The sequence below is a fragment of the Mesorhizobium sp. B2-6-2 genome (genome assembly GCF_006440615.1).
GTDB lineage: Bacteria > Pseudomonadota > Alphaproteobacteria > Rhizobiales > Rhizobiaceae > Mesorhizobium.
In genome coordinates, this window is sequence record NZ_VFUG01000007.1 from 57,672 (window position 1) to 111,423 (window position 53,752).

A 53,752-nucleotide genomic window follows, 5' to 3' on the forward strand; every position below is an offset into this window, starting at 1 on the left:
TCCGTTAATCTTACACTGTAAGGCAAATCAGAGGAGCATCACCATGTCGACAGCCGCCCTCTCGGAACTGCAACCAGCGGTGCCGCCGCAAACGCACGTCCCGGACATCGCGATCGAGGCGGTGTCGCGCGATTTCAGCCGCGCCATCGAACGCGCCGACGTCGCCGCCTGGCTCGACCTCTACGAAGCGGCGCCGGCGGATTTCGCGGCGCGGCACGGGCTTTCGATCGCAAGCGACGGCGACCTTGTGTGGACCACCTGCACGACGATCCCGTTCATCCATTTCAACTGCGTGAAGAATATCGGCGTCGATGGGTCGGCGACGGAAGAACAGGTCGACGCGCTGCTCGCGCACTACCGCGCGGCCGGCGTCATGCGGCCTTGGTTCTATACCAGCCCGCATAACGAGCCGTCGCGGCTGAGATGCTGGCTGGAAGCGCGCGGGATGCAGCAGCAAGGCGGCTGGGAGCGCATCTACCGCGACGCGACGCCGCTGCCGGACGAACCGCTTTTCCCGGGCGACCCGCTGATCCCGGTTGACGATCTGGTGATCCAGGAGGTCACGCCCAGGACAGCTTCGGAATGGGCATCTTTCATCGATGCCAAATACAGGCTCCCTACCTCGCCCTGGCTGATGGCGCTTGTCGGCCGCAAGGGCTGGCATCATTACATGCTGAAACGCAGGGGCGCGGTCGCCGCCGTGCGCTCGCTCTTCATCTCAGATGGGGCCGCCTGGAGCGGCATCGACGCGCCGGTGCCCGGCATCATGGCGCCGAGCTTCGATCTTGACGCCATGCTTGGCGAAAGGCTGGTCCGCGACGGCATAGCCGCCGGCGCGAAACTGTTTGTCGCCGATATCGAGGCGCCGCGCCCCGACCGCGACGGGCCGGCCTATCGCAACTACGACCGGCTCGGCTTCAAGCTCGCCTATTTGCGTAGCCATTACAGTTACTTGCCCGCGAATTCGAGCTGACCAATTTCCCTCGAGTTGCCTCAGCGGTACAACCACTGCTTCAGGCAGCTTCTTGCCACCACATGCGCTGGCGGCACCGAAGCCTGATCGATGCGGGAATCCTCGCTCGCCCTCTCGCGAGCCTTTTCCAGAAGCAGGCGAAGCTCGGCCGGGCGCACGCGGTCGCGCGCCATCACGAGTTGGACCATCGGGTCGTTCAAAAGCTCGTCCAGGGTGTTGATGCTCTCGCTCATCCGTCGCCTCCTCGATGCCTTCCCGCACGGCGCTTAGATAGGCAGCCAATGATGGCCCGCCAATGACGCTTTGCCGGCTATCTCGTGAATCGAAGATGAAATTTTTGTGCAGGCATTCTTCCTTCTCCCCTTGTGGGAGAAGGTGGATCGGCGCGCATGCGCCGAGACGGATGAGGGGTGTTCCAGCGGAGTGAGACGCTGGCATTCCCTGGAACACCCCTCATCCGACCGAGCTTCGCTCGGCCACCTTCTCCCACAAGGGGAGAAGGTTAAGCTCTAAGTCGGCGGCGCGCCTTCATATTGCGGCAGGCCATCGTCGAGCATCACCCAGGGCTGCTTCGAGGCGGTCCAGAAATGCATGTCCGGCTTGAACAGGGACGGGTCGTCGAGCGATCCGGAGGTGACGCCGAGAATGCCCCTGGAATCGCGGCGTGAGAACAAAGTCGTGCCGCAAACAGGACAGAAGCCGCGCTTGAGGTCTGGCGTGGAATTGATCGTCGCCACCGGTCCTTCGATGGTCACGTCGTCGATGCGAAACAGAACTCGCGCATTGAAGGCGGCGCCGATCGCTCTCTGGCAGATGCGGCAATGGCAGACGCGTTCGTTGATCGGCTCGGCCTTGGCCCTGTAGCGCACCGCGCCGCAAAGGCATCCGCCCTCATACTTGGTCATCACCGAACACCTGCCTCATGGAAATGCCGGGCACCGTAGTGGCCGGCATGGCAGGGTCAATCAAAAAACATTGATAGGATGCGATCGCTTGAGCTGATGCTGGTGGCCGGCTGCCCTCAGGCGGCCAGCGGCCGGGATTCATTCGCTGACGATCTCGTCCCAGGTCTTCACCTTGGTGACACCGTCGAGGAACGGCAGCGTGCTGGCGACCAGTTCCGGCGCGAAGAACACGTCGTAATGCGTACGGTTGGGGATGATCGCCAGCCGATTCTGCGACAGGTGCTCGCGCATCCAGCCGGCGTCCTTCAATCCGCCGCCGAGCATCTGGAAGAACTTGATCTCATGCTCCGGCTTGTACATGTCGCTGTCGCCGTAGACGAGCATGACGGGCATCTTCAGCTTCGGCACTTCGGCCGAGAAATCATAGTCCTTGCGCATGAAGGCGCCGAGCGCATCGAGCAGTTTTGGGAAATCCTCGGGCTTTGGCGCCACGGCGACATAGGATTTGTACATCGGCGTGTCCTTCATGAACTCGGCGGCCGCCGCGCTCACCTGCGCCTGCTGCGGCCGCATCTCGTCATAGAAGCCGTTGGCGGCGTAGCCGGTCGACACCATGACCAGCCGACGCACCGCTTCCGGATGCTGGACGGCCATGCGGAAGGCGACGCCGCCGCCAAGCGAATAGCCCATGACGTCGACCTTGTCGTAGCCGAGCGCCTTGACGATGGCCGCCATGTCGTCGCCCATCGCTCCAAGGCTGAAAGGCCGTTCGCCGAGCGCTGTGCGGCCATGTCCCTGCAGGTCGACGGCGATCACCGTGCGATGTTCGGCAAACTTCGGCAGGATCGGCGCGAACATGTCGCTTGAACCCAGGCCGCCATGCAAAAGTAGCAGCGGCTCGCCCTTGCCGTAGACGGCGTAGTAGTAGTTCACGCCGTCGATCGGCAGCAGGCCGGATTTTTCCGGCTTCAAGAGAGCTTTGGTTTCACTGGTCATGGCAGGCTTGGTCTCCTCGGATTTTGCGCTCGGCGAGGCTATGAGGGTCATTGCCGAAGCAAGGATGGCGAAAAACACGGTCTTGGGCATTTCAGTCTCCTCTCCGCTTGCGTTGCCTCAAGGACGCGGTGGGAGAACCCAAGCCGACATGGCGCGCTAAATAATTCGGGGAGAGTGGAAGCGCCTCGGCAGGCCACTCCACAGGAAGAGTATCAGTGGCGCTTGGCCTGCACGAGATAAGCGTCGATCATGGTCTCGCCGAGCCATTTCGCGGCTTCGAGCCTATGCAACCCCTCGACCAGGATGTGGCGCTTGCCGTCGTGCCGCACCTGGATCGGGGTCTTCATGCCGTTTTCGAGAATATCCTCGGCAAGATGGCGCACCGTCTCGGGATGCAGCGTCTTGCGCCGCGCCGTCGGCACGTAGATGTCGTCGACCTTGACCTTTTGCACACGCAGCATGTCGGCTCCTCGGCGAGAATGTCGCCTCAGCATGAATAGTTGGTTTGCCGGCGGCGGCCAAGCGCGAGCGCCCCTGGCCCGATGCTTTCCATTTGACGCTTGGCCGGCCAATGGTCTCAATAACGGCCTCGTGATCTCAGGTGTCCCTTGACGCAATTGCCCGCCGAATTCCCCGATTTCGGGCTGACGCCCGAGCAGCGCCGCGAGGCGGTGCGCGGCCATTACTTTGAATGGCCGGGCATGGATGGTTCCAGCGGCGAGATCTGGGGCTACAGCGACCGGTTTTCCTATCGTCCGGGCGAGACGGTAACGCTCTTCGTCAGCGCGTCGACGCCGCAATTCAGCCTTGCCGTCATCCGCGACGGCGACGGCGAAACAAAAGTCTTCGAGGGCGCGGGCCTGTCGGCGCGCTGGCAAGATACGCCCGACCAATGCTCGGTCGAAGGCTGCGGCTGGGAGGCTTCGTTCGAATTCCGTGTCGGCGACGACTGGCCGTCCGGCGCTTACCGCGTGACGCTCTCGACCGAAGGCCGCGACGGCACGCCGATCCATAGCCACCATCTCTTCATCGTCACACCTCTGCCCGGCCGAAAAGCGGGCCGCCTGCTGCAGGTCGCCGCTACCGGCACCTGGCTCGCTTACAACACGTGGGGCGGCTCGAACCACTATCAGGGCATCACAGGCCCGAACCGCGATCAATACGCCACGACTGTCTCGACGCAGCGCCCCTGGTGCCGCGGCTTCGTCGTGCTGCCCAAGGATGCGCCGCGCGTACCGCTGGAAGTCGCGGTGCCGCCGAAGACCGTGCCGCGTTACCCGCACATGGAATGGGCTTTCGCCACCGGGCATTCGAAGAAATACGCCTCTTCAGGCTGGGCGAGCTTTGACAGCCATTTCTTCCGCTTCGCCGAGCGCACCGGCTATCAGGTCGATCTCGCCAGCCAGCACGAATTGCATTTCTCGCCCGAAATCCTCGACGGCTATGACTGTGTCGTCTTCGTCGGCCACGACGAATACTGGACCTGGGAGATGCGCGACGCCGTCGACACCTATGTCGAGCGCGGCGGGCATGCGGCGCGCTTCGCCGGCAATTTCATGTGGCAGACGAGGCTGGAGGACGAAGGCCGCCGCCAGGTCTGCTACAAATACAAGGCACGCGCGGAAGATCCCGCCTATCGCGGCGGCGACGTCACCCGCGCCACCAATTCCTGGGAAGCGCCCGAGATCGGCCGTCCCGGCAGCGCCACCTTCGGCCTCAATGCGACCCGAGGCGTCTATGCCGGCTGGGGCGGCTGCGCGCCGCGCGGCGTGCGCGGCTTCCCGGTCTACCGGCCCGAGCACTGGGCCTTCGCCGGCACCGGCATCTATTATGGGGACCTGCTCGGCGCCGACAGCCATGTCTATGGCTATGAGGTCGACGGGCTCGACTTCGAGATCCGCGGCGGCCTGCCCTACCCGACCGCGACCAGCGGCGCGCCGGACGGCTTGCAGGTGCTGGCGGTCGGCATGGCGAGCCAGGTCGAGGAAAGCGCCGACATCCCGATCGAGGACCAGTTCCTCACCGACGAGGACGGCCGCTTCACCGCCGAGACGTTGTTCGGCGAGGCGAGCGACGCCAATCTCGACAAGGTCAAGCGCGGCAACGGCATGATCGTCAATTTCCCGCGCGGCAAAGGCGAGGTCTTCCACGCCGGAAGCTGCGAATGGGTCGCCGGCCTGCTAAGGCAGGACGCGATGGTCGAACGCGTGACCAAAAATGTTCTCGACCGTTACCTCGGAAAGTCCTGACATGTCGAAACCGGAAGTCCAGCCCATAGCAGAGGCCGAAGCGCGGCCGCCGTCGCATCTGTTCTACCTCTCCAGCCTGCGCCGGCCGCTCGTTGATCGCGCCGAGGGCATCTATTTCTGGACGAAGGACGGCCGCCGCTTCATCGACGGCTCGAGCGGGCCGATGGTCGCCAATATCGGCCATTCCAACCGCAACGTGCTCGACGCCATGAAGCGGCAGATGGACAAGACCACCTTCGCCTACCGGCTGCATTTCGAGAACGAGCCCGCCGAGGAGCTGGCGCGGAAACTTGCAGGCAAACTCCCCGAAGGCATGGACCGCATCTTCTTCGTTTCGGGCGGCTCGGAAGCGACCGAATCCTGCATCAAGCTCGCCCGCCAATGGGCGGTCGCCACCGGCCAACCCAAGCGCTGGAAGGTGATCACCCGCTTCCCGTCCTTTCATGGCGGCACGCTGGGCTCGCTTTCGATCACCGGCGATGATGCGCTGGCCGAAACCTTCACGCCGATGATGCGGGTCATGCCGACGGTGCCTGCGCCCACAGCCTGGCGCGACCGCGACAACCTCTCGTTGGAACAGCGCGGTATCCGCTACGCCGATGTGCTGGAGGAGAAGATTCTCGCAGAAGGCCCGGAAAGCGTTTTGGCCTTCATCATGGAGCCGGTCGGCGGTGCTGCGACCGCAGCCCTTGTCGCGCCCGACAGCTACTATCCGCGCATCCGCGAAATCTGCGACCGCTACGGCATTCTTCTGATCCATGACGAAGTGATGAGCGGCGCCGGCAGGACAGGCAAGTTCCTCGGCGGCGACCACTGGAACTGCAGGCCCGACATCGTCGCCCTCTCGAAGGGCCTGGGCTCGGGCTACGCACCGCTCGGCGCCCTCGCCGCACCGATGCGCCTGGTCGGGCCGCTGCTGGCCTCAGGCGGCTTTCAGCATGGCCATACCTATGCCGGCAATCCGCTCGCCTGCGCCGCCGGCCTCGCCGTGCTCGGCGAGATGGACCGGCTCGATCTCATCGCCAACGCCGCTGCCATGGGTGACGTGCTGATGGCAGAGTTGAAGGGCTTGCAAAAGCGCTTCCCCTTCATCGCCGATGTGCGCGGCAAGGGCCTGCTCACCGGCGCCGAAATGGTCGCCGATCCCGAGACTTTGAGACCGATCGATCCGGCCAGCAAGGCAACGCAGCGCCTTCTCGACCACGCCTATGCGCGCGGCCTGATCATCTATGGCCGCAAGGTCAAGGGCGGCGTCGACGGCGACAATTTCATGGTGGCGCCGCCGATGATCATCACGGCCGAGCAGATCGGCGAGATGATTTCCATCATCGGAGATTCGCTCGAGGCGCTGGCGGAGGAACTCGATCTGCCGGTGGAGGGATGAGGGATGGTGGCTTTTTGAGGTAAGGCCAATCTGAGATGCTTGCGTTCCTTCGCGCCCCCCTCTGTCCTGCCGGACATCTCCCCCACAAGGGGGGAGATTGGCCGTCACGACCGCCTTCGCAAATCTCGCACGTAGCAGAATCGGCGGCAGCGCCGAAGCTGCTGATCTCCCCCCTCGAGGGGGAGATGGCCGGCAGGCCAGAGGGAGGCGCCTGGGCGCCACGCTCACAGTGAGCAACCTCTCGCAAACCATCACCCTCCGCCCTGGCACCATCGACGATGTCGAAACCATCCATGCCGCCCTGCTGCGCCTCGGCACACATACCGGCGCGCATCAGGAAATCACCTCGACGCCCGAGGATCTGCGCCGCTACGGCTTCGGCGCCAATCCCGCTTTCTCGACCCTGATCGCCGAGATTGACGGCGAGTTCGCCGGGCTTTGCCTGCATTTTCCGATCTTCTCGACCTGGATGGGCCGTCCCGGCGTCTATGTGCAGGACCTTTATGTCGAGGATCGCTTCCGCGGCCGCCGCATCGGCGAAAAACTGCTGCGGCGCGTGGCGAAGGAGTGCCGCGCGGCGGGCGGTGGCTATCTGAGGCTGTCCGTCGATACCGACAATGAGACGGCCAAGGCCTTCTATGAAAGACTGGGCATCGGCCGGTCGAGCTACGAGCAGGTGCAGAAAATCGTCGGCGATTCCTTTTTCGCCTTTGCCGATACGCCGGAGGAATGACGATGAAAGCTTTCTATGCCGAGGAGCAGAAGCGCCATCACCCGAAAGCTTTCCTCTCCAGCGGCGCGCCGCAGCCCAACCCGGAAAAGCCGGAGCGGATTGAACGATTGTTAGCCGGCGCAATATCGGCCGGCTTGACGATCGAACGTCCAGGCAATCATGGGCTCGGCCCGATCGCGGCGGTGCATACGCCCGAATATCTCGATTTCCTCGAGCACATTTTTGCGCGCTGGCAGCGCATCGAAGGCGCCTCGGCGGAAGTCATCCCGAACATCCACCCGATCGCCCGCAACGGCTCCTACCCGGCCTCGGCGGTCGGCCAGGCCGGCTACCACATGGCCGACACCGCCTGCCCGATCTCCGCCGAGACCTGGAACAGCGCGCTGTGGAGCGCCTGGAGCGCGGTGGAAGCCGCCGAAGCGGTTATCGCCGGCGCGCCTTCGGCCTATGCGCTCTGCCGCCCGCCGGGACATCACGCCTTCGCCGATGTCGCAGGCGGCTTCTGCTTCATCAACAATTCGGCGGTCGCGGCACAGGTGCTGCGCAAGAACGCCGCCCGCGTCGCCATTCTCGATGTCGACCTGCATCACGGCAACGGCACGCAAGGCATCTTCTATGCCCGCCCCGACGTGCTCACCGTCTCGCTGCACGCCGATCCGGTGCGCTTCTACCCGTTCTTCTGGGGATATGCCGACGAGCGCGGCGAAGGTCCCGGCCTCGGCTACAATCTCAACCTGCCGCTGCCGCGCAAGTCCGGCGACGCGGCCTTTCTCGAAGCGCTGGCGACGGCCGTCCAGCGCATCCGCGCCTTCGCGCCGGAAGCGCTGGTCGTGGCGCTCGGCCTCGACGCTTTCGAGAGCGACCCGTTCGGCGGCCTGTCGGTGACGACGCCTGGCTTCACGCGCATCGGCGAAGCGATCGCCGGGCTCGGCCTGCCGACGGTCATCATCCAGGAAGGCGGCTATCTCTGCGATGCGCTCGGAGACAACCTCACTGCATTCCTCACCGGCTTCGGCGGCAAGCGTTAGGCGGCCTTAAGAACGCTGCTGCCGCAGCATCGCGATCACGCTGTGTACGCTTTCCAGCGTCTCCTCGATCTCGGCGGCCGTGTTGTAATGTGCAATGCCGATGCGCACGACGCCCTGCTCGGCGGGTATGCCCAGCTGGTGGACGACCTCCCACGCATAATTGTGGCCTGACCACAGGAAGATGTTCTCGGCATTCATCTGCCGCACGATCGTTTCCGGCGCGATGCCTTCGACGGTGAAGGAAACGGTCGGCACCCGTTCCGCGAGGCGTTCCGGATCGGTGATGCCGTGGATCATCAGGCCCTCGATGTCGGACAGGCCTTCGATCAATTGCCGGGCAAGCGTATTCTCGTAAGCGATCGAGACCTCGAACGCCTTGGCGATCCGCTGCCGCCGCGATCCGCTCTCGCCGGCGGCAGCGCCGAGATCGGCGAAATAGTCGATTGCCGCCGTCAACCCGGCCATCAGCTCGATCTGCGGCGTGCCGAGCTCGAACCGCTCGGGCAGGACGTTCGACGAGCAGCGGCATTTGTAAGGCTGGAGCGCGTCGATCACGTCGCGCCGGCCCCACAAAATGCCCATATGCGGCCCGAAGAATTTGTAGGCCGAGCAGATCAGGAAATCGCAGCCGAGCGCCTGCACGTCGATCAGCCCATGCGGCGAGAATTGCACGGCATCGACATAAACCAGCGCGCCGGCCTGTTTGGCTGCCGCCGTCAGCACCTTTACCCGGTTGATCGAGCCGGTGAGGTTCGAGGCATAGTTCAGCGCGACGAGCCGCGTCTTTTCTGAAAGCAGTCCCTTGAGCGCTTCCTCCTCCACCTGCCAGCTCCGCTCGTCGAACGGCAGGAAGCGCACGACGAGGCCGAGATCCTCGGCAAGCTGCAGCCAGGGCGAGACATTGCCTTCGTGGTCCATGCGCGTGACGATGATCTCGTCGCCCGGCTGCATCGTACGGCCAAGCGTGCGCGACATGTGGTAGGTCAGCGTCGTCATGTTGGCGCCGATGACGATCTCCTCGACGCTCGATGCGTTCAGGAAATCGGCCATCGCGGCATGCGCAGCGTCGACCACTTTTTGGGCCGCGACCGTAGTCTCAAAGAACCCACCCAGATTGGCATTGGTCGTCAACAGGCAGCGGGAGACTGCGTCGGCCACCATCAGCGGCACCTGCGTGCCGGCGGGGTTGTCCAGATAGATGCGGCGATGGCCTTCATCAGTCAGAGAAAGCGCCGGAAATCTGCCGCGCACGGCCTCGATCGGAAAGTCTGCCATCGTCTCTACCACCCTGTTTTTTCTCAACGATCCGTCTTTTCTCGACGATTCCCGCTCAAGGGCACGGATTGCCGACACGCTGGTGGATGGCGTCAACCGCCTTCTGCATTTCTTCCGTCCAGGCGACATCGACCGAGGACAGCGCCATATCGAGTTGCGCAACGCTGGTGGCACCGACGATATTCGCCGTCACGAAGGGCCGACTCGCCACATAGGCGTTGGCGAAAAGCGCCGGCTCCATGCCGAAGGAACGCGCCAGCTCATTGTATTGAAGCAGCACCTCCGCCGCGTTCGGCGTCTCGTAGCGCTGACCGCGGTTGAAGAGTTGCGAGCGCGAGCCCTGCGGTCGCGCGCCATGATCGTATTTGCCGGTGAGATAACCCTGCGCCAGCGGCGAATAGGGAAGAAACGCAATCTCCTCGCGCTGGCAGACCTCCGCAAGGTTCACCTCGAAGGTGCGGTTGACGAGGTTGTAGGCGTTCTGCAGCGAGGCGACGCGCGGGCCGGAGCCCTTCTCGGCCTCGAAGACGAAACGCATGACGCCCCAGGAGCTTTCGTTCGAGAGGCCGAGATGGCGGATCTTGCCGGCTTTCACCAGGTCCTCGAAGACGGCGAGCGTCTCGGCAACCGGTGTCTCGTCTGCGGGCGCGGCTGCGGCATCGGCCCGGCGCGCCACCGCTCCGATCCGCGTCGGATTCGAACCCCACGGAATGTCCCGGTCCGGCCAGTGGATCTGGTAGAGGTCGATATAGTCGGTGCCGAGCTTGGCCAGCGACTTCTCGACCGCGTCGAAGATATCCGCGCGCACCAGCTTCGACGGACGATCGCCCCGAAACCACGTATTGGCCGTGCGGCCGACCACCTTCGAGGCAAGGACGACCTTGTCGCGGTTGCGATTAGCCTTCATCCAGCTGCCGATGATCCTCTCGGTTCGCCCTTGCGTCTCCGCCTTGGGCGGGATCGGGTAAAGCTCGGCCGTGTCGATGAAATTCACCCCGCGCGAGAACGCCAGATCCATCTGCGCGTGGCCCTCGGCCTCGCTGTTCTGCTGCCCCCAGGTCATCGAGCCGAGACAGATTTGCGAAACAAGAAGATCGGTCCGACCGAGGCGGCGTTTGTGCATGAAATGTCTCCGACGGGAGGTTGCGCGGACAGCGCGGGGAGGAAGTTGAACATAGAGCAAAACGCTTGCGTTTTGCAAAGTCGCCCAGTTTCGAGATTGGCCGAAGCGTCAGTCAGTTCGTCATTCTAGGGCGGAGCAAGGAGCGAAGCGACGCGCGCAGACTCTAGAATCCATTCCGTTACCTTAAGGCGTTGCAGCGATTACAGAATTCTGCTCCGTTGCACTCTACGTTGAAGGTCACGGAATGGATCGTTGGGTCTGCGCTCCGCTTCGCGTCGCTACGCCCAAGAATGACGAATATTGGAGAGGCTCCAGCCAATCTCGATGGCTTGCGACGGGTCGCCGAAGCGAACAGTTGAAGTCTCTGATGGAGGGAACTACCGCCTGGCCCCGGCTAAAGCCCGCCGCTTGGCTTCGTCGATCAGCATGTTGGCCACCTGCATGCGGATCATTGCGCGCTGGCGCAGGTGCGGCGCGACCCGGTCCGGATGGTTGGCGAAGGCGAAGTTGCGGCGGATGCGGCCGAAATCGGCATTCTTGGCCGGACGGTCAAGGCCGAGCTCGCTGGCGATCGCCTCGGGATCGATCGGCGGCAGCTTCTCCTCCGGCCAGTGCTCTTCGCCGGCAAGCGCCAGTTTCGCCTGGTCGAGAAGTGCCGCGAACTCGGCAGCAAGGTCGGCGCCTTGCTCGCGATATTCGGCGGCGACGCTCTCGCCGGCGACCTTGATGCGGCCGGAATGCAATTCATCGGCAACGGAAAGATAATCGAACGGGATAGACGGCCGGGCGCCCTCGTCCTCGCCTTTCTCGGAGGCGACGATCAGGTCGTCGAGCAACGAAGCGAAATCGAGCTTGTTCCCGGTGCCGATCTCAACCTCCCTGTCGCGACGGCATGCAGTGATGGCGCCAAAGATAGGGCGCTCTCGTTAAGAATGAATTCTGGCGATGTTGACAATTGGCAGCTTTTTTCCGCCCGGCAAGACAGCATCGGACAAGACGGCATCGGAAAATAAAAAGCCGGACTGCTCATTCGTGCAGTCCGGCAAGGTCGCCAGGAGTGGCGAGGAAAAAGCCAGCCATGTGCCGGCACGGGTGCCTACGGTCGAGCCTGCCGAAAAGTTTCACGGAAAATCGATTGTGGCGGGAAAAATTGTCGCGGCATGGCAGCCATGCAAATGCTGCACTGCACAATTTTAACAAATCGCCTATATGCTGGAGTCGGGAGGACCAACTGGGGCAACTGAGTCATGGGGTTCTTCACTGAAATGTTCGCTCGGCCGAGGCCGCAGGAACACCAGCGTTACCGCTCGGCGCTCGCGCTTCTGAACGCGATGAGCAATGCGGACCGCGCCGATATCGGCGTCAAGCCGGCGGATTTTCCGCGCATCGCGCGCGAAATGTCGATCCGCTGAGCTGACCTAAAGAGGTTTCCCGGAATCCCGGGAAACCTCCAAGCCATTCAAAATCAACGATTTCCGAGGAAAGTTTGCTTGCTGAGCGGCACGCCATTGTGGCGCAGGATGTCGTAGGCCGTGGTGACGTGGAAGTAGAAATTCGGCATCGCCAGATGCAGCAGATATTGCAGGCCGGGCAGCGTGGTTTCGCGGCCGCCGAGCCGCACTTCGACCGTCCTGTCCTCAGATCCTTCCAGATCGCCCGCCGCAAACGTCGCCAGATGATCGAGCGTCTTGGCGATCCGGGCCTGCAACTCGGCAAAGCTCGCTTCATTGTCCTCATATTTCGGCACCTCGCGCCCGGCGAGCCGCGACGGCGCGCCCTTGGCATGGTCGGTGGCGATCTGGACCTGCCTGGCCAGCGCGAACATGTCGGGCGCCAGCCGCGCCGTGAGGAACACCTGCGGATCGATCTTGCGTTCGCCGGCATTCTGCTCCGCCGCCGTCAATACGCTGGCCAGCGCCTTCAGCCTGGCGGAAAAAACGCCCACAGATATGTCGTACATGGAAATGGTCACGGGCAATCTCCCCACGCGGCCCAGCGCCGCGGGCCGTGAACTAGCGCCTCCCGCCACGATTCTTCAAGCGGCCCTGTCCACGGCGTCACCGCGCCGCCGCAATCGCCGTGGTAGTATTTTCGTTACCGAGCGGAGGATTCGATGAAAAGAGCCACTTTCGCAGCGACTGTCTTTTTCTCATTGGCCGGCTTCACGCATTCCGCGTCCGCGGCGGATGCGCCCTATGTCGATGACCGATCAAGCGCCGATGCGGTCGTCCGCTCGCTTTACAGCGCCATCAACCGTCACGAATTCGCCCGTGCCTGGGGCTATTTCGGCGATACGAAGCCGGCAAAGGATTTCAACGCCTTCGTCAAGGGTTACGACGGCACCGACAGCGTCGAAGTCAAGACTGGCGCTATCTCGGAGGACGGTGCTGCCGGCAGCATCTACTACAGCGTCCCGGTCGCCATTCAGGCGACCGACAAGAAAGGCGACGCCAAGGTTTTCGCCGGCTGCTACACGGTCCGCCAGGTCAATGCGCAGATCCAGGAGCCGCCCTTTCAGCCGATCTTCATCGACAAGGGCGCGTTGAAGCCGTCGACCGAGGATTTCGACAGCGCCGTGCCGGCAAGCTGCGGCGAGGGTCCGCCGCCGCCGAAGAAGGACGAGGCCCTGGAACAGGCCAAGAAAGCCTTCCTCGCCACCTATGGCGACCAATGCGACAAGCAGGATCCGGACGGCAAGCCGATCGGCGAGCCAGAGGCTCATTCCATCCATTACAAGGACAAGGACGCCCAGCCCAGCGATCCGGAGCGCGAGACGCGGCTGTTCCGCTTCTTCTGCTCGATGGCCGCCTACAACGAGACGGCGGTCTCCTACATCACCGACGATGTCGACGGCGTCTCACAGTTGCAGTTCACCGAGCCGGATCTCGACATCCGCTACGAGAACAACAACAGCGAAGGCAAGGTCGAATCGATCCATATCATCGGGTTCAAGACCAGCGGCTGGGCGACCAATTCGGACTATGACGACAACACCAAAACCATCACCACATCGAACAAATGGCGTGGTGTGGGGGATGCCTCGTCATCGGGAACCTACCTCTTCCGCAACGGCGATTTCTCGCTTGTTCAGTATGACGTCGATGCATCCTATGACGGCGAGCAAAATCCGCAGACGGTCATCGACTACAACACGGCGCCTTGAGCCTCGGCAGAGGAAATCAGGGAGCCCTCGTCAGCATCCAGTTCAGCGTGCCGCGCCAGTCGACCATGCGGATCGGTGTGCCGTGCGTGCCGGTCTCGAAGCGCACGAAGCGGGTCGGGTAAGCCTTCCTCGCGAGGATCGAACGGAAGAAGGCTTCCTGCTTCTCCACCGGGAAGACCACGTCATGGCTGCCCTGGCCGAAGAAAACCGGCACGCGGCGCTTGAAGGCGGGGCTGGTGAGAAAGCTGTCGTCCCACAGAGATCCGAGCAGCAGCAGCCCATTGATGCGGCCGCCCGTGTCCTTGCGCGCGGCGAGCTTCCAGCAGATCAACCCGCCCATCGAGCCGCAGGCGACGAAGATCTTCGCGTCCGGCGATGTCTCGGCATAGTGGTCGATGAGCGCCGCGACCTGCGCTGCGCCCTTGTCGCCGAAATCGGGGAAATCGGGCGAAAGATAGAGCCCGTTGTTGGCGGCCATCAGGTTCTTGATGCGGTTGAAATTGCCGCCGAATGTGAAGTCGTCAACGCCTTGCTTGCGGCTGCCGCCCTGCCCGTGCAGGTAGAGCACGATGATGGACGCGCCTTCCGTCCTGCCGACCGCGACATGTCTGATATCGCCGGCATCGGTCTTCAGCATCAGGTCTTGCTGCACCTTGCGCACCCCGGGATCGGTGTATTGCGCATGCACGCGCTTTTCCGGTACCTCGTCGCGCTGGTTGATGTCGCGCATCTCGCGATAGTCGAGGACAGTGTAAGCGCCGTTGTCGCCGGTCGACAGTGTCGCCGGATAGGCGAAGAGATCGTCCTTGAACGATTTTAGCGAAAGCGTTTGCCCCTCGGCCGTCGAGAGGGAAAGCGCTGTCGCGGCGATCAGGGCGAAGAAAAGTCGATAACGCAAAGCCATGCCGAGAGGCATGCGAAATTCGGCTCTGCTTTGTCAATCCTGCAGAACGCCGCCCGCCCCTTCCAGCGCCTCGCGCGTATCGACATCGATCGAGGCGCCCTGCCCGATCTCGACGTCGATGACGTCGAGACCCTCGGTCTCGACCAGATGGCGCGCCCCGGTATCGCCCTCGAGCTGCGCGACGGCCGCGAAAAGCGAGCGCGGCAAAAGCACCGGATTGCCGCGCTTGCCCTGGTGCGAAGCGCGCACCACGGAGCGGCCGTCGGAGCTGCGGAAAGCGTCGATCAGGCTGTCGAGGTCCCCCGCCGAGACGCCCGGCATGTCGCCGAGCACGATCATGGCGCCGGCCGCGTCGGGCGCGACCTTCGCGATACCCGCCTTCAACGACGAAGCGAGGCCATCGGCGAAATCAGGATTGTCGACGACCGTCACACCGAGACCAGCAAGCGCCGAACGCACGCGCTCGCGCTGGTGGCCGGTGACGACGATGGTGGCGGCAGCCTTCGAGCCCAGCGCGCGGGAGGCGGTACGGCGCACCAGTGGCTCGCCGTCAAACAGCGCCAGAAGCTTGTTCGGCCCGCCCATGCGGCTCGAACGGCCGGCGGCCAGAAGCACGATATCGACTTTCATCGCCGACCTTGCCGGCTGCGGCGCCGGCTCGCGTGGCTGCGGCCTGGTCGGAATTTCCATCAGGAGGCCCCCGACGCCCATGCCGGCAATGTCGCCCGCGGTCACTTCAAGCCCGGCAACCAGGCGATCGAGCACCCAGTCGAAGCCATTCTCCTTCGGGCTGCGCGCGCATCCGGGCGCGCCGACGACACGCTTGCCGTCGAGCGTTCCGAGCACCAGCAGATTGCCGGGATCGACCGGCATGCCCGCGCGGACGACGGTACCCCCGGCCTGCTCGATCGCGGCCGGCACGACATCGGCGAAGTCGCTCATCGCCGAGGCGCCGAAGATCACCACCATGTCGTTGTCGCGCGCCAGCGCGGTTGCGGCCGCGGCGACCGGCGCCACGTCGTGCGGCGTGCGCCGTTCAGCCGTCAGTCGGCCGCCGAAACGCGCCAGCCGGGCCTCGGTGACGCGCAGCGTCTTGTCGAGCACACTCGGCTTGACGCCGGGAAGCATCGTCTGGATGACGCCGACTGTTACGGGGCGATAGGCATTGACGGCAAATATCTCGCGACCGGCGCAAATCCTCACCACGCTGTCCACCAGGCTTGCGGCGACGGCAAAGGGGATGATCTTGACCGTCGCCACCATCTGGCCCTTCTCGACCGGCGCGTGCTGCGCCAACGTCGCGATGGTGATGGCCGGATCGACGGCATTGATGGCGTCGATCATTGCGGCGTCGACGGTAAAGACGCCCGAAGCGCCGGCGTGCATGTTCACCCGCCCGGTCGCAGCCGGCTTGACCTCGATGTTGCGGTGACGCATGGCGGAGGCGATCTTCGCGGCTGCGGCATCTTCGCCCAAATCGTCCGCGGCAAGAACCGCCGCGACGACTTCGCCGACGCCCTCCGCCTTGAGCACCGCGATATCCTCGCGGCTCAGCCGGTGCGCCTTGCGGAAGCGTTTTTCGCCGGCGGTGGTCGCATGCGCCAGCACCGCTCCTTCCGCCTCGTCGATCGGCACCGGCCCGAATTTCACGCCACGGCGCCTTTTGCTTCGAGACCGCGCGAGCGGAAAGCGTGGATCGTCTGCGCAAGGACGGCGACGGCGATCTCAGCCGGACTGGCGGCACCGATATCGAGGCCGATCGGCGCGTGGATGCGCGCAATCTGGTCGGCATCGGCGCCGAGCGCCAGCAGGCGTTCGACACGCTTGGCGTGGGTTTTGCGACTACCGAGCGCCCCGACATAGAAGCATCGCGCGTCGAGCGCCGCCTTCAGCGCGAAATCGTCGATTTTCGGATCGTGGGTGACGGCGGCAAGCGCGGTATAGCTGTCGAGCGGCGCGCGCTTCAGCACATCCTGCGGCCATTCGGCATGCAACACAACGTCCGGAAACCGTTCCGGAGTGGCGAAGGCGGTGCGCGGATCGATGATCTCGACCGGATAGCCGGCGATCCTGGCCATCGGCGCCAGCGCCTGGCTGATATGCACGGCGCCGATCACCACGAGGCGCGGGCGCGGCAGATGCGCGTTGAGAAAGAACGTCCGCCCTTCCGCCTCCACCGATTGTGAACTGCCGGTGCGGAACGCATTGGCGATCTCCGCGCCGAGATCGCCCGCAACATGGTCGCCCTCGCGCACGATGCGGTCGCGGCCGTCGTCCAGGTCGGTGACGAGCACCGCGGCGCGGCGGGCGCGGCGTTCTTCGTTGAGCGTCTTCAGGACGTAGGGATCCATCTGTGATCAGCCCAGCCTTTCGACATAGACCTTGATGCGGCCGCCGCAGGAAAGGCCCACCTGCCAGGCAGTCTCGTCGGCGACGCCGAATTCCAGCATCTTTGCCTTGCCACTGTCGATGACGTCCATCGCCTCGGTCACCACGGCGCCCTCGACGCAGCCGCCGGAGACCGAGCCATGGAAATTGCCCTCGGCGTCGATGACCAGATGGCTGCCGACCGGGCGAGGCGCCGAACCCCAGGTCTCGACCACGGTCGCGATAGCGACATCCTTGCCGCCCTTCATCCAGCCTTCCGCGATGATTAGGGGATCGCGGGCCTCGTCGAGATAAATGCTCTCATCCATCGTCGCTTCTCGCAAAATCGGTTTTTTCAAGGAGCCTTGGTCATCCCTACGGTAAACGTTGGTTTCCCGCCAAGGAAACATATGGCTACGCGGCCTGCCTCCTGCCACCTTGCCGCCAGTGGCGCGGGTCGACCGAAGCCGCCGGCCGCTGGTCGAGCGAGGCGCAAAGATCGGCCAGCGCGTCGAGATTGTGCACTGCCCGGAACTCGTCGACATAGGGAAGCATCGCTTTCACGCCACGGGCGCGGGCCTCAAAACCGTCGAAGCGCAACAGCGGATTGAGCCAAATCAGCCGCCGGCAGGATTTATGCAACCGCTCCACCTCCTGCGAAAGGCCGGCGACGTCGTCGCGCTCCAGCCCGTCGGTGATGAGAAGCACCACGGCGCCCTGCCCCAGCACGCGCCGCGACCACAGCCGGTTGAACTCGGCAAGCGTGTCGCCGATGCGGGTGCCGCCCGACCAGTCCTTCACCGCCGCCGAGCATTCGGCCAGAGCCTCGTCGGGATCGCGATGGCGCATCTGGCGGGTCAGGTTGGTCAACCGCGTGCCGAAAACGAAGGCGTGCACGCGCCGGCGCTTCTCCGTCAGCGCATGCAGGAAATGCAGGAAGATGCGGGTGTACTGGCTCATCGAGCCGGAAATGTCGGCCAGCACCACCAGCGGCGGATGAACTTGGCGCTGCGACCGGAATTTTGGCAGGATAAGTTCGCCGCCGGTGCGCGCGGCCGAGCGCATCATAGCGCGCGGATCGATGCGGCCCCCTTGCGCGCCCGCCTTGAAGCGCCGCGTGCGGATCAGATCGAAGGGCAGGCGCAAGGCCATAATCGCCTTTTTGGCCTCAGCCATCTCAGCCGCATCCATCTGGGCGAAGTCCTTGCCGCGCAGCACCTCATTGCCGGAAAAAGTCATCCGTGCGTCGACCTCGATTTCCGGCACTTCCCGGACCGGCTGGTTTTTCCGATGGCCCTCGAACATCGCCTGGCTGACGCGGTTCTCGGCCGCCCGCGGCTTCTGCTTTTCGCGATCGTCCGGTGCGACTGGCGAGAACATCGCCAATAGTTTCTCGATCAGCTCGCGCGATTTCCAGAACAGGCGGAAGGCCTCGTCGAAGACAGCATGATCCTCGCGCCGCGAGACGAGCACTGCGTGCAGCGTCCAGTAGAAATCGTCGCGCGAGCCGATGCCGGCGGCAAGCACTGCCTCGATAGCGTCCTTCACCGAGGCCGGGCCGACGCGCATGCCGGCCTTGCGCAGCGCACGCGCGAAATAGACGATGTTGTCGGCGATGCGCCCATCGGCGAGCGCCTCTTTGGGTTCCGGGCGCGGCGACGGCATCGCCCCTACTCCGCCGCCGAAAGCTCGGCCTTCACCTCATTGAGGATGCGCCGGCCCTCGCCCTCGCCGATACGAGCGATATCGTCCTGGTATTTCAAAAGCACGCCGATGGTATCCGACACGGTCTCCGGATCGAGCGCCACCTTGTCGAGCTCGGTCAAGGCGCCGGCCCAATCGATGGTCTCGGCAACGCCGGGCGCCTTGAACAGCTCGACCTGGCGCAGCTTCTGAATGAAGGACACGACCTCCGCCGAAAGCCTGCGGTTCGCCTGCGGCACCTTGCGGCGCACGATCTCCAGCTCGCGTTCGGCGTTCGGATAATCGACCCAGTGGTAGAGGCAGCGACGCTTCAGCGCGTCGTGGATTTCGCGCGTCCGGTTGGTGGTGATGATGACGATCGGCGGCTCTTCCGCCTTGATCGTGCCAAGTTCCGGAACCGTTACCTGGAAATCGGAAAGAATCTCGAGCAGGAACGCCTCGAAAGCTTCGTCGGTGCGATCGAGCTCGTCGATCAGGAACACCGGCGCCGCGCCAGCCTTGCCGGTCAGCGCGTCGAGCACCGGACGGCGGATCAGGTATTTCTCGGAAAAGACGTTACGCTCCATATCGGAGCGGACGACCGTGCCCGCCGCTTCCTCCATGCGGATCTCGATCATCTGCGCGGCATAGTTCCACTCATAGACGGCCGAGGAGACGTCGAGTCCTTCATAGCACTGCAGGCGGATGAGCCGGCGGCCGAGCGTGTCGGCCAGCACTTTGGCGATCTCGGTCTTGCCGACGCCGGCCTCGCCTTCGAGAAACAAGGGCCGCTTCATGCGCAGTGAAAGAAACAGCACCGTCGCCAGCGAACGGTCCGCGACATAATCCGCGCCTGTCAAAAGATCGAGCGTTTCGTCGATCGTCTTCGGCGCGGGGCGCGGGGCGGTCATCTTGTCTCCGTGGATCCCGCTTGCACGTTCAAAGAAAATGATAGCCGCGGTTGTGGTAGATCAGCGGCCGCAAATTATCGCCGATGCGCAGGCCTGTCACCTTGCCAAAAAGCACACGGTGGGTGGCAAGGTCCTTGCTATCGATGATCTCGCAGTCGAACACGGCCAGCGCGCCTTTCAGCGTCGGGGCGCCAGTCGAGATCACATCCCATTCGGCAAGCGCGAAGCGCTCCTCCACCGGCAGGCCGGTGATGCCTGAAAAGGCGACCGATACGGCTTCCTGGTCCGATGCGAGGGTGTTGAGCGCGAACTTGCCGTTCTTGACGAAAGCCTCGTTCTTGGCGTTCTCGCGGTTGAGGCAGACCAGCACCGTCGGCGGGGTGTCCGAAACCGAACAGGCGGCGATCACCGTCGCGCCCCTTTTGCCGCCGGGCCCGTCGGTCGTCACCACATGCACATGGCCGGCAAAATGCGCCATCGCATCGCGATAATGCTGCGGCCCGATGTCATTGATCTTCAGCACCCGATATCCACCTGTCGAAACCAGTTCGTTATATATGGCGGCATATTGCACGCCACAAGTTGCATAGCATGCGCGAAGTGCTTGACCGCAATCCGCAAATTCGCGTGTTGCGCGGCGCTTAGCCAGCCTTTAGGCATTTCCTGGAATAGTGTCGGGACTGTATTCCCGGCATGGAGGATCTCTTAGCCCGAATGCGTCTTCTCACGACGACATCAGCCGTGCTGCTCTGGTTGTCGCTGGCCGCGAGCGCCGACGCCGAGACGCTGGTCGGCGTTGCCGCGCCGCTTTCCGGCCCATCGGCGATCCTCGGCAAGCAGATCGCGGCCGGCGCCAGCCTCGCGGCGGAGGCGAACGGCATCGCGATCAAGGCCGTGGACGATGCCTGCACCGCCGATGGCGGCGCCGCGGCGGCGAAGGAATTCGTCGACGCCAAGGTCAATGTCGTGGTGGGCTTTCTCTGCACCGATGCCATCGAGGCGGCGCTGCCGATCCTGAAGGATGCCAACATCCCGGTCATCACGGTCGGCGTGCGCACGGAAAGCCTGACCGACCGGCGCGCCAAGACCGGCTGGCCGGTCTACCGGCTCGGCGCGCGCGGCGACGATGAGCGCAACGCGGTTGCCGCCAAGCTCACGCAGCTCTGGCGCGATGATCTGTTCGCCATCGTCGATGACGGCACCATCTATGGCCGCGAGATGGCCGAGACGTTTCGCGCCGCGGCCGAGCAGGCTGCCTTGAAGCCGGTCTTCACCGACACGTTCCGGCCGCAGCTCGACAACCAGATCGGGCTGATCGGCCGGCTGAAGAAGGCCGGCGCGACCAAGGTGTTCGCCGGCGGCGACGGCGACGATATCGCCATCATGGGCCGCGACGCCGCCCAGCTCGATGCCGGCATCACCTTTGCCGGCGGCGAAAGCCTGCGCACGCCGCCGGGCGATGTGCCCTATGCCGTCGGCACACTGATGATCGCCCCGCCGGAATGGTCGGAGATCGCCGATCCAAAGGTGGTGCAGGCTTTCGCAGCGAAGAACATCGTGCCCGACGGCTACACGCTTCCGGCCTATGCCGCGGTCGAGGTCGCCAAGGCCGTGCTGGCCGGTGCGGAAAGCACTGGGCAGCCGCTCGGCGAAGTGCTGACCGGCCGTGATTTTGCGACAGCGATCGGCACCGTCCGCTTCGACGACAAGGGCGATCTCAGCCAGAACCCGTTCCGCCTCTTCCGCTTCGACGGCACGCATTTTGTGCCGCTGGAGGACAAGTGATGTTCCGCACCGGTCCGCGCAATCTGATCACCGACGTTGCCGGCCTACGCGTCGGCAATGCCGCCGGCGCCAGGCTCAAATCCGGCGTCACGGTGGTGCTGTGCGACGAGCCCGCGGTTGCCGGCGTCCAGGTGCTGGGCGGCGCGCCGGGCACGCGCGAGACCGACCTGCTCGAGCCGCAGAACTCGATCGCGACGATCCATGCCGTCGTTCTGTCCGGCGGCTCCGCCTTCGGCCTCGACGCAGCCTCGGGCGTGCAGGCGGCGCTGCGCGAAAAGGACATCGGCGTCGAGGTCGGCGGCTTCCGCGTGCCGATCGTGCCGGCCGCGATCCTGTTCGACCTGCGCAATGGCGGCGACAAGGATTGGGGCCGCTATCCGCCTTATCGCGAGCTCGGCTATGGGGCCGTGCAGGCGGCAGCAGTGGATTTTGCCATCGGCACGGCGGGCGCCGGCACCGGCGCCCTGACCTCCGGCCTGAAAGGCGGGCTGGGCTCCGCCTCGACCGTGCTCGACAGCGGCGTCACCGTCGGCGCGCTCGCCGCCGTCAATCCGACCGGCTCGGTGACGGTCGGCCGCAGCCGCCATTTCTGGGCGGCGCCCTTCGAGATCGGCGACGAGTTCGGCGGCCTCGGCTACCCAGCCCCGCTGCCTGAAGATGCCAGGAAGATCCTGCTGAAATACCGCGACAGGCAAATGGGCGGCGAGGTCGAAGGCGGCAGCACCACCATCGCCGTCATCGCCACGGACGCCGTCCTGACCAAGGCCGCGGCCAAGCGACTGGCGATTTCGGCGCATGACGGCTTCGCACGCGCGATCTGGCCGACGCACACGCCGGCGGACGGCGATCTCGTGTTTGCCTTGGCGACCGGCAGGAGCGGCATCGAACTCGGCGCCGATGCCGCGATCGACCTGTTCGCCGCGGCAGGCGCCACCATGGCGCGCGCGATCAGCCGCGGCGTCCATGCCGCGACGCCGGCCGAGGGCGATTTGTTTCCGGTCTGGTCGTCGCGCTGACGGCCAATCAAGTCGGATCGGATTTTTCTTCCTCGAAGGTGACCGCGACATCCGAATTCGCGGAGAGCCATACCTTCTGGCCGTCGATCTCCGCGACCAGGGCAAGCGAAATGTAATGGTGATGGTTCTTGTGCGAGCCCATGCCGCTGTCGGCCTTGGTCAGCTTGATCCGGTCACCCTCGACCTTGTCGACGGTGCCGATATGGACGCCGTCGGCGCCGATTACTTCCATGTGTCCGCGTATCTTGCTGATGTCGGTGCTCATGCTGGTTCTCCGCTGGATGGCGATTTGCCCTTTCGGATGCGAGACGGCCGACAATAACCAATGAACGCCGGATTGGATGCATCGCACGGCGCGTCTCGTTCATCGTGGCGTGATAAGCATGACGCTGATGAGACAGATGACGAACCGTCTTGCAACACTTGTCGCGGTCAGCATCTGGTTTGCGCGGCAGCGGCGTTGAGCATTGGGCCTGGCTCTGTTAGGACGCGGCCGACGCTTTCTCCCAGGCAGGACTTAGAAAACGGATGATCCCTCGCTATTCCCGGCCGGAAATGGTCGCCATCTGGTCGCCCGAAACCCGCTTCCGCATCTGGTTCGAGATCGAGGCGCATGCCTGCGATGCGCTGGCCGAGCTCGGCGTCATTCCGAAGGAAGCGGCGAAGACGATCTGGGAAAAGGGCGGCGCCGCCAAATTCGACGTCGCCAAGATCGACGAGATCGAACGCGTCACCAAGCATGACGTCATCGCTTTTCTGACCCATCTCGCTGAATTCGTCGGACCCGATGCCCGCTTCATCCACCAGGGCATGACCTCGTCGGACGTGCTCGACACCTGCCTTGCGGTGCAGCTGACCCGGGCCAGCGACATCCTGCTTGCCGATATCGACGCCTTGCTTGCGGCGCTGAAGCGCCGCGCCTTCGAGCACAAGGACACCGTCACCATCGGCCGCAGCCATGGCATCCATGCCGAGCCGACCACATTCGGCGTCAAGCTGGCGCAGGCCTATGCCGAGTTCTCGCGCTGCCGCGAACGGCTGCTGCACGCGCGGGAGGATATCGCGACCTGCGCCATTTCCGGCGCCGTCGGCACTTTCGCCAACATCGAGCCTTATGTCGAAGAGCATGTGGCGGCAAAGCTTGGCCTTAAGCCGGAGCCGGTGTCCACGCAGATCATCCCGCGCGACCGCCATGCCATGTTCTTTGCCACGCTTGGCGTCATCGCCTCGTCGGTCGAACGCCTCGCCATAGAGATCCGCCATCTGCAGCGCACCGAGGTGCTGGAAGCGGAAGAGTATTTCTCGCCGGGCCAGAAGGGCTCGTCGGCTATGCCGCACAAGCGCAACCCGGTGCTGACCGAAAATCTCACCGGCCTTGCCCGCATGGTGCGCGCCTACGCCATGCCCGCGATGGAAGACGTGGCGCTCTGGCACGAGCGCGACATTTCGCATTCCTCGGTAGAGCGCATGATCGGACCGGATGCGACGGTAACGCTGGATTTCGCGCTGTCGCGCCTGACCGGCGTCGTCGACAAGTTGCTCGTCTACCCTGAGAACATGGAGAAGAATCTCAACAAGTTCCGCGGCCTGGTGCATTCGCAGCGCGTGTTGCTGGCGCTCACCCAGGCCGGCTTGTCACGCGAGGACGCCTATCGGCTGGTGCAGCGCAACGCCATGAAAGTCTGGGAACACGGCGCCGATTTCCTGGAGGAACTGCTTGCTGACAAGGACGTCACGGCGGCGCTGCCCGAAGCCGAGATCCGCGAGAAATTCGACCTCGGCTATCACACCAAGCATGTCGACACGATCTTCAGGCGGGTGTTCGGAGAGGCTTGAGGCCTTTCCTTCTCCCCGTTCACGGGGAGAAGGTGCCCGAAGGACGGATGAGGGGCGGCGCCGACTTCGGCAATCCCCGCACCCGTGGGCTTTGTGGCTGAAAAGACAATCTCAAGACGTGGCGCTGCCCCTCATTGCCCTGCCGGGCATTTCTCCCCGTATAGTGACGGGGAGAAAGACACTGTCACCAACGCCGGCTCAAGCCTTCCCAGGCACCGTCCTGATCACCGTGCCCCAGGGATCCTCACGGCTCGTCTCATCCTTGACATTGTCCGAGCGCATCTCGACCCAGGCGAGGCCCGAGCGCGACGGATCGCGGCGGCCGGCGCCGGCGCTCTGCCAGGCATTGGCGCCGATATGGTGGTGGTAATGGCCGGACGACAGGAACACCGCCTGACCGCCATATTTGGCGACGGTGTCGAAGCCGAACTGGTCATGCCACCAGGCCTCCGCGTCTTCCGGCCGACCGACGCGCAGATGCACATGGCCGACAATGGTGTTTTCCGGCGCGCCCTGCCAGCCGGCATCGCCCGCCGGCACGCTGCCCACCACCGCCGGCAGGTTCAGTCGCTCGGTCGCCATGGCGATACGGTCGCCGTTCCATTTCCAGTCCTGCGGGCGGCGGTCGGCATAGATCTCGATGCCGTTGCCCTCCGGGTCGGTGAGATAGAGCGCCTCGCTGACCAGATGGTCGGAGGCGCCCTCGATGCCGATGCGGTTGGCGGCGGCGTGGCTGATCCAGCGGCCGAGATCCGCCCTTGACGGCAGGAGAAAAGCGGTATGGAAAAGCCCGGCGCTGCGCGGATCGTCGGGCTTGGCCGACGAATCCTTTTCGAGCACCAGCAGCGGCCGATTGGCGGCGCCGAGCGTGATCGCGCCGTCGGCGCGGCCCAGTTCCTGCAGGCCGACGACGGCGCGGTAATAGGCCGCCAGGCTTTCGGCATCGCGCGCCTTCAGCCCGACACGCGACACGCTGACCGGGGTGGTCGCGGCAAAAGGCAGTTCGCTCATCAAACTCTCCGTTCGGGCAGCGCTTATCCCAGCATGGGATTGTCGTGGCCGCCAGCCATTGTTCCTTGTTCCCCTCCAAATCGTCGATTGCGATCGTTCACACAAGAGAGCAAGAATCGAACAAGTTGTTCACAATTGTGATCGCTCCGAATTTTCCGACAGGGTTGCAGCCAAGAAGGCCGCTCGCTACATCGGCGCCATGAAAGTCAAAGACGCAGATATCCTGATCGTGCCGGGCTACACCAATTCCGGCCCCGAGCACTGGCAGACCCGCTGGCAGTCGAAACTGTCGACGGCGCGCCGGGTCGAGCAGGCGGAATGGACCAAACCCGTGCGTGAGGACTGGACGGCGAGCGTGGCGAACGCGGTCAACGAGGCTGAGCGGCCGGTGGTGCTTGTTGCGCACTCGCTGGGCGTGACGGCGGCGGTGCAGGCCATCCCGCAATTCAAGAAGCCGGTCGCCGGCGCCTTCTTCGTCGCGCCGCCCGACGTCTCCAATCCGGAAATCAGGCCAAGGCATCTGATGACCTTCGGCCCCTATTCGCGCGATCCCCTGCCCTTTCCGTCCATCGTGATCGCCAGCCGCAACGATCCGTTCTGCGCCTTCGAGGTCGCCGAGGACATTGCCGCCGCCTGGGGATCGCTCTTCATCGACGCCGGCGAGGCAGGCCATCTCAACCACGACGCCGGCTTCGGCCCGTGGCCCGAGGGTTCGATGACTTTCGCTAAATTCCTGACGGAACTGAAAGAACCCTGATCGGCGTCTAGGAGCCGATCGAATCCCGCATGCTCTTCAACAGCGTTTTCGCGCCGAGCGAAATCAGCGTGTGGTCCGAGCCCATGGCGAGCAGCCGGAAACCCATCGACACGACGCGCCCGGCAATCGCCGGTTCGATGACATAGATCGCGGCATGCTTGCCGGCCTTGCGCGTCCGCTCGGCGATCGACGCGACCGTCTCCATCATGCTTTCCAGCGTCGAGTTGATGGTGGTGCCGTTCGACCAGGCGATTGAGAAATCCGACGGACCGACGAAGATGCCGTCGATGCCGGGCGTATCCAAAATACCGTCCAGCGCCTCGAGGGCAGCCCGCGTCTCGACCATGGCGAAAGCCATAGTGCGCTGGTTCGTGTCGCGCAGCCATTCGGCATGGTCGCCCTTGCCATGGCGCGGGAAAGCATAGGTAGGGCCCCAGGAGCGTTCGCCGAGCGGCGGATATTTCATCGCGGCGGCGAATTGCCTTGCATCGGCCACGGAGTTCACCATCGGCGCGATCACCGCCTCTGCGCCGAAATCGAGCGCGCGGCTCGCCATGTCGAAGCGTCCGACCGGAATGCGCACCAGCGCCGGCTTGTTGGCGGCGAGCACCGGCACCAGGCCGCGCAGCACGCTGTCCTCATGATGTCCGCCATGCTGCATGTCGAGGGTGACGGCGTCAAAACCCTGCTTGGCGATGATTTCGACCGTCAGCGCGTCCGGCACGCCCGACCAGGCTGTGAACAGCGTTTCGTCGGCGGCCAGGCGGGACTTGAGCGACATCGGAAGTTTCCTTGTGAACAATCCGCAGTTTTGGCCGGAAACGATGTGAAGGCAAAGAAAAACTGCCCGGTTTGGCCGAGCGGTCGATTGGTCCAGTCAGAGCAATTTCAGGAAAATGCGCAACGGTTTTCCGTCCAGAACTGCGTAAAAACAAAGAGATAGCGCATGATGCCGAAAAGCGCGAGGCGGTTTTCGGACGACATCATGCCCACACAGCCTCAGCTGTTCTTGATCTCCTCGATCGCCTGCGCCATCAGCTCGTCCATGGTGCGGCGGATCTGATGGTCGGACTGGGCGACGCCGGCCGCGTCGAAATCCGTGCGGATCTTGCGGAAAACATCGTGGTCGCCCGCTTCCTCGATATCGGAGACCACCACTTCCTTAGCATAGGCTTCGGCATCGGCGCCGGATTTGCCCAATTTCTCGGCGGCCCACAGGCCAAGCGCCTTGTTGCGACGCGCCGCAGCCTTGAAGCGAAGCTCCTCGTCGAAGGCGAATTTGCGCTCGAAGCCCTCTTCGCGGTCTTTCATGCTGCTCATGACGTCCCTCCGATCAATCCGATTCGCTTGGCGGTGAATATGTGTGATGGGCAAGCACAAACCAAAAGGTCGCGAGCGGGTCAATATGCTTCGTCGCATGCTGCGCTGCGGCATTTCAGTCCCGAAAGCGGTTGATTCGCGGGATTTGCCGATTGAGCAAACAAGGCGATTGCGATAACACCGGCATTGAACGCCGCCTTCGCCATACTAATTTAGGCAGACGGGCAGGAATCGGTCGATTGCCGCCTGCCCGCAGATCCAGAGAAAAAATCAGATGAAAAATCGCCGCCGCATTTACGAAGGCAAGGCCAAGATCCTCTATGAGGGTCCTGAGCCGGGGACGCTGATCCAGTTTTTCAAGGACGATGCCACCGCTTTCAACAAGAAGAAGCATGAAGTGGTCGATGGCAAGGGTGTGCTCAACAACCGCATTTCCGAGCACATCTTCAACCATTTGAACCGCATGGGCATCCCGACCCATTTCATCCGCCGGCTCAACATGCGCGAGCAGTTGATCAAGGAAGTCGAGATCATCCCGCTCGAGGTGGTGGTGCGCAACGTCGCCGCCGGCTCGCTGTCCAAGCGCCTCGGCATCGAGGAAGGCACGGTGCTGCCGCGCTCGATCATCGAATTCTACTACAAGGCCGACGCGCTCGACGACCCGATGGTGTCGGAAGAGCACATCACCGCCTTCGGCTGGGCCAGCCCCCAGGAAATCGACGACATCATGGCCCTGGCCATCCGCGTCAACGACTTCCTGTCCGGCCTGTTCCTCGGCGTCGGCATCCAGCTGGTCGACTTCAAGATCGAATGCGGCCGCCTGTTCGAGGGCGACATGATGCGCATCGTCGTCGCCGACGAGATCTCGCCGGATTCCTGCCGGCTGTGGGACGTCGCCACCCAGGACAAGCTCGACAAGGACCGCTTCCGCCGCGACATGGGCGGCCTTGTCGAGGCCTATCAGGAAGTTGCCCGCCGTCTCGGCATCATCAACGAGAACGAGCCGCCGCGCCCGACGGGCCCGGTGCTCGTCGCCTCTTCCGAGGCGCCCAAGGGCCTGAAGCACTGAATACTGACGGGCCTGCCGGACAATGGGAGGCCTTTCCTAAACGACGATCTGCCCAGGAGCATCGATGAAAGCCCGTATCACCGTGATCCTCAAGAACGGCGTCCTCGACCCGCAGGGCAAGGCGATCGAGCACGCGCTCTCCGGGCTGGGCTTCGATGGCGTCGGCCAGGTGCGGCAGGGCAAGGTGTTCGACATCGAGCTCACCGGAACCGACAAGGCCAAGGCCGAAGCCGACCTAAAGGCCATGTGCGACAAGCTTCTGGCGAACACGGTGATCGAGAACTATGCGGTGGAGATCGCCTGACAATGAAATCAGCTGTCGTCCTCCTGCCAGGCCTCAACCGCGACCGCGACATGATCGCGGCGCTGACCAAGATTTCCGGCCAGGCGCCGGCGACCGTCTGGCAGACCGACACTGAAATCCCCGATGTCGATCTGATCGCTATCCCGGGCGGCTTCTCCTTCGGCGACTATCTGCGCTGCGGCGCGATCGCTGCGCGCATGCCGGTGATGCGCGCGGTCGCCGAAAAGGCGGCCAGGGGCGTGACCGTCATCGGCGTCTGCAACGGCTTCCAGATTCTGGTCGAGGCGGGATTGCTGCCCGGCGCCCTGATGCGCAACGCCTCGCTGAAATTCGTCTGCCGGCAGGTGAAGCTCGAGATCGCCAACGCCAACACCATGTTCACCCGCCGCTACCAGCCCGGACAGGTCATCCGCTCGCCGGTGGCGCATCATGACGGCAACTATTTCGCCGATGCCGAGACGCTTGCCCGGATAGAAGGCGAAGGCCAGGTGGTGTTCCGCTATGCAGACGGCACAAATCCCAATGGCTCGATCAACGACATTGCCGGCATCGTCAACGACAAGGGCAATGTGCTCGGCCTGATGCCGCATCCGGAAAACCTGATCGAGGCGGCGCATGGCGGCAATGATGGACGGGCGCTGTTCGAAAGCGCGCTCGGCATCGCGGCCTGATCCTTTAACATCGTATCGGAACGCGGGGGCGGACTGACCATGAGACTGACGATTGCTCGCCTTGCTCTCCTGGCCGCCGCCGCGCTTGGCTTGGCTTCCTGCCAGTCCAGCCCCAAGACGACGCCGGTTCCCTCAGGCAAGAGCGCCTCGCTGCTGGCAATGGAACAGGTTGCCATCGCGGCGCATAAATGCTGGATCGCCAGCAAGGACCCGGCCTTCAAGACCTACCAGATGGCCAACGAGCTCAATTCCTACAGCGGCACGCCGCGCTTCCTGCTGGTGCCCGCCAAGCATTATGGCGGCAAGCCGCTGCTGGTGGTGCAGGCGCAGGGCAATTCCAGCCGCGTCGACGCCTTTGGCCCGCTGATGAACGAGCCGCTCGGCGCGCGCATCGGTTCCGATCTCGCCCGCTGGCAGGCCGGCAATCCGTCCTGCGCGGCTGCCGCCTGAAATTGTCATGGCCCGGTTCCTGCAGACCGCGGGACTGGCTGTCGGGCTGATTGCGCTTGTTCTGCAATTCGCCATCACTATCCCGGCATCGATGGCCGCAGGCCGTGGCCTGCTCGGCTCGATCGTCTTCTATTTCAGCTTCTTCACCATCCTGACCAACATCGCCGCTGTGATGGTGCACGCCTCGCTGCTGTCACCCGCCGGCTATGCGTGGTTCCCGGCCTTTGCCGGACCGCGGACGCGGACTGGCGTAGCCGTGGCCATGACTCTGGTTTTCATCGTCTACGCCACGATCCTGGCAAGGCTCTGGCAGCCGCAGGGTTTGTTCCTGCTCTGCGACGTCCTCTTGCACTATGTGACGCCGGTGCTGTTCGTGCTGTGGTGGCTGGTGGCGGGCGCCGATGGCAGGCGGCAGTGGAGCGACATCCCCTGGTGGATGATCTACCCGGTCGTCTATCTCGCCTACGCGCTGATGCGCGCGTCCTTCGCCGGCGAAGTACCTTACCCATTCCTGGACGTCGCCAAGAACGGCGCGGCCAGCGTTGCCGTTTCGGCGTTTGGCGTGACGGCCCTGTTCATCGCATTGAGCGTGCTCGCCGTGCTTGTCGATCACGGCATCGGCCGGTTGCGAAGAAAGCCCGCAACCCGAAGATAGACCGTCATTCCCAAAATGGCCTGATGCCTTCGCGATGGGCGTCGCAGCGCGAGACGCCGATATCCTTGAGCTGCTCGTCCGTCATCTCCATCAGCGCGAGGCGGCCGCGCCGACGCTCCAGCATATGGCTGACCTGCCTTGCGAGGGAACGGAAAACAACCGCCATACGACCGGCGAAACCGCGACGGGCCAAGGGCTCGACCTGCGCGCGAAAAACCGGGCTATCGTAGCGAATTGTGTCGATTGTATCCATTGCCGTCCTGCCTTGTCTCGATTGTACCTTTCCAACCGCCGGCTCGATATGAATTGACTCATCGCGCGGTGCAATATAGAAAATTGTCACCATGACAAATTGGCTCCCTGATCTTTCCTCTGGCTCCGGTCCGCTCTATCAGCGCCTTGCTGACAGCATTGAGTCAGATATCGACAAGGGCGTCATCAATGCCGGTGCAAAACTGCCGCCGCAGCGCGACCTCGCCTATGACATGGGCACGACCGTCGGCACTATCGGCAGGGCCTATCAGCTGCTGCGCGAGCGCGGTCTGGTGAGCGGCGAAGTCGGCCGCGGCACCTATGTGCTCGGCCAGCGCGCAGCAGACCCGAAGCCGGATTTGGAACCTGCCATCCAGGGCACGCGCCCCATCGACGCGCCGAGCGGCAAGCTGCGCTTCGACAGTACAGCCGCCCCCGATGTCGGCCAGGGCGCGGTGATTGCCGACATGCTGGCGCGTACGGCGCAGGAGCATCCGCACGACATTTCGAGCTATACGCGGGATTTTCCCGAACGCTGGTACGAAGCCGGAAGCCGCTGGCTGGCACGCAATGCCTTCCGCCCCTCGCTCGATTCGATCGTGCCGACGCTGGGCACCCATGCTGCGGTCATGGCGGCGATCGCGGCGCTGACCATGCCCGGCGACTACGTGATCTTCGAGCACCTTACCTATTCGCAGATCGCGCGCAGCGCCGGGCTGATCGGCCGCCGCACGGCACTGGTTTCGACTGATGAGGGTGGTATCGACCCGGATGATTTCGAGCGCGTCTGCGCGCAGAAACATCCAAAGCTGATGTTCCTGATGCCGACCGCGAAGAACCCGACGCTTGTGACGCTGTCGGCGGAGCGGCGGCAGGCGATCGCCAAGATTGCGCGCGAGTACAATGTCGCGCTGATCGAGGACGATCTCTACGGCGAACTCACCGATGATCCGACACCGCTGCTGGCCGAATATGCGCCCGAGCGCACGATCGTCGCCGGCGGCCTGTCGAAGTCGGTCGCGGCAGGCGTGCGCGGCGGCTGGCTTTCCTGCCCGCCGGCCTACCGCCACCGCATCCGCGTCGCCCACAAGATGATGACCGGCGGTCTGCCTTTCCTGCTGGCCGAGGTCGGCACGCGGCTGGTGATATCGGGCCAGGCGGGCGAGATCCGCAAGCGCTGCATTGGCGAAATCCAGGCGCGTCTCGCCATCGTGCGCGAAGTGCTGGCGGGTTTTGATTTCAAGGCGCGCGACAACGTGCCCTTCGTCTGGCTGACCTTGCCGGACCCGTGGCTGTCCGGCACTTTCAAGAACGCCTGCCTGGCGCAAGGCGTGCTCATCGACGACGAGGACGAGTTCAAGGCCGGCCGCTCCGAGCAGGTCTTTCACGGCGTGCGCTTTGGCGTGTCGCAGCCGGGGCAAAGCAGGGATGTCGCCGGCGGCGTCGCCGTCATCCGCCGCCTGCTCGACGAAGGCCGCGCCGGCTACGACAGTTTTTCCTGACCAGACCGGCAAGCTCCCAGGCGCTGAGCATAGCCGGCAGAGACCGTTTTCAGGCGTTTTTCGTCATCCGGTGGGGTGTATCGCGCGAAAGCTTGCGATAAGAGGAGACTCAAAGAAACTCCCCTCTCCCACGGACAAAACTCGCCGCTCATGACCATTTCCAATTCCGTGCCGATCACCCCCGAGCTCGTCGCCGCGCATGGGCTGAAGCCGGACGAATACCAGCGCATTCTCGATCTGGTCGGCCGCGAGCCAAGCTTCACCGAGCTCGGCATCTTCTCGGCGATGTGGAACGAGCACTGCTCCTACAAGTCCTCCAAGAAATGGCTGCGCACCCTGCCGACCAGCGGGCCGCGGGTCATCCAGGGTCCGGGCGAGAATGCCGGCGTGGTCGACATCGGCGACGGCGATTGCGTCGTGTTCAAGATGGAGAGCCACAACCACCCCTCCTACATCGAACCTTATCAGGGTGCCGCGACCGGCGTCGGCGGCATCCTGCGCGACGTCTTCACCATGGGCGCCAGGCCGGTGGCTGCGATGAACGCGCTGCGCTTCGGCGCGCCGGATCACCCCAAGACCCGGCACCTTGTCGCGGGCGTGGTTTCGGGCGTCGGCGGCTACGGCAATTCCTTCGGCGTGCCGACCGTCGGCGGCGAGGTCAATTTCGATGCTCGCTACAACGGCAACATTCTGGTCAACGCCTTCGCGGCGGGTCTTGCCAAGACCAACGCCATCTTCCTGTCGCAAGCCAAGGGCGTCGGCCTGCCGGTCGTCTATCTCGGCGCCAAGACCGGGCGCGACGGCGTCGGCGGCGCCACCATGGCCTCGGCCGAATTCGACGACAAGATCGAGGAGAAGCGTCCGACCGTGCAGGTCGGCGATCCCTTCACAGAAAAATGCCTGCTGGAGGCCTGCCTTGAGCTGATGGCGTCGGGCGCCGTCATCGCCATCCAGGACATGGGCGCCGCGGGCCTCACCTGCTCTGCCGTCGAGATGGGCGCCAAGGGCGACCTCGGCATCGAGCTCGACCTCGACAAGGTGCCGGTGCGCGAGGAGCGCATGAGCGCCTATGAGATGATGCTGTCGGAAAGTCAGGAGCGCATGCTCATGGTGCTGCGCCCCGAGAAGGAAGAGGAAGCCGAGGCGATCTTCGGCAAATGGGGTCTCGACTTCGCCATTGTCGGCAAGACCACCGATGATCTGCGCTTCCGCGTCATCCATCAGGGCGACGAGGTCGCCAATTTGCCGATCAAGGAACTGGGCGACGAGGCGCCGGAATATGACCGCCCCTGGGTCGAGGCGAAGAAACCAACGCCGCTTGCCGCGAACGACGCGCCGAAGGCCGATGTCGCCGACGCGTTGCTCAAGATGCTGGGGGGACCGGATCTCTCCTCGCGCCGCTGGGTGTGGGAGCAGTATGACACGCTGATCCAGGGCAATTCGCTACAGCTGCCCGGCGGCGATGCCGGCGTCGTGCGCGTCGAAGGTCACCCGACCAAGGCGCTGGCCTTCTCCTCCGACGTCACTCCGCGCTACTGCGAGGCCGACCCTTACGAAGGCGGCAAGCAGGCCGTGGCCGAATGCTGGCGCAACCTGACGGCGACCGGCGCTTTGCCGCTTGCCGCCACCGATAACCTCAATTTCGGCAATCCCGAACGGCCCGAGATCATGGGCCAGCTCGTCGGCGCCATCAAAGGCATCGGCGATGCCTGCCGCGCTCTCGGCTTCCCGATCGTGTCCGGCAATGTCTCGCTCTACAACGAGACGAACGGCCGCGGCATCCTGCCGACCCCGACCATCGGCGGCGTCGGCCTCATCGCCGACTGGTCGAAGATGGCGCGGATCGGCTTCGCCGCCGAGGGCCAGATGATCGTTCTGGTCGGCGCGCCGCCGACATGGGGCAGCCATCTCGGCCAGTCCGCCTATATGCGCGACATCCATGGCCGCGCCGACGGTCCGCCGCCGCCCGTCGACCTCGCGCATGAGAAGCGCGTCGGCGACCATGTGCGCTCGCTGATCGCTTCCGGCATCGTGACATCGGCCCACGATGTCTCCGACGGCGGTCTGGCGGTAGCGCTCGCCGAAATGGCGATGGCCTCCGGCATCGGCGCCACCATCCCCGGCCTCACCGGCACCGACCCGATTCCGGTCTGGTTCGGCGAAGACCAAGGCCGTTATCTGCTGACGCTTTCGATCGACCCGCAAAGCGATGAATGGGACAAGATCCGCGAGGAGCAGGGCAAGCTCGGCATCTTCGCGCCCTGGATCGGCACCACCGGCGGACGTGAATTGAAGCTGGGTGACGCGCGGCCGATCCCGGTCGGCGAATTGACCGCCGCCCATGAGGGCTGGTTCCCCCGCTTCATGGACCAGGCCAGTTGACCAGAAGCATGTCTCCCGAAAGTGTGCAGCGGTTTCGGGAAAAAGACATGCTTACAACAAGCGACTTAAATCATGTCGCATAAATCCTTTTTTATGCGACATGATTTAACCGCCAGGGCGCTGGTCGCAGTCGTCTTCTGGCCGTCCCTGTTCTTCTTCTGGTTTCTCGGACCGTTCGTCCTGTTCCTGCTGTCGACGACCTCGAGCGAGGTCTGCCAGCGGCTGGAAACCCGCGCCGAGTTCCTGGCGGCCGCAAACGGCACGCTGCCGATGCTCATCGTGCAGACCCTGATCTACGCGGTTCCAATCGCCTGCCTCGTGCTGTGGAACAGGCTTTCTCCGGAGCCGGCGCGGGCAAGGCACATCGCAACCTGCATCAAGCTCTTTGCCGTCGCCGCGGTGGTCGGGGCGGTTTGGGACTATGGCTCGTCCTTGATCTGCGACGGCTACGGTCAGGCTTTCTTCTCAGCAGCATGGCGGATGACGAGCTATCTTCCGATCGTCAGCCTCTTGATCAACATCCCGCTCTACGTGCTGGTCTTCAGCCTCGGTCGCGCCTATTCGACGCGCGATGACATCACCGAAGACGGCGTGGTTCATCCGAGCCAGGATAATTCCTAGGTTTCCTCCTGCGACGGAACGGCTTCAATCCGGGCTGGAAAGGTTCTAGGCTCACTCCGAGTCACATACAGCCTGCCCGCTTGAAACAGGATTTTGCCATGGCAATGGATGCCCACGACATCGAAAAGCTGATCAAGGAAGGCATTCCGGACGCCAGGGTGACGATCCGCGATCTGGCCGGCGACGGCGACCACTACGCGGCCGAAGTGGTGGCCGAGAGTTTTCGCGGCAAGAGCCGCGTCCAGCAGCACCAGATGGTCTATGACGCGCTGACGGGCAAGATGGGCGGCGTGCTGCATGCTCTGGCGCTGCAGACCAGCGTTCCGGACTGAAGGTTGCTTCGCTTCCGCTACAGGCGTGCCCGCAAGTGGCGGCTTGGCCCAAAATCGCGTTATCCCTTGCGCCATCGGGCCAGCGTCACGGCTAACGTCTTGTTTCAGCCAACCTATGGGTTTATTTGAAGGACATGTTTCGAGCCTGACTCCCACAGGCGTGAAAGGATTGTTCATGACTGGCATCAACGACTACATCGATAATGAAGTGAAGAGCAACGACGTCGTGCTCTTCATGAAGGGCACGCCCGGTTTCCCGCAATGCGGCTTCTCCGGCCAGGTGGTGCAGATCCTCGATTATATCGGGGCCGACTACAAAGGCGTCAACGTGCTCGACTCGGCCGAATTGCGCCAGGGCATCAAGGATTATTCCAACTGGCCGACCATCCCGCAGCTCTATGTGAAGGGCGAATTCGTCGGCGGTTGCGACATCGTGCGCGAGATGTTCCAGGCCGGCGAGTTGCAGGACTTCCTCGTCGAAAAGGGCGTCAGCGTCAAAGGCGCCGCCTGATCGGATTGTGTCGGCGACCGGCCGGCGGACAGTAACTTCCGGGGCCGCCCCCACCTCGGCATTGTAGTTCTCGGATTTGAGAACGAAACGAATGGATGCGCCGGTAATCCGGCGCATGTTCGTTTGAAGAATCGGATTTCGCGGTGGACAAGCAGGCAGCAGCGCAGCAATCGGCAACAAGCTTGCCCATTCCGCGCTGGGAATTCATCGCGCTCTGCGCGGCACTCATGGCGCTCAACTCCCTGGCCATCGACATCATGCTGCCGGCGCTTCAGCAGATCGGCGCCTCGCTCGGCGTGGAGAGCGAGAACCACCGCCAATATGTCATCACCGCCTATATGCTCGGCTTTGGCGGCGGACAGCTTTTCTTCGGACCCATTTCGGATCGCTTCGGGCGCCGTGCGCCGTTGGTCATCGGCCTGGTCGTCTATGTTGCCGCCGCGGCCGCCGCCGCCGTCGCGCCGAGTTTCGCCCTGTTGCTGACCTGCCGCCTGATACAAGGCTTCGGCGCGGCGGCGACCCGCGTCATCGCCGTCTCGATCGTGCGCGACACGTTCGAAGGCCGTCGCATGGCAGAGGTGATGTCGCTGATCTTCATGGTGTTCATGGCAATTCCGGTGATCGCGCCCGGCATCGGCCAGTTCGTCATGCTGTTTGCCAGTTGGCACTGGATTTTCGTGACCATGGCCGTCGGCGCGCTGGTCGTGTCGGCGTGGGCTCTGTTGCGCCTGCCCGAGACGCTGCATCCGGAATATCGCCGGCCGCTGACGGTGAGCTCCGTCGCCGGCGGCTTCCGCATCGTGCTCACCAACCGCCTCACGCTTTGCTACGCCTTTGCCAGCACCTTCATCTTCGCGGCCATGTTCGGCTTCATCAGCTCGGCACAGCAGATTTATATCGACGTTTTCCATGTCGGCGAATTGTTCCCGCTGATCTTTGCCGGCGTCGCCGGCGTGCTTGCTTTCTCGAACTATCTGAATTCGCGGCTGGTCGGACAGATCGGCATGCGCCGCCTGTCGCAAGGCGCGCTGCTTGTCTTCCTGTGCATCAGCCTTGCCTGGCTCGTCGTCTCGCTCGAAATGAAAATGCCGCTCTGGCTGTTCATCACTTTTTTTGCCGGCGCGATGCTGCCGTTCGGCGGACTTGGCGCGAATTTCAACGCCTTGGCCATGGAGCCGCTCGGCGAACTCGCCGGCACCGCCGCGTCCATCCTGGGCTTCATGCAGACCTTCCTCGGAGCCATCATCGGCGCGCTGATCGGCCAGGCCTATAACGGCACGGTGACGCCTCTGGCCGCCGGCTTCTGCAGTGTCTCGGTCGCGGCTCTGCTGATGATCCTGATTGCCGAGCGGGGCAGGATGTTCCAGCCTCAAAATCCCCCCGTTTCAGGGCACGTCACCGATCTGCATTAAATGCCGTGTGGCCGGCAGCTTTGCCGGCCAGAGCCGGCACAGGCCCCTATTCCGCCCAGAGCTCGCGTCGCAACTCGTCCCAGCTTTGCTTGTCCGGCGCCACCAGAAGGCCGCCGTCGACATGCGACGGCAGGTAGGCGCTGCCGTCGACGCGCGCGACATGGCCGCCGGCTTCCTGGTGGATCAGCGCGCCCGCCAGATGATCCCAGGGCATCAGCTTGTTGTAGAGCACGAAATGGGCATGGCCGCTGGCCAGAAGCCGGTATTCATGCGCCGCGCAGCGATAGGCGAATTGCGACAGCGTCTTGGTCTGGTTGCGGGCAAGCCGCGAGCGTTCAGGCTCTTGGAGAAACTGCCAGGAAACGGAACCGGTCATCTGCGACATGGGCACCGGCGCCGCGACGCGAACCTTCTCCAGCGCGCCATGCGCATGGCGGATATGGCTGCCGGCGCCTTTGGCGCCGATCAGCCAGTCCTTGCCCACCGGATCATGGATGATGCCGGCGACGGTCTCGCCATTGACGACGACGCCGGCCATGACACCGAACAGCGGCACGCCGGAAGCGAAATTGAAAGTGCCGTCGACCGGATCGATGACGAAGGCGAGCGCGGCATCGCCAAGCCCCGACAGCAGCGCCGGGTTGTCGGAGCAGGCTTCCTCGCCGACCACCATGGCGTCGGGAAAGCGCTCGCGCAGCCTCGCGGTGATCAGTCTTTCGGCGTTGACGTCCGCCTCGGTAACGAGGTCGGCGGCGGATGTCTTCTGGCGCACGTCGCCCTCGCCCAGCCGCCGGAAGCGCGGCATGATTTCGGCGTTTGCGGCGTCGGCGAGAAGCTCGGCCAACCAGTCGATCGCGTTATCGTCAAATCGCATCGGAAATGTCTTGTCCTGGGTTTGCGTCGAGGCCCGCGAAGTCGAACAGCTTCCTGTCCAGGAGATGCGAGGGCCTTACATTGGCCATGGCGCGGATCATCGTGTCCTTGCGGCCCGGCATGCGCTTCTCGATGTCGTCGAGCATCGCCTTCATGGCGTTGCGCTGCAGCCCTTCCTGGCTACCGCACAGGTCGCACGGGATGATCGGGAATTTCATCGCGTAGGCGAATCTTTCGAGATCGGCCTCAGCGCTATAGGCGAGCGGCCGCAGCACCATGACGTCGCCCTCGTCATTGAAAAGCTTGGGCGGCATGGCGGCGAGACGCCCGCCATGGAACAGGTTCATGAAGAAGGTCTCGAGAATGTCCTCGCGGTGATGGCCAAGCACCAGCGCCGAACACCCTTCCTCGCGCGCGATGCGATAGAGATGGCCGCGCCGCAGCCGGGAGCAAAGCGAGCAATAGGTGCTGCCCTGCGGCAGCTTGTCCGTCACCACCGAATAGGTGTCCTGGTATTCGATGCGGTGGGCGATGCCGTTGGCGTTGAGATAGTCGGGCAGGATGTGCTTCGGGAAATTTGGCTGGCCCTGGTCGAGATTGCAGGCAAGCAGTTCGACCGGCAGCAGGCCGCGCCATTTGAGGTCGAGCAAAAGCGCCAGCAGGCCGTAGGAATCCTTGCCGCCCGACAGCGCCACCAGCCAGCGTTCGCCCGGCTTCACCATGGCGAAATCTTCAATCGCCTGGCGGGTGAGCCTCAACAGCCGCTTGCGCAGCTTGTTGAACTCGACCGAGGACGGCACGTCGCGAAACAGCGGGTGGAAACCGCCCTCTGTCTCGTTGTCGATCGAATCGATGGATTTGAGGTCTGGCAGCATGTTCATGGCGCCGGCTCCGCGTTGTCAGCGCTCGGCTTTAGAGCATTTTGCAGCCGAGTGAAATCACATGGCGTCGCATGAATGCGGCCAAAGTGAATGGCTCTGACCGCCAAAGAAAAGGCCGCCTCAAGAGGCGGCCTTGGATGCTGCGGCTGATTGATACCGATCAGCGCGAGTAGAATTCGACGACCAGGTTCGGTTCCATCTGCACGGCGAACGGAACGTCCGAAAGGCCGGGAACGCGAGCGAAGGTCGCGGTCATCTTGTTGTGGTCGGCTTCGATGTAGTCCGGCACGTCGCGCTCGGCGAGACCGACCGATTCCAGCACGATGACGAGCTGCTTCGACTTCTCGCGCACCTCGATGACGTCGCCCGGCTTGCAGCGATACGAGCCGATGTTGGTGCGCTTGCCGTTGACGTTGACATGGCCGTGGTTGACGAACTGACGGGCGGCGAAGATGGTCGGCACGAACTTGGCGCGGTAGACCACCGCGTCGAGACGCGACTCGAGCAGGCCGATCAGGTTCTCGGAGGTGTCGCCCTTGCGGCGGTTGGCCTCTTCATAGACCTTGCGGAACTGCTTTTCCGAAACGTCGCCATAGTGACCCTTCAGCTTCTGCTTGGCGCGCAGCTGCAGGCCGAAGTCGGAAAGCTTGCCCTTGCGGCGCTGGCCGTGCTGGCCGGGGCCGTATTCACGCTTGTTGACCGGGGACTTCGGACGGCCCCATATATTTTCGCCGAGACGGCGGTCGATCTTGTATTTCGCGGATTCGCGCTTGCTCATCGCATTCCCTTTCAAAACAATATACCCGGAACCCCATGGCTCCGGGCGAAGGAAACGCGCCCTCCTCTGGCCTCCGTTTTCGAGACCTGACAGGGTTTTCCACGCAAAGCGACGGAAAACCCACGGGACACGTCAAAAGAAACCACCGGGCGTCGCCACCCGGTGTTGGTGGCCTGTTAAACAGAGATTTAACCGGTGTCAAGCTTACGGCTGGCAGCGCGGGTCGCAACCCGATACATTTCCCGCGTGGCGTGCGGTGCCGGTTGTGGCGAAGGCCGTCGGCAGCAGAGCGGCTTGTGCTTTCAAGGAGCCGCGCTGCTCTGCCAATTAATGAAGGGACTGGAGCAGAGGAGTCCGAATTCCCATGAAGAAGTTCTTCCTTACCCTGACCGGGGCCGCTGTATTGGCGGGATCTATGGCGGTCATGACGCCGGAACCTGCCATGGCCAGGCATTGGAGCGGCCACAGGCAAATATGCCGCGTCGTGGTGACGAAAAGAGTGGTCTGGCGCCACGGCCATCGCCACGTCATCCGCTACAAGACCAAACGCTGCTGGTGGCGCCGCTAGCTCATCTTGCGCCAAAAGGGGTTGACGGAGGCCCGCGGCCGACGCCGCGGCCCTTTCATTCGACCTACGACTTCTTGCTGGGCAGACTTTTGCGCTTGGTCTCGGCGAACTCTTCGAGTTGCTTTTCGCTCATCGATTCATACATTTCGCGCGAAGCGCCCTTGAGCTCGCTCTTCTTCGTCTCGCCGCGCTTGGCGGACAGCGCTGCGCCGGCAGCCTTTTGCTGGGCTTGCGATTTGGCGGGCATGGCGATTTCTCCTTTGCTGTGAGAAGAAACGCCGGGCTGAACCGGCAGTTCCAGCGGCAGCGGCTCGGCCCGCCGGTCCGCTTGAGCCGCTCGTCAGACAGCCGGCCTTGGCTGTATCGCCGGCAAGCCTTCCCGCGCCCGGAATGCCAGTGTAGGACGGTTGCATGAAATCGCTAAACGATCCCTCACAGGCGCTCTCCACCGGCCTTGCGAAAATCCGCGCAGAATTCCATGTGCCGGATGGATTTCCGACTGCGGTAGTGGCCGCGGCGGAGGCGGCGGCAAAGCGTGTGCCCGGGCAGCATGCCGACCGGACGGCAATACCCTTCGTCACACTCGATCCGGCGAGTTCCACCGATCTCGACCAGGCCTTCTCGATCGAGGTCAGCGGCGGCGGTCTTCTCCTGCACTATGCCATTGCCGACGTGGCCTGGTTCGTCGAGGACGGCGATACGATTGATATCGAAGCCTGGAACCGAGGCGAGACGCTTTATCTGCCGGACGGCAAGGCCGGGCTCTACCCGCCGCTGCTTGCCGAGGCTGCGGCGAGCCTGTTGCCCGATGGACCGCGTCCGACGGTCGTCTTCACGGTTCGGATCGCCGAGGACGGCGGGGTGAAGCTGGACAGCGCGGAGCGGGCAATCATTCAAAGCCGCGCCAAGCTCGCCTATGACAGCGTCAAGGCCGCCGACGTTCCGGCCGGCTTCGCGGAACTGGCGCGGCGCATGGCGACGAACGAAGAGCGCCGCGGCGCTTCGCGCGTCGATCCGCCCGAGCAGGAGGTGGAGAGGCTCGTCGACGGCACGTTCCGGCTTTCGTTCAGGCCGCTGCTGCAATCCGAGCAGGACAATGCAGCGCTTTCGCTGGCCGCCAATATGGCGATTGCCGACGCCATGCTGGCGCACAAGACCGGGTTGTTCCGGGTGATGTCGGGGCCGGACGCCTCCAAGGTGCAAAGGCTGCGCAACGCGGCACAGGCGCTCGGCCTGTCCTGGCCAGCCTCCACCAGCTTGCGCGACTATCAACGCACACTCGATCCGGCCGACCCGAAACAGGCGGCGCTAATGCTGGAAATCCGCCGCGCGGGCAATGGCGCGTCCTACCAACCCTATCAGGAGGGCATCGTCCCCTGGCATGAGGCGATGGCCGCGACCTACGCGCATGCCACTGCGCCGCTCAGGCGGCTGGCCGACCGCTACGTCGTGCGCTGCGCGCTGGCGATCGCCAACGGCCAGCCCGTGCCGCAGGCCGTCACCGACGCCTTCGCCAGATTGCCGAAGGTGATGGGGCGTGCGGATGCCCGCGCCTCACAGATCAATCATTCTGCCATCGACCTTGCCGAGGCCGTAATGCTCAAGGGACATGAGGGCGAGACGTTCAAGGCCGTCGTCACCGACTTCGTCGATCATGGCGTGCGCGTGCAGCTTGCCGATATGCCTGTCGTTGCCAGCGTAAGGGCCTCAGGGCTCCGGCAGGGAGACAGCCTAACGCTAAAGCTGGTCTCGGCCGATCCGGATCAACGCAGCATCGTCTTCGAGACCGGTCAGCCGCTTTGAGCACTAAGGTGCGGTCAGTCCAAAGCCCTGGATCAGCCGTCTGGTGGCGAAATCCACCTTGCCCGAGGTGAAAACGGCAAGATCGGGTTCGCTCTCGCCGGATGTCTCCCCAACGGGTTCAAGCAGCGACATGGCGCGCCGCGCAATCGCCTCGGCGGGATCTATCCAGTCGACCGGCCAGGGCGCGGTCTTGCGCATGCGGTTGGCGAGAAACGGATAATGCGTGCAGGCAAGCACGACGATGTCGGTGCGGTTGCCGTCGCGCTCGATGAAGCAGGGCGCAATTTCGGCGCGCACGGTTTCTTCGTCGACGAAACCCTGGCGCATATAGATCTCGGCGAGCCCCGCCAGGCGGTCGCTGCCGACCAGGCGCACATGGCATTTCTGCGCCCACTTGCTGATCAGGTCGCGCGTGTATTGGCGCTTGACCGTGCCGGGCGTCGCCAGCACCGACACCAGGCCGGAGCGGGTGCGTTCGGCGGCCGGCTTGATCGCCGGAACGGTGCCGACAAAGGGATGACCGGGGAATTTGTCGCGCAGCGCGTCAATCACCAGCGTCGAGGCTGTATTGCAGGCAATGACCGAAATCGCCGGCTGGAGCCGGTCGAGCAATTTGCCGAACAGTGCAAGGATGTGTTCCTTGAGCGCCGGCTCTTCCCAGGCGCCATAGGGAAAAGCCGCGTCGTCGGCGACATAGACGAAGCGGCGGTCGGGCATCAGCACGCGCGCCTCGCGCAGCACCGTCAGCCCGCCGACGCCGGAATCGAACATCAGGATCGGGCGCTGGCTTGATCGATCGCTCATTGTCATCCGGTTACCAGAGCAATTCCAGGAAAAGTGTGAAACGGTTTTCCGTCCGGAATTGCGTCAAAACAAAGAGAAACGGCAGGCCCGGAATTGGACCGACGCGCTTCTATCGCGAATGATCGTGGTCTTGAAGAGGCGAATGCGAGCAGCTTTCGCGCAGTCGCTAGAGCAGGATGCCGAAACGTGTGAAGCGGTTTTCGGACGACATCATGCTCTGTCTCACTCATATCCCGCGCTTGCCAAAGCCGGCGGGGCGCGGCCTGCCGAAGGGCTGCGGCGCGGGCGGAATGCGAGCGGCTGAAGCGGCAACCGCGGCGCGTGGAGCGGCCGGCACAGAGGTGCGTGCAGCGCGCGTCGATGCCGGCAGCGGGCCATCGAAGTCGAAGACATCGGTCAATTCATCGATGTTGCTGCCCGCGACGGGCTTCGCCCACCAGATCGTGCACCAGAGGCCGAATACCGAAAGCCCAAGCAGGTTCAGCCCGCCGGGAATGCTCTCGGGATCGTCGAATTTGACGACCAGCAGCACGCCTGCTTGCAGAAGGGCGTAGACGGCGGAAAGGGCAATGTAGGCCCACAGGATCCAGCGGCGTCCGTTGGCGTCGCGGGAGCGGCACGAGGCGATGTTGCCGCGAAGCGCGACAAAGATGAGGGAGGCGACGAGGACCGCGCCTGCCATGCCCTGGCGCGCCGGGCCGGGTCCTGAATTGATCAGCCCTTCGAAGCCGATCGTGCTGACAATGCAGATGACGATCACCACGGTTTCGGCTACGGCGAGACCGAGAGAGTAAAGGAAAAAGCGCAGTCGACCAATATTGGACGTAAACATGTGCCACCCCCACTATTGCAGCAAGGATGAGGCGCAACCGAATAAAATTCGGTTACTTCAAATGCTCGCAGCTTACCGATCTTAACTTTCTTCGTCTTTGGCGCGACTGTGCGCGCCGGCCGGCAACCGTCTCGGATCGTCCCCGGGCGAGCCATCGCCCCGCGGCATGGCCGGCGAAAACCTGTCGAGCGACGAGATGATGCCGCGCAGCACCTTGAGTTCGGGCTCGGCGAAGCCCGCGCGCGTCAGCACCGCGCGCAGATTGTCGACCATCTTCGGCTTCTTTTCTTCGGGGCGAAAATAGCCGCGCGCTTCCAGCGCGTTTTCCAGATAGGCGAACAGGCTGTGCAGCTGCTCCTTGGGCGCCGGCTCCAGCTCCGGCCCGGAGAAGTTGGTCTGGGTCTCGTCGGCGAGGCCGGACTTCATCCATTCATAGGACATAAGCAGCACCGCCTGGGCGATGTTGAGTGAGGAAAAGCTGGGATCGACCGGAAAGGTGACGATCTCGTCGGCGAGCCCGACCTCGTCATTGTAAAGGCCGAAGCGCTCGCGGCCGAACAGGATGCCGGTGCGCTGGCCCGCCTCGACACGTGCCCTGAGCGCCCTGCCCGCTTCCACCGGACCGCGCACCGGCTTGAAGCCGTCGCGCTCGCGCGCTGTCGTGGCGAAGACGAAGTTCAGGTCGGCGACCGCCGAGGGCAGATCGTCGAAGACCCTGGTAGCGTCGATGACGTGGTCGGCGCGGCTGGCGGCCGCGCGCGCCTTCTCGCTCGGCCAGCCGTCGCGCGGGTTGACCAGCCTGAGCTCGGACAAGCCGAAATTCGCCATGGCCCGCGCGACCATGCCGATATTCTCGCCGAGCTGCGGCTCGACCAGGATGATCGCCGGTCCGGCGGAAGCGGTCTTGGTCGTGTCTTCGATGGCTGGCATGGGTTATGGGTAACCGGGGTTTGCGGCGTTTCGGCGTCCCCTGCCACATCCGGACCGGAAAATGAAGCATTCACAACAGCGGCACCCGTCTGCCCCGGCGCGGATCGCGGTTTGCGCGCTGAAAAAGCCTTTGATATACGCTCCGCATCCCCGGCCGAAGCCATGCGGGCAAGGCCGTTCAGATCCCCAGCAACGAGGCATTCTTTCCATGGCGAAGATCAAGGTGGCGAACCCGGTCGTCGAACTCGACGGCGACGAGATGACCCGCATCATCTGGCAGTTCATCAAGGACAAGCTGATCCACCCCTATCTCGACCTGAAGCTGGAATATTACGACCTCGGCATCGAGCACCGCGACGCAACCAACGATCAGGTGACGATCGATTCTGCCAATGCCATCAAGAAATGGGGCGCCGGCGTGAAATGCGCGACGATCACCCCCGACGAGGCGCGCGTCGAGGAATTCAAGCTGAAGAAGATGTGGAAGTCGCCCAACGGCACCATCCGCAACATCCTCGGCGGCACCATCTTCCGCGAGCCGATCATCATGAAGAACGTGCCGCGCCTGGTGCCGGGCTGGACCAAGCCGATCGTCGTGGGACGTCATGCCTTCGGCGACCAGTACCGCGCCACCGACTTCCGCTTCCCCGGCAAAGGCAAGCTGACGATCAAGTTCGTCGGCGAAGACGGCCAGGTGATCGAGCACGACGTCTATGACGCGCCGGGCGCCGGCGTGGCCATGGCCATGTACAATCTCGACGAGTCGATCCGCGAGTTTGCCCGCGCCTCGCTGAACTACGGCCTGTTGCGCAACTTCCCGGTCTATCTGTCGACCAAGAACACCATCCTCAAGGCCTATGACGGCCGCTTCAAGGACATCTTCCAGGAAGTCTACGAGAAGGAGTTCGAGGCCGAGTTCAAGGCAAGGAAACTCTGGTACGAGCACCGCCTGATCGACGACATGGTCGCTTCCAGCCTGAAATGGTCGGGCGGTTATGTCTGGGCCTGCAAGAACTATGACGGCGACGTGCAGTCCGACACCGTGGCGCAAGGCTTCGGTTCGCTCGGCCTGATGACCTCGGTGCTGATGACGCCGGACGGCAAGACGGTGGAGGCGGAAGCCGCACACGGCACCGTGACGCGCCACTACCGCCAGCATCAGAAGGGCGAGGAAACCTCGACCAATTCGATCGCCTCGATCTTCGCCTGGACGCGCGGCCTCGCCCACCGCGCCAAGCTCGACGACAATGCCGAGCTCAAGCGCTTCGCCGAGACGCTGGAAAAGGTCTGCATCCAGACCGTCGAGAGCGGTTTCATGACCAAGGACCTGTCGCTGCTGATCGGTCCCGACCAGCCCTGGCTCTCGACCACCGGCTTCCTCGACAAGATCGACGAGAATTTGCAGAAGGCCATGGGGTAAACCCACATTCGGCATACCGAAGGCTCCGGAAGGAGCCTTCTTTTTTGGTACTCCGACGAGCGGAGGGGAGAGCTGATCGATGGCCAAGCCAACTCTCTACGGCGCGGACTACAGCGTTTATGTGCGCATCGCGCGGATGGCGCTAGGGGAGAAAGGCGTCGACTACGAGCTGGTGCCGCTCGACATCTTCGCTGCCGCGGGCATTCCGGCCTGGTATCTGGAGCATCATCCGTTCGGCCGCATACCGGCCTTCGAGCACGACGGTTTTCGTCTGTTCGAGACCGGTGCGATCACGCGCTATGTCGACGAAGCCTTCGACGGCCCGGCCTTGCAGCCGGCCGACGCGCGCGGCCGCGCCAGGACGGTCCAGATCAGCGGCATGCTCGACGCCTATGGTTATCGCGCCATGGTCTGGGACGTGGCGGTCGAGCGGCTGGAGAAGGTGCCGCCTGATGAGGCGCTGATTGCCGCCGGCCTTGGTCAGGCTGAGAACGTGCTCAAGGTTCTGACCTCGCTGAAGGCTAAGGGCCCGTGGCTGCTCGGGGAGCAACTGACACTGGCCGACCTGCACGCGGCGCCGATCATCGCCTATTTCCTCAAGGTCGAGGAAGGGCGCGATCTGCTGGCGCGCTTTGCGGATATCCGGGATTGGTACGCGCGAATAGCTGGACGGCCGAGCTTTGCGCGGACTGAAAAGGCTGGCTGATAAGAATCAGGACGGTCGAGGGACAGCGCCAAGCGTGCGGTAAATTCAAACCCGCTCGCTTAAGCTGCCTCCAGCGCCGCTCTCACCGCCGCGATCGCGTCATTGGCCTTCGACGCGTCGGGGCCGCCGGCCTGCGCCATGTCGGGCCGGCCGCCGCCGCCCTGGCCGCCAAGCGCGGCGGACGCGACGCGGACGAGATCGACGGCGCTGAAGCGGCCGGTCAGATCGTCGGTGACGCCGACGACTACGCTTGCCTTGTTGTCCTCGCCGGCGCCGACAAAGACGACCACGCCGGAGCCGAGCGTCTTCTTGCCGGCATCCGCCAGCGGCTTCAGGTCCTTCGGCGCGACACCGCTGACCGCCTTGCCGAGGAAGCCGACGCCTGCGACGGTCTCGTTGGCGGGCGGAGCATCGGATACGGCCGGGCCGGCGCCAAGCGCCAGTTTCTTGCGCGCTTCCGTAAGCTCCTTTTCGAGCTTCTTGCGTTCCTCAAGCAATGTTTCGACGCGAGCCGGCACATCGGCCGGCGCGATTTTCAGGGTCGCAGCCGCGGCCTTCAGCCGCCTGTCCTGTTCGTCCAGATGCTTGCGCGCCGCCTCGCCGGTCAGCGCCTCGATGCGGCGCACGCCGGCCGCCACCGCGCTGTCCGACAGGATGCGCACCAGGCCGATATCGCCGGTCGATTTCACATGCGTGCCGCCGCAAAGCTCGACGGAATAAGGACGATTGGCCTTGGCGCCATGCAGGCCGGTGCCCATCGACACGACACGCACCTCGTCGCCGTATTTCTCGCCGAACAGCGCCATGGCGCCCTCGGCGATCGCGTCGTCGACCGACATCAGCCGCGTTGTCACCGGGCTGTTCTGCACGACGATCTCGTTGGCCATGCGCTCGACCTCTTCGAGTTCCTCGGCCGAGATCGGCTTGTTGTGCGAGATGTCGAAGCGCAGCCTTTCGGGCGCAACCAGCGAGCCCTTCTGCGCGACATGGGTGCCCAGCACCTCGCGCAGCGCCTCGTGGACGAGATGCGTCGCGGAGTGATTGGCGCGCAGCCTCGAGCGGCGGGCATGATCGACCTTCAGCTCGACGGCATCACCCGTCTTGACCGTGCCTTTGGCCACCTTGCCAAGATGCACGAACAAGCCATCGGCCTTCTTCTGCGTGTCCGATATCTCGATTGAAAAACCCTCGCCGGAAATCACGCCGGTGTCGCCCATCTGGCCGCCGGATTCGCCGTAGAACGGCGTCTGGTTGACGACCACGGCGACCGCATCACCCTGGCTCGCGCTGTCGATGGTCTTGCCGTCCTTGACCAGGGCCTGGACGATGCCTTCCGCAGCTTCAGTCTCATAACCGAGGAATTCGGTCGCGCCGGTCTTTTCGCGCACGGAGAACCACACCGTCTCGGTCGCGGCCTCGCCCGAGCCAGCCCAATGCGCGCGCGCCTCGGCCTTTTGCCGCTCCATCGCGTCGGTGAAGCCGGCGATATCGACCGAGATGCTGCGCTGGCGCAGCGCATCCTGCGTCAGATCGAGCGGGAAGCCATAGGTGTCGTAGAGCTTGAAGGCCGTCTCGCCGTCCAGCATGTCGCCGGCTTTGAGCGTCTCGGTCGCGTCCGAAAGCAGGCCGAGGCCGCGCACCAGTGTCTTGCGGAAGCGTGTTTCCTCAAGCTTCAGCGTTTCGGTGATCAGCGCCTCGCCGCGCACGAGCTCGGGATAGGCCTGGCCCATCTCGCGCACCAGCGACGGCACCAGCTGCCACATCAGCGGCTCCTTGGCGCCCAGCAGCTGCGCGTGGCGCATGGCACGGCGCATGATGCGGCGCAGCACATAGCCGCGCCCCTCATTCGACGGCAGCACGCCGTCGGCCACCAGGAACGAGGTTGAGCGCAGATGATCCGCGATGACGCGGTACGACCCGACGTTCTCCTGGCTTGGCCCCTGGCCGAGCGCGGAGGACGCGGCGTCGATCAGATGCTTGAACAGGTCGGTCTCGAAGACGCTTTCGACTCCCTGCAGGATAGAGGCCATGCGCTCCAGGCCCATGCCGGTGTCGATCGAGGGACGCGGCAGGTCGACGCGCTCATCCTTGGTCACCTGCTCGTATTGCATGAACACCAGGTTCCAGAATTCCAGGAACCGGTCGCCATCCTCTTCCGGGCTGCCGGGCGGTCCGCCCCAGATATGCTCGCCGCGATCGATGAAGATTTCCGAGCACGGGCCGCAGGGGCCGGTGTCGCCCATCGCCCAGAAATTGTCCGAGGTAGGAATCCGGATGATGCGATCGTCCGAGAAGCCGGCGATCTTCTTCCAGTAAGCCGCCGCCTCGTCGTCGGTGTGGTAGACGGTGACGAGCAGCTTGTCCTTCTTGAGGCCGAAACCCTTGGTGATCAGGTTCCACGCAAGCTCGATCGCGCGCTCCTTGAAATAGTCGCCGAACGAGAAATTGCCGAGCATCTCGAAGAAAGTGAGATGGCGCGCGGTGTAGCCGACATTGTCGAGGTCGTTGTGCTTGCCGCCGGCGCGCACGCTCTTTTGCGCGGTAGAGGCCCGCGTATAGGGACGCTTCTCCAGGCCCGTGAAGACGTTCTTGAACTGCACCATGCCGGCGTTGGTGAACATCAGCGTCGGATCGTTGCGCGGCACCAGCGGGCTGGAGGCGACGATCTCGTGGCCCTCCTTGCGGAAGTAGTCGAGGAATGTCGACCGGATGTCGTTCACGCCACTCATTGCATACTGCCTTTTTCGCAAGAACCGCCGGCCCGGCCGGCGGCAAATGGGCTTTGGTGTTTCAGAAGATAGATTGGCCTTTTAGCGATAGCTCTTGTGCCTGTCCAGAAACACGCAAAACAGGCGTGTCGGTCAAAACTGCGCAAGCGGTTTTGGGAAAACGACATGCATAAACAAAGATCAAGGCGCACCGCGTGAGTTCATTGCAGCGCGACGCGCTTTGGGCCAATTGGCCGACGAGCGGCGGTTCAGCGCTGCCCGCGAAACGCAAAACCGCCGGCACGAAGGCCGGCGGTTCGGGTTACGCAATACAAGAACTCGATTACATAAGCATAAGACGATAAACCAGGATTGTGGCCGAACTCCGGCTAAGCCAACCAACTATCCTCGGCCGCCCTCGGGTCGCGCAGAGCGCAAAATCCCAGGCGTAAACGCACTTTACAGGGCGCCGGCTTCGTCCTCGAAACCGTCGTCGCCGCCTTCCGAGCCGCCATTCTCGAGGAATTTCTCGGCGATCAGCCCGGCATTCTGGCGCAATGCAAGCTCGACCTCACGCGCCGTGTCGGGATTGTCGCGCAGGAACAGCTTTGCGTTCTCGCGACCCTGGCCGAGGCGCTGGGAATTGTAGGAGAACCAGGCGCCCGACTTCTCGATGACGCCGGCCTTGACGCCGAGATCGATCAGCTCGCCGGTCTTCGACACGCCCTCGCCATACATGATGTCGAACTCGACCACCTTGAAGGGCGGGGCCAGCTTGTTCTTCACCACCTTGACGCGGGTCTGGTTGCCGACGACCTCGTCGCGGTCCTTGACCGAGCCGATGCGGCGGATGTCGAGGCGCACCGAGGCGTAGAATTTCAGCGCGTTGCCGCCGGTGGTCGTCTCGGGCGAGCCGAACATGACGCCGATCTTCATGCGGATCTGGTTGATGAAGATGACCATGGTGTTGGAACGCGAGATCGAGGCGGTCAGCTTGCGCAGCGCCTGGCTCATCAGGCGAGCCTGAAGACCGGGCAGCGAATCGCCCATCTCGCCTTCGATTTCAGCGCGCGGCGTCAGTGCCGCCACCGAGTCGACAACCAGCACGTCGATGGCGCCCGAACGCACCAGCGTGTCGCAGATCTCCAGCGCCTGCTCGCCGGTGTCGGGCTGCGAGATCAAAAGGTTCTCGAGGTCGACGCCAAGCTTGCGGGCATAGACCGGATCGAGCGCGTGCTCGGCATCGACGAAGGCGCAGATGCCGCCCTTCTTCTGGGCTTCCGCCACCGTGTGCAGCGCCAGCGTCGTCTTGCCCGAGCTTTCCGGCCCGTAAATCTCGATGATGCGGCCGCGCGGCAGGCCGCCGACGCCGAGCGCGATATCGAGGCCGAGCGAGCCGGTCGGCACGGTTTCGATCTCGACCACCTGCTCGTTGGCGCCGAGCCGCATGATCGAGCCCTTGCCGAACGCGCGCTCGATTTGCGACAGCGCCGCGTCCAGAGCCTTTGATTTGTCCACTGCCTTGTCCTCTACAAGCCGCAAAGAATTCTGAGCCATGATACATCACCCCTTGGTCGTCAATGAAGGCCGGACAATCCGTGATCCCTGCTTGTTTTGTACCTTTTTTGTTCTCATTTGGCAAGGGGCAACAAATATCTGAAAAATAATCAATATCTGGATTTGTTCTATTTTTGTCTCACCAGGGCTGGTACGGGGTGCAACCACCGGTCCAGAAGAGATTTCGATATCCGGCCGTCCGAATCGCGACCCCGATTGCAGGGCGACCTGAGGAAACCTAGACCAATTGCAGGAAAAGTGCGTAGCGGTTTTCCGTCCAGGATAAAGACTTAGGGCAGTTCAGCGATTCCGTGAAACGCTCTAGTGTGCGCAGCCGCACGACCAACGAAAGCCACCGACCCGAAATGCCGACATCCCCAACAATCCTGGCGCTTGGCGGCGCCCATATCGACCGGCGCGGCCAGGTCTCGGGCGTCTATGTGCCCGCGGCTTCGAATCCCGGCATCATGCGCGAGGACGTCGGCGGCGTGGTTTTCAACGCGCTGCGCAGCGTGGTGAAGCGCGGCGTGTCGGCCTCGCTGATCTCGGTGCGTGGCGGTGACGCTGCGGCGGACACGGTCGCCTCGGCCATCGACAGCGCGGGGATAAAAGACCTTTCGGTGGTGTTCCTCGACCGCACGACGCCCAGCTATACGGCATTGATCGATGCCGAAGGCGAGTTGATCGTCGGGCTGGCTGACATGGCGCTCTACGACCTTGCCTTCCCCAAGCAAATCAGGCGCGCCAAGGTGCGCGAGGCGATCGCCGCCGCCGACGCCATCCTGTGCGATGCCAACCTGCCGACGGCCGCGCTGGAGCGCCTGCTGGCGCTTGCCGGCGGCCGGCCGGTCTTCGCCATCGCCGTCTCGCCGGCCAAGGTCGTCCGCCTGGCGGCACTGCTCGACGATCTGTCGCTGCTCTTCATGAACCGTCGCGAAGCTGCCGCGCTGATCGGCGCCGAGCCGTCCGGCAAGCCCCTTGTCGACGCGCTCAGGCGCGCAGGCCTGAATGCCGGCGTGGTCACGTCCGGCAGCGCTCCGGTGCTGGGCTTCGACGACACCGGCATCTTCGAGATCGACCCGCCCGCGCCGCGCAAGGTGGCCGACGTGACCGGCGCCGGCGACGCCTTGACCGGCGCAATCGTCGCCGCCTTGCTGCGCGGCCTGCCATTGCGCGCCGCGCTGCGCGAAGGCCTTGCCGCGGCGATGCTCGCCATAGAGAGCCCGCAGGCCGTGCCGTCCTTCACGATCGCCACCTTCACGCAGGCGCTTGCCCTTGTGCCGGAGCCGCGGGAAGTGGCATAGGGCCACCACTGCCGAAGCAATCCCTTCGGATCGGAGACAGCCATGACGCCTGACACCGCCCGCCCCTTTGTCGACATCCATCCGCCCGTGGCGGAGGCGCTCGCCGCCGGCCGGCCCGTGGTGGCGCTGGAAAGCACCATTATCACCCACGGCATGCCCTACCCCGACAATGGCGCCATGGCTGCCAAGGTCGAGCAGATCATCATCGATGGCGGCGCGGTGCCGGCGACGATCGCCGTGGTCGACGGCCGGATCAAGATCGGCCTCTCCGACGGCGAGCGCGAATCGCTTGCCATGACGGGCGATGCCATGAAGCTGTCGCGCGCCGATCTCGGTTTCGCGGTCGCTCAAACGCGCACCGGCGGCACCACGGTTGCGGCGACCATGATCGCCGCGCATATGGCCGGCATAAAAGTGTTCGCCACCGGCGGCATCGGCGGCGTCCACAAGGGCGCTGAGAAAAGCTTCGATGTCTCTGCCGACCTCGACGAGCTGGCGCGCACGCCGGTCATCGTCGTCTCGGCCGGCGCCAAGGCGATCCTAGACATCGAAAAGACGCTGGAAGTGCTGGAAACGCGCGGCGTGCCGGTTATCGGCCATGGCTGCGAGACGATGCCCGCCTTCTGGTCGAGGCAGTCGCCCTTCCGCGCGCCGCTAACCCTTCATGCGCCGGAAGACATCGCGCATTTTTACCGCACGCGTCAGGCGCTGGGCTTGGGCGGCGGCATCCTCGTCGCCAACCCGGTGCCGCAAAATGACGAAATCCCGGCCGCCGAGATGGACGGCTATATCCAGGCCGCGCAAAAAGCGGCCGAGGCGCAAAACGTCACCGGCAAGGCGGTGACGCCGTTCCTTTTGTCGAAGATCCTGGAGCTGACCGGCGGCCGCAGCCTCAAGACCAACATCGCGCTGGTCGAGAACAATGCGCGGCTGGCGGCGGAGATCGCAAAGGCGCTGTAGAACATTCAGGTTGCGGCAGCCCGGCCAACCGCAATGGCCGAGTTCCTT

The 53,752-nt window shown here is 63.8% G+C and carries 58 protein-coding genes; 29 read left to right on the top strand and 29 right to left on the bottom strand.

Features of this window, described 5'->3' with window-relative positions:
- Positions 1–43 precede the first annotated feature (43 nt).
- A complete protein-coding gene (locus FJ419_RS16155; protein ID WP_140694980.1) occupies positions 44–973 on the top strand; it encodes a hypothetical protein in 930 nt (309 codons plus the stop codon).
- A gap of 20 nt (positions 974–993) precedes the next feature.
- Here the strand turns inward: FJ419_RS16155 and FJ419_RS16160 are convergent, their stop codons facing one another.
- The 4 genes from FJ419_RS16160 to FJ419_RS16175 form a co-directional block, all read right to left on the bottom strand.
- Complete coding sequence (locus FJ419_RS16160) at positions 994–1,206, bottom strand: hypothetical protein (protein WP_140694983.1); 213 nt, start codon at positions 1,204–1,206, stop codon at positions 994–996.
- Positions 1,207–1,482: 276 nt separating this feature from the next.
- On the bottom strand, positions 1,483–1,878 hold the full coding sequence (locus tag FJ419_RS16165; protein ID WP_140694986.1) for a GFA family protein: 396 nt from the start codon (positions 1,876–1,878) through the stop codon (positions 1,483–1,485).
- Positions 1,879–2,016: 138 nt separating this feature from the next.
- Positions 2,017–2,964 carry an alpha/beta hydrolase gene (locus FJ419_RS16170; RefSeq protein ID WP_140694989.1) on the bottom strand — a complete coding sequence of 316 codons (948 nt, stop codon included), beginning with the start codon at positions 2,962–2,964 and terminating at the stop codon, positions 2,017–2,019.
- A 122-nt stretch (positions 2,965–3,086) separates the two neighbouring features.
- Positions 3,087–3,335 (bottom strand): ParB N-terminal domain-containing protein, encoded by a 249-nt coding sequence (locus FJ419_RS16175; RefSeq protein ID WP_042644583.1) that lies wholly within the window; start codon positions 3,333–3,335, stop codon positions 3,087–3,089.
- Between the two features lie 147 nt (positions 3,336–3,482).
- Here FJ419_RS16175 and FJ419_RS16180 point away from each other — a divergent pair, with 147 nt between their 5' ends.
- The 4 genes from FJ419_RS16180 (at position 3,483) to FJ419_RS16200 (ending at position 8,268) form a co-directional block, all read left to right on the top strand.
- A complete protein-coding gene (locus tag FJ419_RS16180) occupies positions 3,483–5,123 on the top strand; it encodes a N,N-dimethylformamidase beta subunit family domain-containing protein (protein WP_140694992.1) in 1,641 nt (546 codons plus the stop codon).
- Between the two features lies 1 nt (position 5,124).
- The gene (locus tag FJ419_RS16185; RefSeq protein WP_140694996.1) at positions 5,125–6,507 is read left to right on the top strand and encodes an aspartate aminotransferase family protein; all 1,383 of its coding nucleotides are present in this window, start codon (positions 5,125–5,127) and stop codon (positions 6,505–6,507) included.
- Between the two features lie 229 nt (positions 6,508–6,736).
- The gene (locus FJ419_RS16195) at positions 6,737–7,240 is read left to right on the top strand and encodes a GNAT family N-acetyltransferase (RefSeq protein WP_140695002.1); all 504 of its coding nucleotides are present in this window, start codon (positions 6,737–6,739) and stop codon (positions 7,238–7,240) included.
- Between the two features lie 2 nt (positions 7,241–7,242).
- Positions 7,243–8,268 carry a histone deacetylase family protein gene (locus FJ419_RS16200; protein ID WP_140695006.1) on the top strand — a complete coding sequence of 342 codons (1,026 nt, stop codon included), beginning with the start codon at positions 7,243–7,245 and terminating at the stop codon, positions 8,266–8,268.
- A 6-nt stretch (positions 8,269–8,274) separates the two neighbouring features.
- Here FJ419_RS16200 and FJ419_RS16205 read toward each other — a convergent pair whose 3' ends face one another.
- The 3 genes from FJ419_RS16205 to FJ419_RS16215 form a co-directional block, all read right to left on the bottom strand.
- Positions 8,275–9,543, bottom strand: coding sequence for a cysteine desulfurase-like protein (locus FJ419_RS16205; protein WP_140695009.1), 1,269 nt, complete (start codon positions 9,541–9,543; stop codon positions 8,275–8,277).
- Between the two features lie 55 nt (positions 9,544–9,598).
- Positions 9,599–10,666 carry an aldo/keto reductase gene (locus FJ419_RS16210; RefSeq protein ID WP_140695012.1) on the bottom strand — a complete coding sequence of 356 codons (1,068 nt, stop codon included), beginning with the start codon at positions 10,664–10,666 and terminating at the stop codon, positions 9,599–9,601.
- 377 nt (positions 10,667–11,043) lie between these two features.
- The gene (locus tag FJ419_RS16215; protein ID WP_140546834.1) at positions 11,044–11,502 is read right to left on the bottom strand and encodes a hypothetical protein; all 459 of its coding nucleotides are present in this window, start codon (positions 11,500–11,502) and stop codon (positions 11,044–11,046) included.
- Between the two features lie 109 nt (positions 11,503–11,611).
- Here FJ419_RS16215 and FJ419_RS16220 point away from each other — a divergent pair, with 109 nt between their 5' ends.
- Positions 11,612–11,863: a hypothetical protein gene (locus FJ419_RS16220; RefSeq protein ID WP_140695015.1), complete on the top strand. Its 252-nt coding sequence runs from the start codon at positions 11,612–11,614 to the stop codon at positions 11,861–11,863.
- Positions 11,864–11,913: 50 nt separating this feature from the next.
- Entirely contained in the window at positions 11,914–12,078 is a 165-nt protein-coding gene (locus FJ419_RS16225) for a DUF1127 domain-containing protein (protein ID WP_140546832.1), read from the top strand.
- A 53-nt stretch (positions 12,079–12,131) separates the two neighbouring features.
- Here FJ419_RS16225 and FJ419_RS16230 read toward each other — a convergent pair whose 3' ends face one another.
- Positions 12,132–12,638 (bottom strand): DUF1993 family protein, encoded by a 507-nt coding sequence (locus FJ419_RS16230; protein WP_140695018.1) that lies wholly within the window; start codon positions 12,636–12,638, stop codon positions 12,132–12,134.
- 141 nt (positions 12,639–12,779) lie between these two features.
- On the opposite strand from FJ419_RS16230, the gene FJ419_RS16235 reads away from it, so the two are divergent.
- Positions 12,780–13,829: a DUF1176 domain-containing protein gene (locus FJ419_RS16235; RefSeq protein WP_140695021.1), complete on the top strand. Its 1,050-nt coding sequence runs from the start codon at positions 12,780–12,782 to the stop codon at positions 13,827–13,829.
- 16 nt (positions 13,830–13,845) lie between these two features.
- Here the strand turns inward: FJ419_RS16235 and FJ419_RS16240 are convergent, their stop codons facing one another.
- The 7 genes from FJ419_RS16240 to FJ419_RS16270 all read right to left on the bottom strand — a co-directional run bounded on the left by FJ419_RS16240 (position 13,846) and on the right by FJ419_RS16270 (position 20,217).
- Positions 13,846–14,733 (bottom strand): alpha/beta fold hydrolase, encoded by an 888-nt coding sequence (locus FJ419_RS16240; protein WP_140695024.1) that lies wholly within the window; start codon positions 14,731–14,733, stop codon positions 13,846–13,848.
- A gap of 33 nt (positions 14,734–14,766) precedes the next feature.
- Positions 14,767–16,383, bottom strand: coding sequence for a molybdopterin-binding/glycosyltransferase family 2 protein (locus FJ419_RS16245; RefSeq protein WP_140695027.1), 1,617 nt, complete (start codon positions 16,381–16,383; stop codon positions 14,767–14,769).
- Complete coding sequence (locus tag FJ419_RS16250) at positions 16,380–17,084, bottom strand: XdhC family protein (protein ID WP_140695030.1); 705 nt, start codon at positions 17,082–17,084, stop codon at positions 16,380–16,382. Before FJ419_RS16250 ends, FJ419_RS16245 begins: the two co-directional genes overlap by 4 nt.
- A gap of 6 nt (positions 17,085–17,090) precedes the next feature.
- Positions 17,091–17,429, bottom strand: coding sequence for an XdhC family protein (locus tag FJ419_RS16255; RefSeq protein ID WP_140695033.1), 339 nt, complete (start codon positions 17,427–17,429; stop codon positions 17,091–17,093).
- Positions 17,430–17,514: 85 nt separating this feature from the next.
- Positions 17,515–18,765: a VWA domain-containing protein gene (locus tag FJ419_RS16260; RefSeq protein ID WP_140695036.1), complete on the bottom strand. Its 1,251-nt coding sequence runs from the start codon at positions 18,763–18,765 to the stop codon at positions 17,515–17,517.
- Between the two features lie 5 nt (positions 18,766–18,770).
- Positions 18,771–19,694 carry a MoxR family ATPase gene (locus FJ419_RS16265; protein ID WP_140627591.1) on the bottom strand — a complete coding sequence of 308 codons (924 nt, stop codon included), beginning with the start codon at positions 19,692–19,694 and terminating at the stop codon, positions 18,771–18,773.
- Positions 19,695–19,722: 28 nt separating this feature from the next.
- Complete coding sequence (locus FJ419_RS16270) at positions 19,723–20,217, bottom strand: flavin reductase (protein WP_140695039.1); 495 nt, start codon at positions 20,215–20,217, stop codon at positions 19,723–19,725.
- Between the two features lie 191 nt (positions 20,218–20,408).
- On the opposite strand from FJ419_RS16270, the gene FJ419_RS16275 reads away from it, so the two are divergent.
- Both FJ419_RS16275 and FJ419_RS16280 read left to right on the top strand, forming a co-directional pair.
- A complete protein-coding gene (locus tag FJ419_RS16275) occupies positions 20,409–21,479 on the top strand; it encodes a branched-chain amino acid ABC transporter substrate-binding protein (protein WP_140695042.1) in 1,071 nt (356 codons plus the stop codon).
- Entirely contained in the window at positions 21,479–22,495 is a 1,017-nt protein-coding gene (locus FJ419_RS16280) for a P1 family peptidase (protein WP_140695045.1), read from the top strand. Before FJ419_RS16275 ends, FJ419_RS16280 begins: the two co-directional genes overlap by 1 nt.
- Positions 22,496–22,502: 7 nt before the next feature.
- On the opposite strand, the gene FJ419_RS16285 is transcribed toward FJ419_RS16280, so the two are convergent.
- The gene (locus tag FJ419_RS16285) at positions 22,503–22,760 is read right to left on the bottom strand and encodes a DUF2171 domain-containing protein (RefSeq protein ID WP_140546895.1); all 258 of its coding nucleotides are present in this window, start codon (positions 22,758–22,760) and stop codon (positions 22,503–22,505) included.
- A gap of 263 nt (positions 22,761–23,023) precedes the next feature.
- Here FJ419_RS16285 and purB point away from each other — a divergent pair, with 263 nt between their 5' ends.
- Positions 23,024–24,331, top strand: a complete 1,308-nt coding sequence (purB, locus tag FJ419_RS16290) for an adenylosuccinate lyase (RefSeq protein WP_140695048.1) — start codon at positions 23,024–23,026, stop codon at positions 24,329–24,331.
- A 198-nt stretch (positions 24,332–24,529) separates the two neighbouring features.
- Here purB and FJ419_RS16295 read toward each other — a convergent pair whose 3' ends face one another.
- Positions 24,530–25,342, bottom strand: coding sequence for a VOC family protein (locus tag FJ419_RS16295; RefSeq protein WP_140695051.1), 813 nt, complete (start codon positions 25,340–25,342; stop codon positions 24,530–24,532).
- 199 nt (positions 25,343–25,541) lie between these two features.
- Here FJ419_RS16295 and FJ419_RS16300 point away from each other — a divergent pair, with 199 nt between their 5' ends.
- Positions 25,542–26,099 (top strand): alpha/beta hydrolase, encoded by a 558-nt coding sequence (locus FJ419_RS16300; protein WP_140542656.1) that lies wholly within the window; start codon positions 25,542–25,544, stop codon positions 26,097–26,099.
- A 7-nt stretch (positions 26,100–26,106) separates the two neighbouring features.
- Here the strand turns inward: FJ419_RS16300 and FJ419_RS16305 are convergent, their stop codons facing one another.
- Positions 26,107–26,880 (bottom strand): HpcH/HpaI aldolase/citrate lyase family protein, encoded by a 774-nt coding sequence (locus FJ419_RS16305; protein ID WP_095765209.1) that lies wholly within the window; start codon positions 26,878–26,880, stop codon positions 26,107–26,109.
- Between the two features lie 218 nt (positions 26,881–27,098).
- The gene (locus tag FJ419_RS16310; protein ID WP_095765208.1) at positions 27,099–27,419 is read right to left on the bottom strand and encodes a DUF1476 domain-containing protein; all 321 of its coding nucleotides are present in this window, start codon (positions 27,417–27,419) and stop codon (positions 27,099–27,101) included.
- Between the two features lie 274 nt (positions 27,420–27,693).
- Here FJ419_RS16310 and purC point away from each other — a divergent pair, with 274 nt between their 5' ends.
- The 5 genes from purC to FJ419_RS16335 all read left to right on the top strand — a co-directional run bounded on the left by purC (position 27,694) and on the right by FJ419_RS16335 (position 30,568).
- On the top strand, positions 27,694–28,488 hold the full coding sequence (gene purC, locus FJ419_RS16315) for a phosphoribosylaminoimidazolesuccinocarboxamide synthase (protein WP_040995384.1): 795 nt from the start codon (positions 27,694–27,696) through the stop codon (positions 28,486–28,488).
- Positions 28,489–28,552: 64 nt separating this feature from the next.
- Positions 28,553–28,792 (top strand): phosphoribosylformylglycinamidine synthase subunit PurS, encoded by a 240-nt coding sequence (gene purS / locus FJ419_RS16320; RefSeq protein ID WP_140695054.1) that lies wholly within the window; start codon positions 28,553–28,555, stop codon positions 28,790–28,792.
- Positions 28,793–28,794: 2 nt separating this feature from the next.
- Complete coding sequence (gene purQ / locus FJ419_RS16325) at positions 28,795–29,463, top strand: phosphoribosylformylglycinamidine synthase subunit PurQ (RefSeq protein WP_140695060.1); 669 nt, start codon at positions 28,795–28,797, stop codon at positions 29,461–29,463.
- Between the two features lie 39 nt (positions 29,464–29,502).
- Positions 29,503–29,913, top strand: a complete 411-nt coding sequence (locus FJ419_RS16330; protein WP_140695070.1) for a hypothetical protein — start codon at positions 29,503–29,505, stop codon at positions 29,911–29,913.
- Between the two features lie 7 nt (positions 29,914–29,920).
- Positions 29,921–30,568, top strand: coding sequence for a Pr6Pr family membrane protein (locus tag FJ419_RS16335; RefSeq protein ID WP_140695084.1), 648 nt, complete (start codon positions 29,921–29,923; stop codon positions 30,566–30,568).
- Positions 30,569–30,572: 4 nt separating this feature from the next.
- Here FJ419_RS16335 and FJ419_RS16340 read toward each other — a convergent pair whose 3' ends face one another.
- Positions 30,573–30,821, bottom strand: coding sequence for a DUF1127 domain-containing protein (locus FJ419_RS16340; RefSeq protein WP_140695749.1), 249 nt, complete (start codon positions 30,819–30,821; stop codon positions 30,573–30,575).
- 91 nt (positions 30,822–30,912) lie between these two features.
- Between FJ419_RS16340 and FJ419_RS16345 the strand changes: the two genes are divergently transcribed.
- The 6 genes from FJ419_RS16345 (at position 30,913) to FJ419_RS16370 (ending at position 37,580) form a co-directional block, all read left to right on the top strand.
- Positions 30,913–32,322 (top strand): PLP-dependent aminotransferase family protein, encoded by a 1,410-nt coding sequence (locus tag FJ419_RS16345; protein WP_140695090.1) that lies wholly within the window; start codon positions 30,913–30,915, stop codon positions 32,320–32,322.
- Between the two features lie 150 nt (positions 32,323–32,472).
- Complete coding sequence (gene purL, locus FJ419_RS16350) at positions 32,473–34,704, top strand: phosphoribosylformylglycinamidine synthase subunit PurL (RefSeq protein ID WP_140695098.1); 2,232 nt, start codon at positions 32,473–32,475, stop codon at positions 34,702–34,704.
- 93 nt (positions 34,705–34,797) lie between these two features.
- A complete protein-coding gene (locus FJ419_RS16355; RefSeq protein ID WP_140695102.1) occupies positions 34,798–35,325 on the top strand; it encodes a hypothetical protein in 528 nt (175 codons plus the stop codon).
- A 98-nt stretch (positions 35,326–35,423) separates the two neighbouring features.
- The gene (locus FJ419_RS16360) at positions 35,424–35,657 is read left to right on the top strand and encodes a BolA family transcriptional regulator (RefSeq protein WP_140695106.1); all 234 of its coding nucleotides are present in this window, start codon (positions 35,424–35,426) and stop codon (positions 35,655–35,657) included.
- 175 nt (positions 35,658–35,832) lie between these two features.
- Positions 35,833–36,168: a Grx4 family monothiol glutaredoxin gene (gene grxD, locus FJ419_RS16365; RefSeq protein WP_059185116.1), complete on the top strand. Its 336-nt coding sequence runs from the start codon at positions 35,833–35,835 to the stop codon at positions 36,166–36,168.
- A 143-nt stretch (positions 36,169–36,311) separates the two neighbouring features.
- Positions 36,312–37,580, top strand: a complete 1,269-nt coding sequence (locus FJ419_RS16370) for a multidrug effflux MFS transporter (RefSeq protein WP_140695109.1) — start codon at positions 36,312–36,314, stop codon at positions 37,578–37,580.
- 46 nt (positions 37,581–37,626) lie between these two features.
- Here the strand turns inward: FJ419_RS16370 and FJ419_RS16375 are convergent, their stop codons facing one another.
- The 3 genes from FJ419_RS16375 to rpsD form a co-directional block, all read right to left on the bottom strand.
- A complete protein-coding gene (locus tag FJ419_RS16375) occupies positions 37,627–38,454 on the bottom strand; it encodes an inositol monophosphatase family protein (RefSeq protein WP_140695112.1) in 828 nt (275 codons plus the stop codon).
- A complete protein-coding gene (gene ttcA / locus FJ419_RS16380) occupies positions 38,444–39,328 on the bottom strand; it encodes a tRNA 2-thiocytidine(32) synthetase TtcA (protein WP_181170731.1) in 885 nt (294 codons plus the stop codon). The genes FJ419_RS16375 and ttcA overlap by 11 nt, the downstream gene beginning before the upstream one ends.
- 166 nt (positions 39,329–39,494) lie before the next feature.
- Positions 39,495–40,112: a 30S ribosomal protein S4 gene (gene rpsD, locus FJ419_RS16385; protein ID WP_140627561.1), complete on the bottom strand. Its 618-nt coding sequence runs from the start codon at positions 40,110–40,112 to the stop codon at positions 39,495–39,497.
- A 364-nt stretch (positions 40,113–40,476) separates the two neighbouring features.
- On the opposite strand from rpsD, the gene FJ419_RS16390 reads away from it, so the two are divergent.
- Positions 40,477–40,680 (top strand): hypothetical protein, encoded by a 204-nt coding sequence (locus FJ419_RS16390; RefSeq protein ID WP_140542642.1) that lies wholly within the window; start codon positions 40,477–40,479, stop codon positions 40,678–40,680.
- Positions 40,681–40,744: 64 nt separating this feature from the next.
- On the opposite strand, the gene FJ419_RS16395 is transcribed toward FJ419_RS16390, so the two are convergent.
- Positions 40,745–40,927 carry a DUF3008 family protein gene (locus FJ419_RS16395; protein ID WP_095765193.1) on the bottom strand — a complete coding sequence of 61 codons (183 nt, stop codon included), beginning with the start codon at positions 40,925–40,927 and terminating at the stop codon, positions 40,745–40,747.
- A gap of 164 nt (positions 40,928–41,091) precedes the next feature.
- Here FJ419_RS16395 and FJ419_RS16400 point away from each other — a divergent pair, with 164 nt between their 5' ends.
- Entirely contained in the window at positions 41,092–42,483 is a 1,392-nt protein-coding gene (locus tag FJ419_RS16400) for an RNB domain-containing ribonuclease (protein ID WP_140695119.1), read from the top strand.
- Between the two features lie 3 nt (positions 42,484–42,486).
- Here the strand turns inward: FJ419_RS16400 and murI are convergent, their stop codons facing one another.
- The 3 genes from murI to FJ419_RS16415 all read right to left on the bottom strand — a co-directional run bounded on the left by murI (position 42,487) and on the right by FJ419_RS16415 (position 45,049).
- Positions 42,487–43,287: a glutamate racemase gene (gene murI / locus FJ419_RS16405; protein ID WP_140695122.1), complete on the bottom strand. Its 801-nt coding sequence runs from the start codon at positions 43,285–43,287 to the stop codon at positions 42,487–42,489.
- Positions 43,288–43,513: 226 nt separating this feature from the next.
- Positions 43,514–44,119 carry a hypothetical protein gene (locus tag FJ419_RS16410; protein WP_140695125.1) on the bottom strand — a complete coding sequence of 202 codons (606 nt, stop codon included), beginning with the start codon at positions 44,117–44,119 and terminating at the stop codon, positions 43,514–43,516.
- 81 nt (positions 44,120–44,200) lie between these two features.
- Positions 44,201–45,049 carry an RNA methyltransferase gene (locus FJ419_RS16415; protein ID WP_140695130.1) on the bottom strand — a complete coding sequence of 283 codons (849 nt, stop codon included), beginning with the start codon at positions 45,047–45,049 and terminating at the stop codon, positions 44,201–44,203.
- Between the two features lie 208 nt (positions 45,050–45,257).
- Here FJ419_RS16415 and FJ419_RS16420 point away from each other — a divergent pair, with 208 nt between their 5' ends.
- Together FJ419_RS16420 and FJ419_RS16425 are read left to right on the top strand one after the other, a co-directional pair.
- Positions 45,258–46,469, top strand: coding sequence for an NADP-dependent isocitrate dehydrogenase (locus FJ419_RS16420; RefSeq protein WP_140542637.1), 1,212 nt, complete (start codon positions 45,258–45,260; stop codon positions 46,467–46,469).
- Between the two features lie 79 nt (positions 46,470–46,548).
- Positions 46,549–47,175, top strand: a complete 627-nt coding sequence (locus FJ419_RS16425; RefSeq protein ID WP_140695133.1) for a glutathione S-transferase family protein — start codon at positions 46,549–46,551, stop codon at positions 47,173–47,175.
- 59 nt (positions 47,176–47,234) lie between these two features.
- On the opposite strand, the gene alaS is transcribed toward FJ419_RS16425, so the two are convergent.
- A complete protein-coding gene (gene alaS / locus FJ419_RS16430; protein WP_140695137.1) occupies positions 47,235–49,904 on the bottom strand; it encodes an alanine--tRNA ligase in 2,670 nt (889 codons plus the stop codon).
- 438 nt (positions 49,905–50,342) lie between these two features.
- Positions 50,343–51,440: a recombinase RecA gene (recA, locus tag FJ419_RS16435; protein ID WP_095765184.1), complete on the bottom strand. Its 1,098-nt coding sequence runs from the start codon at positions 51,438–51,440 to the stop codon at positions 50,343–50,345.
- A 365-nt stretch (positions 51,441–51,805) separates the two neighbouring features.
- Between recA and FJ419_RS16440 the strand changes: the two genes are divergently transcribed.
- Entirely contained in the window at positions 51,806–52,744 is a 939-nt protein-coding gene (locus FJ419_RS16440) for a carbohydrate kinase family protein (RefSeq protein ID WP_140695140.1), read from the top strand.
- Between the two features lie 42 nt (positions 52,745–52,786).
- Entirely contained in the window at positions 52,787–53,704 is a 918-nt protein-coding gene (locus FJ419_RS16445) for a pseudouridine-5'-phosphate glycosidase (protein WP_140695143.1), read from the top strand.
- The last annotated feature ends 48 nt before the right edge of the window (positions 53,705–53,752 follow it).

Excerpts from the sequence above, each read along its gene's own strand:
- FJ419_RS16155 (WP_140694980.1), top strand. The coding sequence starts at position 44 with ATGTCGACAGCCGCCCTCTCGGAACTGCAACCAGCGGTGCCGCCGCAA.
- FJ419_RS16160 (WP_140694983.1), bottom strand. The coding sequence starts at position 1,206 with ATGAGCGAGAGCATCAACACCCTGGACGAGCTTTTGAACGACCCGATG.
- FJ419_RS16165 (WP_140694986.1), bottom strand. The coding sequence starts at position 1,878 with ATGACCAAGTATGAGGGCGGATGCCTTTGCGGCGCGGTGCGCTACAGG.
- FJ419_RS16170 (WP_140694989.1), bottom strand. The coding sequence starts at position 2,964 with ATGCCCAAGACCGTGTTTTTCGCCATCCTTGCTTCGGCAATGACCCTC.
- FJ419_RS16175 (WP_042644583.1), bottom strand. The coding sequence starts at position 3,335 with ATGCTGCGTGTGCAAAAGGTCAAGGTCGACGACATCTACGTGCCGACG.
- FJ419_RS16185 (WP_140694996.1), top strand. The coding sequence starts at position 5,125 with ATGTCGAAACCGGAAGTCCAGCCCATAGCAGAGGCCGAAGCGCGGCCG.
- FJ419_RS16200 (WP_140695006.1), top strand. The coding sequence starts at position 7,243 with ATGAAAGCTTTCTATGCCGAGGAGCAGAAGCGCCATCACCCGAAAGCT.
- FJ419_RS16205 (WP_140695009.1), bottom strand. The coding sequence starts at position 9,543 with ATGGCAGACTTTCCGATCGAGGCCGTGCGCGGCAGATTTCCGGCGCTT.
- FJ419_RS16210 (WP_140695012.1), bottom strand. The coding sequence starts at position 10,666 with ATGCACAAACGCCGCCTCGGTCGGACCGATCTTCTTGTTTCGCAAATC.
- FJ419_RS16220 (WP_140695015.1), top strand. The coding sequence starts at position 11,612 with ATGTTGACAATTGGCAGCTTTTTTCCGCCCGGCAAGACAGCATCGGAC.
- FJ419_RS16225 (WP_140546832.1), top strand. The coding sequence starts at position 11,914 with ATGGGGTTCTTCACTGAAATGTTCGCTCGGCCGAGGCCGCAGGAACAC.
- FJ419_RS16235 (WP_140695021.1), top strand. The coding sequence starts at position 12,780 with ATGAAAAGAGCCACTTTCGCAGCGACTGTCTTTTTCTCATTGGCCGGC.
- FJ419_RS16240 (WP_140695024.1), bottom strand. The coding sequence starts at position 14,733 with ATGGCTTTGCGTTATCGACTTTTCTTCGCCCTGATCGCCGCGACAGCG.
- FJ419_RS16250 (WP_140695030.1), bottom strand. The coding sequence starts at position 17,084 with ATGGATCCCTACGTCCTGAAGACGCTCAACGAAGAACGCCGCGCCCGC.
- FJ419_RS16255 (WP_140695033.1), bottom strand. The coding sequence starts at position 17,429 with ATGGATGAGAGCATTTATCTCGACGAGGCCCGCGATCCCCTAATCATC.
- FJ419_RS16260 (WP_140695036.1), bottom strand. The coding sequence starts at position 18,765 with ATGCCGTCGCCGCGCCCGGAACCCAAAGAGGCGCTCGCCGATGGGCGC.
- FJ419_RS16265 (WP_140627591.1), bottom strand. The coding sequence starts at position 19,694 with ATGACCGCCCCGCGCCCCGCGCCGAAGACGATCGACGAAACGCTCGAT.
- FJ419_RS16275 (WP_140695042.1), top strand. The coding sequence starts at position 20,409 with ATGCGTCTTCTCACGACGACATCAGCCGTGCTGCTCTGGTTGTCGCTG.
- FJ419_RS16280 (WP_140695045.1), top strand. The coding sequence starts at position 21,479 with ATGTTCCGCACCGGTCCGCGCAATCTGATCACCGACGTTGCCGGCCTA.
- FJ419_RS16285 (WP_140546895.1), bottom strand. The coding sequence starts at position 22,760 with ATGAGCACCGACATCAGCAAGATACGCGGACACATGGAAGTAATCGGC.
- purB (WP_140695048.1), top strand. The coding sequence starts at position 23,024 with ATGATCCCTCGCTATTCCCGGCCGGAAATGGTCGCCATCTGGTCGCCC.
- FJ419_RS16295 (WP_140695051.1), bottom strand. The coding sequence starts at position 25,342 with ATGAGCGAACTGCCTTTTGCCGCGACCACCCCGGTCAGCGTGTCGCGT.
- FJ419_RS16300 (WP_140542656.1), top strand. The coding sequence starts at position 25,542 with ATGAAAGTCAAAGACGCAGATATCCTGATCGTGCCGGGCTACACCAAT.
- FJ419_RS16305 (WP_095765209.1), bottom strand. The coding sequence starts at position 26,880 with ATGTCGCTCAAGTCCCGCCTGGCCGCCGACGAAACGCTGTTCACAGCC.
- FJ419_RS16310 (WP_095765208.1), bottom strand. The coding sequence starts at position 27,419 with ATGAGCAGCATGAAAGACCGCGAAGAGGGCTTCGAGCGCAAATTCGCC.
- purC (WP_040995384.1), top strand. The coding sequence starts at position 27,694 with ATGAAAAATCGCCGCCGCATTTACGAAGGCAAGGCCAAGATCCTCTAT.
- purS (WP_140695054.1), top strand. The coding sequence starts at position 28,553 with ATGAAAGCCCGTATCACCGTGATCCTCAAGAACGGCGTCCTCGACCCG.
- purQ (WP_140695060.1), top strand. The coding sequence starts at position 28,795 with ATGAAATCAGCTGTCGTCCTCCTGCCAGGCCTCAACCGCGACCGCGAC.
- FJ419_RS16330 (WP_140695070.1), top strand. The coding sequence starts at position 29,503 with ATGAGACTGACGATTGCTCGCCTTGCTCTCCTGGCCGCCGCCGCGCTT.
- FJ419_RS16335 (WP_140695084.1), top strand. The coding sequence starts at position 29,921 with ATGGCCCGGTTCCTGCAGACCGCGGGACTGGCTGTCGGGCTGATTGCG.
- FJ419_RS16340 (WP_140695749.1), bottom strand. The coding sequence starts at position 30,821 with ATGGATACAATCGACACAATTCGCTACGATAGCCCGGTTTTTCGCGCG.
- FJ419_RS16345 (WP_140695090.1), top strand. The coding sequence starts at position 30,913 with ATGACAAATTGGCTCCCTGATCTTTCCTCTGGCTCCGGTCCGCTCTAT.
- purL (WP_140695098.1), top strand. The coding sequence starts at position 32,473 with ATGACCATTTCCAATTCCGTGCCGATCACCCCCGAGCTCGTCGCCGCG.
- FJ419_RS16355 (WP_140695102.1), top strand. The coding sequence starts at position 34,798 with ATGCGACATGATTTAACCGCCAGGGCGCTGGTCGCAGTCGTCTTCTGG.
- FJ419_RS16360 (WP_140695106.1), top strand. The coding sequence starts at position 35,424 with ATGGCAATGGATGCCCACGACATCGAAAAGCTGATCAAGGAAGGCATT.
- grxD (WP_059185116.1), top strand. The coding sequence starts at position 35,833 with ATGACTGGCATCAACGACTACATCGATAATGAAGTGAAGAGCAACGAC.
- FJ419_RS16375 (WP_140695112.1), bottom strand. The coding sequence starts at position 38,454 with ATGCGATTTGACGATAACGCGATCGACTGGTTGGCCGAGCTTCTCGCC.
- ttcA (WP_181170731.1), bottom strand. The coding sequence starts at position 39,328 with ATGCTGCCAGACCTCAAATCCATCGATTCGATCGACAACGAGACAGAG.
- rpsD (WP_140627561.1), bottom strand. The coding sequence starts at position 40,112 with ATGAGCAAGCGCGAATCCGCGAAATACAAGATCGACCGCCGTCTCGGC.
- FJ419_RS16390 (WP_140542642.1), top strand. The coding sequence starts at position 40,477 with ATGAAGAAGTTCTTCCTTACCCTGACCGGGGCCGCTGTATTGGCGGGA.
- FJ419_RS16395 (WP_095765193.1), bottom strand. The coding sequence starts at position 40,927 with ATGCCCGCCAAATCGCAAGCCCAGCAAAAGGCTGCCGGCGCAGCGCTG.
- FJ419_RS16400 (WP_140695119.1), top strand. The coding sequence starts at position 41,092 with ATGAAATCGCTAAACGATCCCTCACAGGCGCTCTCCACCGGCCTTGCG.
- murI (WP_140695122.1), bottom strand. The coding sequence starts at position 43,287 with ATGAGCGATCGATCAAGCCAGCGCCCGATCCTGATGTTCGATTCCGGC.
- FJ419_RS16410 (WP_140695125.1), bottom strand. The coding sequence starts at position 44,119 with ATGTTTACGTCCAATATTGGTCGACTGCGCTTTTTCCTTTACTCTCTC.
- FJ419_RS16415 (WP_140695130.1), bottom strand. The coding sequence starts at position 45,049 with ATGCCAGCCATCGAAGACACGACCAAGACCGCTTCCGCCGGACCGGCG.
- FJ419_RS16420 (WP_140542637.1), top strand. The coding sequence starts at position 45,258 with ATGGCGAAGATCAAGGTGGCGAACCCGGTCGTCGAACTCGACGGCGAC.
- FJ419_RS16425 (WP_140695133.1), top strand. The coding sequence starts at position 46,549 with ATGGCCAAGCCAACTCTCTACGGCGCGGACTACAGCGTTTATGTGCGC.
- alaS (WP_140695137.1), bottom strand. The coding sequence starts at position 49,904 with ATGAGTGGCGTGAACGACATCCGGTCGACATTCCTCGACTACTTCCGC.
- recA (WP_095765184.1), bottom strand. The coding sequence starts at position 51,440 with ATGGCTCAGAATTCTTTGCGGCTTGTAGAGGACAAGGCAGTGGACAAA.
- FJ419_RS16440 (WP_140695140.1), top strand. The coding sequence starts at position 51,806 with ATGCCGACATCCCCAACAATCCTGGCGCTTGGCGGCGCCCATATCGAC.
- FJ419_RS16445 (WP_140695143.1), top strand. The coding sequence starts at position 52,787 with ATGACGCCTGACACCGCCCGCCCCTTTGTCGACATCCATCCGCCCGTG.